Raw genomic sequence first — 56707 nt, forward strand, 5'->3', positions numbered from 1 at the left:
GTGCCGCTGCACGGTCCGCACCGCGACACCCAGGGCGCGGGCCATCGCCGCGTCCGTGCTGCCGCTCACCAGCATGGCCAGGATGCGCAGTTGGACGGCGCTGCGGGCCGGTCCCGCGTCGACGCGGGCCGGCGAGGGTCCGGCGTCGGGGCGGCCGAGCGGCACCGCGTCCGCCCACACCGACTCGAAGAGCGTGACCAGCGCGTCGAGCAGTCCGCTCGGCCGGATCACCAGCATCACCGGGTCCGGTGGCCGCGCGTCGGCGGGCAGCGGCAGCAGCGCCAGCGAGTGGTCGGCGACGCACAGCCGGACCGGCAGCCGGTCGGTGACCCGGACGAACGCCTGCTGCCGGGTGCCCGGCGGGTCGAGCGCGGCCAGCGGGTCCAGGCCCATCGACTCCAGGCCCGCCCGCTCGAAGACCACCCGGCGGCGTATCCCCGGCACGGCGGCCGAGCCGCAGGCCAGCGGATCGGGGACGGTGTCGTCCGCCGTGTCCTTGTCGGTACGGACGAAGGCCATCAACTCCGAGACGGCCGAGGCGTGGAGCTGTTCCGCCCAGCGGCCGATGGCGGCCTGGCCCTCGACCACCCGGACGATCTCCTCCGCCCGGTGGCCCTCGTGCACCCGCTGGTACTCCACGCCCAGCCGGTCGAGCAGTTCCCGGCCGCGCCGCAACTGCTCCTGGGCGCGGGACACCAGCGGCAGCAGCGTGCTCTGCGGCGGCACCGGATACCAGCGCCCGTCGCGCCCGAGCTTCGCCAGGCCGCGCCCGGCCAACTCCCCGCAGGCTTCCTCCGCCCGCGCCCTCGACACCCCCATCTGCCGAGCCAGTTCCGCATCGGCCACTCCCCGCGTGGCCACCAGCAACGGGTAGGCCCGGTCCGCGTCGGCACTCAACCCCAGAGCCTCAAACGGACGTTCGCTCATGATCGGGACTGTAGCCCTCACGGGCCGCCGTGACCGGCGATTCACACAGGCGCGCCACGGCCGTCGCACATCATTCATGGGCCCGCCGGGCGCCGAGGCACCTGACGGGCCCATGACCGGGCCATTACCCCCGCATGACTGACGCTGTGTCATTTCTTGAGCACGGCGGGCGATTTCGCGGATGTGCCGTGTGCCTCAGGCGGGTTCCGCCGCGAGCGCCGCCATTTCGCGGTCCACCGCCGCCTGGTGCTCATCGGCGTCCTGCTTGGCCCGCTTGGGACTCCAGCGACCGGCCATCACGAACACGAACGGCAGGAAGAGGACTTGGCCGCCGACACAGATCCACCACCAGGTACGCCACTGGCCGGGGCCGTCGTGCGCGGCCTTCTGCACCTTGGCGCCGTACTTGGTGAGCACCGCCAACTGCGGCTGCGCCTTCTGGACCACGGCGAGGTCGGCGGGGCCGACCTCCTGGACCGCCTGCTGGGTGAGGGCCGCGGGCGCCTTGCCCGGCGGGTACTTGCCCAGTTCCGCGAAGAGTTGGGGATGGGCGTTGACGACGGCGAGCGCGGGCGCCGCCTGCTGCTGCGCGACGGTGACCTCGGCGCCATGGTCGACCAGCGGGGTGACGGAGGTGACCAGCACCGGGATGAAGGCGGCCGAGACCGCGACCACGATCCTGATCGTCCAGCCCCACACCGCCAGGCCCGTCGCGGTGGCCGCCGGATTGTGCTTCTCGACGGTCTCGGTGAAGCTCGCCATCCACGGCCCGTAGGCGATGCCGCTGAAGACGCCGATCCCGATGAACAGCCACGCGAAGGTGTAGTAGCCGGTGGTGGGGTGGGTGGCGCGGGAGGCGAAGATCGCGGTCACCACGATGGAACCGACCGCGCCCACGATCATGAACGGCTTGCGCACCTTGAGCCGGTCGGAGATCACGCCGATCACCACCAGGGCGATGGCGTTCGCCGCCCAGTACCAGTTCGCGACCGCGTTGGCCCGCTGCTCGGTGTAGCCGTAGGTGGTCGCGAAGTAGACGACGAAGTTGCCGACGGCCGCGAAGTACAGCAGCAGGAAGAGCGAGATCGCCAGCGCGGAGCCCGCCACGTCGAGCCGGAGCATCTGCCGCCACTCGCCGCGCCTCGCGGCCTGCGGGTCGATGCCCTTGGCGCGCGCCTCGACCAGCGCCCGGTCCCGCAGCGTCACCATGATCTGGTCGCGCAGTCCGGGGGACAGCTCGCGCAGCGCGAAGATCGCGATCACGAAGACCACCAGACCGGAGACGCCGGAGTAGCGCAGCTCGTCCTGCCAGCTCGACGTGTCCAGGGTGTTGCTGGTGACGGTGGTGACGACGAGGCTGCCGATCACCGGCCCCATCGTCCAGGCGCCCATCGCGGTGGCCCGCCCGACCTGCGGCGAGAAGTCGCGGATCAGCGCGGGCGTGGCCACGAGCACGATGCCCTCGATAAAGCTGACCAGCGCGAACAGCACCAGATACGTGGTCTTGCCGCCCGCGTTCGGCAGTCCGAGGAAGACCAGCAGCGACGCGACGAGCAGCCCGTAGACCACCAGATTCGCCCGCCCCCAGCGGTCGGCGAGCCCGGCCACCAGCGAGGCGAAGGCGCCCACCGCGTTGCCGATCACCGAGACCCACACGAAGTAGCGGTAGGTCATGTCGAAGTGCGTGATGATCGACGTGGCGACCGCGTACTGGATGTAGAGCATGTAGTACAGCACGACCGTGGTGATCACCACGATCGCCAGATACGCCATACGACGCCCAGTGGCCGGATATTCGGCCAGGTCACGGCGGTAGAGCCGACTGAGCGCGGTACGGGCGCCTGCGGACCGGGCGTCGGGCCCGGGTCTGTCGGCGTCGAGCGGCGTCGGGGTGGCGGACATACGGCTCCTCCTGGAGATGCTTGGAGACCGGGTGGAGTGGCACGGGGACGGCACTGCTGCGGCCCCTCGGGGGTGCGGTGCGGCCGGCCCCGAAGGTGTGGCCAGAGGCTAGTACCGACTGGTCGGTATGCCTAGGGGTCTGCACGGGGTCAATTCCGCGTCGCATCTAGGCCGGGGCGGGCCGCGCCGGCCCCGCGCGCAACGGGGACCGGCGGGCCCCTGGACGGGACCCGCCGGTCGGTGGCGCCCCGCGGGGAGCGCCGGCACATCAGTGGTGCGTCAGGTGGCGGTGCAGGTCAGCGCGGGTGCGCCGAGGGTGCCGCTGGAGGTGCCCTGGAGGCCGAAGGTGGTCGTGGCGGCCGGGGCGAGCGCGGCGTTGTAGGCGAGGCTGCCCGCGGTCACCGCCGCTCCGGCCTGGTGGATGTCCGCGTTCCAGCCGCTGGTCTCCTGCTGCCCGCCCGGCCACGTCCAGGTGACCTTCCAGCTCTTGGTCGCGGCCGTACCGGAGTTGGCCACGGTCACGGTGGCGGTGAAGCCGCCGCTCCACTGGTTGTCGGTGTGCCAGGTGGCCGTGCAGCCGGAACTGCCGCCGGTCGGACCGCCGGTGGAGCCGGAGGTCGTACCGGTCGACGTGCCGGTCGTCGTACCGGAGGAGGTGCCCGACGAGGTGCCGGAGGACGTGCCGCTCGACGTGCCCGACGACGTGCCGGTCGACGTACCGCCGTTGGTGGTGCCGCCGGTCGTGCCGCCCGAGTCGCCGAAGCCGGGCGCCTTGATGCTGGCCAGGTAGCCGTCCTTGACGGTGTTCACCGTCGTCCAGTCGTCGTTGAGGATGCCGCCGGTGTCACCGGAGTTGGGATTCCACGACCAGAAGGTCCAACTGAAGCTGTCGCCGCCGTAGGTGCTGGTCGGCCGCAGGTAGTCCACCAGCGTCCGCAGCCAGGTCTGGTCGACGGTCGACTGGAGGGTGGTGCCGAACTCGCCGACCCAGACCGGGGCGATGTTCTGCTTGAACAGATAGCCCCAGTACTTGTCCCAGATCGCCGACATGTTCGCCGGGAAGCTCGGGTCGCTGAACCACGGCTGCTGGGCGACGCTGGTCGCGTAGTCGTGCGCCGAGTAGACCACCCGGTTCGCCACGTTCAGCTCGACCGGGTACTGCCCCGCGCCCATCAGGTTGCCGCCCCACCAGCCGGACGTCCCGTTGAAGGTCTGGACGCCCTCCACGAAGATCAGCAGATTGGGGTTGACGCCGAGGACGGCGTTGCCGCCGCGCTCGGCCGCCAGACGCCAGTCGATCGTGGTGTCGCCGCAGCCCCAACAGGCCGGGTCGTGCGGCTCGTTGTGCAGGTCGATGCCGACGACCGCCGGGTTGTTCAGGTAACGGGTCGCCATCGCCTTGAGGTTGGTGATCCAGGTCGACTCGGGGACGGCGGCGGTGTACCAGAGCGCGGACTGGCCGCCGGAGTCCGGACGGTGCCGGTCCAGGATGACCCGCAGCCCTATGGAACCGGCGTAGTTGACGATCTTGTCCATCACGCCGAGGGAGTTGAGGCCCTGGAGGTCGGCGTTCATGCCGCCGGAGTAGTTGATGCTGGAGGGCATCGTGCCCTTGAAGATGTCGTCGCTGTACGGCAGTCGGATCGTGTTGTAGCCGAGCTGCTTCATCTGGTCGATCATGCTCTTGTAGTCGCGCGACCAGATGCCGTGGGCCACGTAGTTGCTGGTCTCGAAGCCGAACCAGTTGACGCCCGCGATGCGGACCGACTTGCCCGTGGAGTCCAGGATCTGGCGTCCGCTGGTGTGCCAGTAGCCGGTGGCGGCCTCGGCCGCCGCCGGAGCCGCGGGCGCGCCCGCCGCCGTGGCGTGCGTCTGTCCGGCGAGGGAGAGCAGCGCGAGCAGCGCCGCCGCGACGGCGGCGGCCAGAAAGACCCGCAGCCTGTTCGTTTTTCTCAGGGGGCTCAGCGAGCCCGGAAAGGGGACCACGGTGGCGATTCCTCTCGGTGGGGGGACGGAACGCTTCAGTTCGTGGTGGGGGTGGACGGCGGAAGCCTGGTGGGAGCGCTCCCATTCGTAACCGTATGGAAGCGAGGACACGCGAGTGGCGTCAAGAGGAAACACAGGCTTCAAGTAGTGAAGCCGAGTGGGGGCGGGGCCGGGGGCAGTACCGAAGAGGTGTCGGAGCGGGGTCAGGGAGTCGTACGAGCGGGGTCGCCGACACCTGGCCCGTAATCAGTTAGGCTTACCTAACTAAGCCTGGGGGAACAGTCCGGGCGCAGCGCGAACCACGCAGTACGGCACAGCACCGAGAGAGCGGAGCACGCCCATGGCAGACCGACCGGTGGGGCGGGCGACGGACCAGCAGACGGGCGAGGCGACGCAGGACCCGCGGGCCGAGGAGCGGGCGGCACCCGCCGCCGCCGAGCGCCCCGCGCGCCGGGCGCCGCGGCTGAACCACGCCCGCGTGATCCGTTCCGAGCGCGTCACCCCGCACATGATCCGGGTGGTGCTCGGCGGCGACGGGCTCGCCGGGCTTCCCGTGGGCGACTACACCGACCATTACGTCAAGCTGGTCTTCGCGCCTCCCGGGGTCACGTACCCCGAGCCGCTGGACATGGAGGCCGTCCGCCGCGACCTGCCGCGCGAGCAGTGGCCGACCACCCGTACGTACACCGTGCGCGCCTGGGACCCGGTCGCGCCCGAGATGACGATCGACTTCGTCCACCACGGCGACGAAGGGCTGGCCGGGCCCTGGGCGGCCGGTGTCCGGCCGGGCGACGGCATCTACTTCATGGGCCCCGGCGGTGCCTACGCGCCCGACCCCGCCGCCGACTGGCACCTGCTCGCGGGCGACGAGAGCGCGCTGCCCGCCGTCGCCGCGGCGGTCGAGCAACTGCCGCCGGGGGCACGGGCGAAGGTCTTCGTGGAGGTCGAGGGCCCGGCGGAGGAGCAGAAGCTGGCCACCTCGGGCGACGCCGAGATCGTCTGGCTGCACCGCGGTGCCCGGCCGGTCGGCGAGGCGCTGGTCGAGGCCGTCACCGGTCTGGAGTTCCCGCCGGGTGACGTCCAGGTCTTCGTCCACGGCGAGGCCGGTTTCGTCAAGGACCTCCGCCGCCACCTCCGCCTCGACCGCTCGATCCCCCGCGAGCGCCTGTCGATCTCGGGCTACTGGCGCCGCGGCGCCGACGAGGACGGCTGGCAGGCGTCCAAGCGGGAGTGGAACGAGCAGGTGGAGCGCGAGCAGGAAAGCGGCGCCGGGCGCTGAGCGCGCGGCGGGCGTCCCTGACGGTGACGGACGGGGAGCGGGGCCGACCCGTTGCCCGCCCGGCCGCGGATGGAACGTCCCCCGGCCGCGGATGGAGCGTCTCCCGGCCGTGGACACGCGCGGCAGCGGCCCGCCGCCCGTTCGGCCCGAGTGGGTGACCGGGGGCGGGCCGTCCGCCGCGCGGGGCGAACCGCTGCCGCCGGGAGCCGCCTTCGCCACTCGGGCCGTTGATGCCGCTCGGACCGTTGATGCCGCTCGGACCGGAGGGCTGGACCGACTTCTGGTACGAGCGGAAGGTGCGGGTCGACAGCCACACCGCGACCAGGGCCAGGGCGAGCAGGCCGCCGCCGCGGCTGAGGACGTCGCCCCGGTCGGGGTCGGCGGACGTCGCGGAACGGCCCGCGACCAGAGCCCAGTTGACCGGGTTGACGTCGGCGATGTGCCGCATCCAGGACGGCCTCAGGCCGGGTGCCATGAAGGCGGAGGACAGGAAGGTCAGCGGCGGCAGCAGGAACATGTTGATGCCGATGATGCTCTCGCGACCATGTGGGCCTGGAATTCGGTCTCCACCACGAAGATCCGGGGCAGTCCACCGTCCAGCTTGTCCAGGACGCCGCGCAGGGCCGCGCTGTGCACTTCCAGCGTGTTGGCCCGCTCGGCGAGCAGTTCCGCCACCTCGTCCGGGTGCAGCGCCATGATCAGCGACAGCGCGGACTCGAAGGCGGGGTACTCCCTGGCGGGCACGGCCACCATGTCGGCGAGCCAGTCGTGCATCTCGGTGCGGCCCTCGGCGGTGAGCCCGTAGAGCGTGCGCTCCGGCCGGTTGCCCTGCCGCTGGACGCCCGCGACCTCCACAAAGCCGTGCTTCTCCGCGGGCCGTCGGTGCTCCCGCGCGGTGAGGCGCCCGCGCGCGAGGCGGGGTGAGGACTTCGGCCCGCGCGCGACACGGCCGTGTCATTCCGGCGAAACACCGAGTCCCTAATTTCTGTCGCCCGACAGGAATTCGTGACAGGGGGCCAGGCCCATGACCGCCACCGCACCTTCCGAGGTCCGCTCAGACCCGCCGGACCACGGCACCGCCGCCGACGCCGCGGGCACCGACGCGCCGGGCACCGACACCGCGGGCACCGACACCGCGGGGCTCGCGGGCTTCGGCTACCGCCAGGAACTGCACCGCAGCCTCGGCCGGTACGCGTCCTTCGCCGCCGGTTTCTCCTTCATCTCGGTGCTGACCACCGTCTTCCAGTTCTTCGCCTTCGGCTACTCCTTCGGCGGCCCGCGCTTCTTCTGGACCTGGCCCGCCGTCCTGATCGGCCAACTCCTCGTCGCCGCCTGCTTCGCCGAACTCGCCGCCCGCTACCCGATCTCCGGCGCCGTCTACCAGTGGTCGACCCGGCTGAGCAACGCCGTCTTCGGCTGGTACGCGGGCTGGATCATGGTCATCGGCCAGGTCGTGGTGGTGGCCGCCGCCGCGCTCGCCCTCCAGGTCGTCCTGCCCGCCGTCTGGTCCGGCTTCCAGCTCATCGGGACCGATACGTCACCGGTCTCGTCGGACGGCGCGGCCAACGCGGCGCTGCTCGGGATCGCGCTGCTCGTCCTGACCACCGTCGTCAACCTCCTCGACAACACGGTGATGTCGCTGGTCAACCGGGTCGGCGTGACCGCCGAGATCATCGGCGCCGTGCTCATCGTCACGCTGCTCTTCACGCACGCCGACCGCACGCCGTCGGTGACCGTGCACGGCGGGGGCGGCTCGTCGGCGCTGCTCGTCAGCTCGATCGCCGCCGCGTACGTGATGATCGGCTTCGACAGCGCGGGCGAGATGAGCGAGGAGACCCGCGATCCGCAGCGCGTCGCGCCCCGTACGATCCTGTCCGCGCTCGCCGCGGCCGGCGCCCTGGCCACGCTCCTCGTCCTCGCCGCCCTGCTGGCCGCGCCCAGCCTCACCGACGGGCGGCTCGGCACCGAGGGCCTGTCCTACGTGCTCACCAGCCGGTTGGGCGACGGGGTCGGGCGCGCGCTGCTCTGTGACGTCGCGGTGGCCGTCACCGTGGCGACCCTCGCCATCCAGACGTCGGCAACCCGGATGCTCTTCTCGATGGCCCGCGACCGGGCACTGCCCTTCTCCGGGCCCCTCGCCCGCGTCTCCCCCCGCACCGGCCAGCCCGCCGCCCCCGCCCTCGTCGTCGGCGTGCTCGCCGCGGCCCTCCTGCTGCTCAACTTCGGCTCCCCCGACGCCTTTCTCGCCATCGGCACCACCTGCATCGTCATGCTCTACCTCGCCTACGCGATGGTCACAGGCCCCCAACTCCTGCGCCGCCTGCGCTCCCCCCTCCCCCCGGCCACCGACCCCTCCGGCAACCCCCTGTTCTCCCTGGGCCGTTGGGGCCTCCCCGTCAACGCCCTCGCCCTCCTCTACGGCCTCGCCATGACCGTCAACCTCGCCTGGCCCCGCGCCACCGTCTACGACCCCTCCGGCGGCCACTGGTACTTCCAGTGGTTCACCCTGCTATTTCTGCTGGCCGTGCTGCTCGTGGGCTTCCTCTGGCGGACCCTGAGGGCACATCGGGGGCACATCGCCCCCGAAGGGGCACCAGTTACAGCGCCGACTCCATGACAGCCGCCGTGGTGTCGTCGCCCACCGGCCACAAGCCTGTGTACTCGTCGAGCGTGATCGACGGCTTGCTGTGGCCGAGTCGCACCTGAACGGTCTTCACGTTCTCGTTGTTCTTGATCGGACACGACGGCGTACCAGTCGCGGAGCCCGTGGAGCGTCAGCTTCTCGGGCACCCGCGCCACCGATCCGACAGCGATCAGGACGCGGTTCGCGTCCTCGCGCATCCGCTTCCCAATTCGTGCCCACGTCGACCGGCGGATCGGCCGCCGCCGCATCGTCGCCATCGCCCCCGCCTACGCCGCACCGATCGGCGAATGGCTCTCTGGCAGCGCCTCTGCCCGGGAACGCGTCATGCGCGGTCTCGACCCCGCGGACCGCGCCGCGGTCATCACCGCCTGCACGCCAACGAGGCCGCCCTTGGCGCCGACGGGTGATACCTGGGGTGACGGAGCAGCGAGCCATCTCTTGCCCCGGCCGGGACAGCACCACATCCTGGCCCGACCTCAAAGCGGTCGGGACGGCGCTGGAACCCGGCGTGATCCTGGGCGGCGAGGCCGTCGTGTTCACCTGAGGTGTCGAGCTCAGCGCTCCCGGCGGTCCTTCGCCGCCCCGGCGGGGTCGCGCCGCAGAGGCGGTGCGGCGGCGGACGGCAGGTGGAGGGTGAAGAGCGACCCCGCGCCCAAAGTGCTGGACACCGTGACCCGGCCGCCGTGCGCCTCAGTCAACTGGCGAACGATCGCAAGGCCGAGGCCGCTGCCGCCCGTCAGCCGACTGCGGGACTTCTCCGACCGCCAGAAGAGGTCGAAGACGTGCGGCAGCTCCTCATCGCTGATGCCGCTGCCGGTGTCGGCGACCTCGATCAGCACCGACCGGTCCCGGACGGACGTCCGGACCTCGACGCTGCCGCCCGGCGGGGTGTGCCGGACCGCGTTGGACAGCAGGTTTCCGACGGCCTGCCGCAGCCGCAGCGCGTCGGCAGTCAGCTCCGGATCGCCTTCCGCGGACCAGGTCAGCGCGACCCGCGCGGTGCGGGCGGCGTCACGGTGGGCGGCGCAGACCCACTCCACGACCTCCGCGGCCCGGACCCGCTCGGTGTGCAGCCGGAAGGTGTGCGCGTCGTCGGCGGCCACGTCACGCAGGTCGTCGATGATGTGCTGGAGCAGCAGCGCCTCACGCAGCAGCCGCGAGGTCAGGGGCCGGTCGGCGACCGCCACGCCGTCCTCGACCGCCTCCAGCCAGCCCCTGATGTTGCTCAGCGGGGTGCGCAGCTCATGGGCGACGTCCCGGACCATCGCCTTGCGCTGGTCCTCCAGGCGTTCGCGGCGCGCGGACAGGTCGTTGAAGGCGACCGCGAGCGAGCCGATCTCGTCGTCGGTGGAGACCGGGACCCGGTTGCGCGCCTGGTCGGGCCGCTGGGCGGCCTCGGTCAGGGTGCGCAGCGGCCTGATCAGCCGGGTCGACATCAGCACAGCGGCGGCGACGGTGACCGTGAGCACCAGGGCGGCGACCTCGACGATGCGGACGGCGTTCGCACCGGTCAGGGCGAAGCCGGTGGTGTCGGCGCCCGGAACGCCGGTGACGAAGAGCAGGGCACTGGGCGCCACGTAGGGAGCGAGCTGTTCGCGGCGCCCGTCCTCGACACAGCCCTCGGTGATCCGGCCTGCGTCCATGGGCGCGTAGAGCGTCTCGATCGACTGCGGGCCGATGTAGTCGAGACCGATCCGGATGGGCGACATCCCCTGGCGGCGCAGACACGGGTTGACCAGGCCCTCCAGTTGGTGGAGGGCGGCGGCCTCGGTCGGGGTGGGGCGGGTCAGGATCCTGCTCTGGCCGCCGCACACGTCGGGGATCACGGGGGCGGCGGCGGTGAGGGACTCGGTGGTGACCCGGGGCCGGCCGCTGGGGGCGTAGCTGATCTGCGACGGCTCGCCCAGCTTGAGCAGGCACCCGGTGATGCTCCGCGCCGAGGCCGCGAGTGCCGTCCGCTCCGCGGCGGTGAGGCGATAGGGGCCGACAGCCCGCGGGTCGATCGGGGTGGCGCCGGTGCCACCGGTCAGTGAGGAGTCCACCGCGAGCGGGTTGACGACCGCGGACACCGCGGCGGGCAGTGCGGCGTGGTCGGCCGCCGCGGAGTCGGCCAGCGTCCGGCGCTGCGGGGTGGTCAGGACGATACGGCGCCCGGTGCGCTTGGCCAGCGACGCCACGTCGGGGGCCACCGCGTCCCAGCTGCGGTGGGTGGCCGCGTAGCCGAGCAGCGCGTCGTAGACCTGGGCGTCCCGGGCCAGTACCTGCCCCTGCTCCTGCCGCAGCGCGTGGGACGTGGTCGTCGCGGCCAGCCAGGCGGTCGCGGCGATGGAGCAGACCGCGATCAGCACGGAGGTGGCGAGCAGCCGCACCATCAGGCTCTTGCGCAACGGGACGCCGCGTCTGCTACGGGTACGGCTCCTACGGGTGCGGCTGTCGCTACGGGGCACGGTGGCCGCGATCCGTGCGGTCCCGGCCGTTCGCACCGTCCGTCAACTTGTAGCCCACCCCGAAGACGGTGACCAGGCGCGCCGGGCGGCGCGGATCGGCCTCGGTCTTCCGGCGCAGGTTCATGACGTGCATGTCGATGGTGCGCTCGGAGGTGTACGCGTCCGTGCCGGAGACCTCCCGCAGCAGTTGGGCGCGGGTGAAGACCCGGTCGGGCTTCGCGGCCATCGCCGCCAGGATCTCGAACTCGCCGCGTGTGCAGTCCACGACATCGGAGTCGATCCACACCTGGTGCCGGGCCGGATCGACGGTGAGGCCGCCCACGTGCAGGGTGAGCCGCGACCACCCGCCGGACCGCTGGGAGCGGAGCAGGAGCGTGCGTACCCGGGCCATCAACTCCCGCGGGCTGTACGGCTTGGTGACGTAGTCGTCGGCGCCCAGGCCGAGGCCGAGCAGCAGATCCTCCTCGTCCGTCCGCGCGGTCAGCATCAGCATCGGCACGTCGCACTCCCGGCGCAGGATCCGGCACACGTCCATGCCGTCCACCTCGGGCATCATCACGTCGAGGATGAGCAGGTCGGGCCGGAATCTGCGGGCCTGGTCGAGGGCTTCACGGCCGTCGCGGGCGACGACCACGCCGTGGCCCTCATGCTCCAGATACCGCTGGAGGAGTTCGGCGTGCGTCTCGTCGTCCTCCGCGACCAGGACACGTGCGCTCATGCGACGACTGTAGAGCCGTACAGGTGCGATCCGAAGAGAACGGAAATACGAAAAACAGAATTCTGACAAGTCTCTGACCAGGTGCCCACACCCCTTGTCCACGATGTGGTCATGCCGATCACGACCCCAGCCACGCCCTTCCGCCGCCGCAGCCTGTCCCGTCACGCGGCGTTGACCGCCGCCGGTCTGGCCGCGGTCACCGCGCTGGCCTCCCTGACCGCGTGCGGCGGTTCCCACTCCTCCGAGGGTGCCCGCGGCAGCGGTGTGGCATCGCTCGCCGCCACCTCGCCGCCCGCACCGGGCTCGGTGCCGTCGTCGGGGTCCTCGACGTCAGCGGCGGGCGAAAACCCGGCGGCACCGGCACCCGACCCGTCCAACAGCGCCTCCGGTCGTCCCCAGATACGGCTCGACGACTCCCCCGCGACCCAGATGCGCCTCACCAACGCCTACGCGTCCTGCCTGATCCAGCACGGTGCCACTCGCGAGACCGGGGGTGCGGGCAAGGAGCAGGGCGGAATCCAGGCAATCGGCGTGAAGGACGGTGCCCCGCGGGCCGCGATCATCGCCTGCGAGTCGAAGGAGCCGCTCATGCCGACCAGCGAGGACCCGGACAACCCGCACGCCAGGGACTACGTGCGGGACGAGGTGAACTGCATCAACCGCAAGGGCTACGAGACGGTCAGAGCCTACGAGGGCGGCTTGAGCTGGACCTACGTGCGGGCGCCCCGCACCCAGGAGCAGGGCGAGAAGGCCATGGCGGCGGAGCGGGCCTGCCACATCCAGGTGTACTCGCACGTGTACCCGTAGGGAAACGGGAGCGGGTGCGCGGGGGCGGTGCCGTGACGGCCGCCGCCGACCGGGCCGGGCAGCGGCCGTGGTGAACAGGAGCTCGGAAAGTACGTGTGCGACCGATGATGAAACAGAGGGGCCGGGTCATGGCCGACAGCAAGAGCCCCAGACACCGGGCGGGCGGCGGCGGTGCGTCGCCCGGCGGTGATCTGCTCGGGGCCGGGGCCGGGGACGGGGGCGGACCGCCGGGCGACGACGGCCGCGGGGACGAGGAGTCGGCCGCGCCGTCCCGGCGGCCGGGCGGGCGGGCGCTCGTCGGCCTCGGGGTGGCGGCAGCCGTCGCGGCAGCGGCCGTGGGGGCGGTCGTCATGCACCACGACAGCAGGTCCCCCGGCCGGGGGACGGCGTCGACGCCGGTGCAGACCGTCGCCGTGGTGCGTACCGACCTGTCCAGCTCGCAGAGCCTCAGCGGGACGCTGGGCTTCGGAAAACCGGTGACGGTCAAGGGCGCGGGCACCGGCACGGTGACCCAGCTCCCCGCGCAGGGGGAGAACGTGTCCCGCGGCCGTCCGCTGCTGCGGGTGGACGACCACCCCGTCATGCTCTTCTACGGCAGCACCCCGCTGTTCCGGCCGCTGGACCGGCGGGGGCTGGTGGGCCGGGACGTGGCGATGGTCGCGGCGAACTTGAAGGCGCTCGGCTACGACATCGGCGCGCAGCCGTCCGTCGGCAGCACGATCCGGCAGGCCGACGCGCCCGCGGCGGGCAGCGGGTCCGCGACCTCCGGCACGGACGGCTCAGGACCGGGCCACGGCTCCGGATCGGGTGCGGGCTCGGCTCCCGGCGCCGGCTCGGGCTCCGGGCCGGCATCCGCGACCGCCGGTACGACGGCCCCGCCCGGCGACGGCCCGCCCGCGGCGCCCCCGGCGTCGCCGACGACGGTCGTCGTGCGGCGCGGGGACGGTGTGCTCACCTCGTCCCTCATGGCGGCGCTGAAGCGCTTTCAGCGGACGTTCGGCCTTCCGGCCACCGGCACCCTCAGCCCAGGTGACGTGGTGGTGCTGCCCGGCAGGGTCCGGGTCAGCGGAGTGCAGGCGGCCCTCGGGGACCCCGCCGCCGAGCCGCTGATGTCCGTCACCCTGGCCGACAAGACCGTCACCGTGCCCGCCGACCCGGACGCCGTGAGCAGCATCAAGGAGAACGACCGTGTCGTCGTCACCCTGCCGGACAGCTCCACCACGCCCGGCCACGTCGCCACGGTGAGCACCACCGTCAAGGAGCAGGGTTCGGCGGACGGCGGCTCGGGTGACGACTCCGGCAACGCGCCCCAGCAGAACGTCTCGGTGGCGCTGGACCGGCCGGCCGACGTACGGAACCTGGACTCCGCCCCCGTGCAGGTCGAGTTCACCGGCAAGGTCGAGAAGGGGGTGCTGGCGGTGCCGGTCGGCGCGCTGCTGGCGCTCAGCGGCGGCGGCTACGCGGTGCAGCTGAGGAGCGGCACCCTGGTCGCGGTGCGCCTCGGGATGTTCGCCAAGGGTCTCGTCGAGATCACCGGGACGGGTATCACCGCCGGCACCCGGGTGGTGACGGCCGCGTGAGCCCGGTCCTGGCTGTACGCGGCGCCAGCATGGCCTACCCCGGCGGCGTTCTCGCCCTCGACCGGGTCTCGCTGACCATCGAGGAAGGCGAACTGCTGGGCATCGTCGGTCCCTCCGGCTCCGGCAAGTCCACGCTGCTCAACATCATGGGCACCCTGGACCGTCCCACCAGCGGCGTGGTGGAGATCGCCGGGCAGGACGCGGCGCTGCTCTCCGACCGGCGCCTGTCGGCGCTGCGCGGGCGGTGGCTCGGTTTCGTCTTCCAGCAGTTCCACCTCACCGAGGGGCTCAGCGCCGCCGAGAACGTCGCCACCGGCCTGTTGTACGCGGGGGTCCCCCGGCGCAACCGGCGGCGGCTGGCACTGGAGGCCCTGGCGCGGGTCGGCCTGGCCCGGCGGACCGCGCATCTGCCGCACCAGCTCTCGGGCGGTGAGAAGCAGCGCGTGGCCATCGCCAGGGCGCTGGTCAACGATCCCGCGCTGGTGCTGGCCGACGAACCGACCGGCGCGCTGGACACGGCCAACGGGACGGCGGTCCTGGACCTGCTGGGCCGGCTCAACGAGGAAGGCACGACCATCGCCGTCATCACACACGACCTGGGCATCGCCGCCCGGCTGCCTCGCCGGCTCCAAATCCTCGACGGCCGCCTGGTCGCCGACATCCGGCAGGGGGAGCCGGTATGAGCGGTCCCGACGCGGCCCGCCGACAGCCGCCCCGCCATGGTTCTGGTCCCGGCCTCGGTTCTGACTCGGATTCAGCCGCGGGTCCACCCGCTCGTACGGGGGCCGGGCCCGCTCCCGCGCGGGCCGCACGACCGCCCCTGCGCACGGCGCCGGTCCGATTGGCGCCCTTCGACCTGCTCGGGCTCGGCCTTCTCGGCATCCGCACCCGCAAGCTGCGCGCCGCGCTGTCCGCGCTGGGTATATCCATCGGCATCGCCACGCTCATCGTCGTGACCAGCATCCCGGCGTCCAGCCAGCGATCCCTCTTCAACCAGCTCACCGCGCTGGGGACCAACATGCTCCAGGTCAGCTACGACCCGAACGCGAAACCCGCCGTGGTCCTGCCGCCGGAGTCGGTGGCGATGGTCTCCCGGATCGGCCCGGTCACCATCGCCAGCGCGGTGGCCAACCTCAATCTGCCCGTCGAACGCTCCGACAAGATCCCGGCCACCTACGCCACCGGGCTGACCACACTCGCCACCCAGCTCAACCTGCTGCCCGCCGTCAACGGCAGCATGGCGTCCGGCACGTTCCTCACCGCGGCGACGGAGCGGTTCCCGGTGGCCGTCCTCGGTGCGACGGCAGCCAATCGGCTCGGCTTCCCCGAGGTCCTCACCGGCCGGACACCGCCGCTGATCTTCGTCGGGAAGACGTGGTTCAGCGTGGCGGGCATCCTCAAGCCGGTGCCGCTGCATCCGGACCTCGACACGTCGGTGCTGGTCGGCTGGGACATCGCGGCGACCGAGCTCGGTTTCCACCGCAGCCCCACCGTGATCTACGTCAAGGCCCCGGACGACGAGATCGACGCGGTGCACGCCGTCCTGCCCGCCACCGTCAACCCGCGGCTGCCGGGCGTCGTCCGGGTCAGCAACCCCTCGTCGGTGCTCGCCGCCAAGCAGGCGACCCGGACCACCTTCTCCGCGCTCTTCCTCGGCCTCGCGGCCGTCGCCCTGCTGGTCGGCGGTATAGGCGTGGCCAACACCATGTACATCTCCATCCTGGAGCGCCGCCGCGAGATCGGCCTGCGCCGGGCCCTCGGCGCCAACCGCGGCCAGATCCGCGCCCAGTTCCTCACCGAGTCGGCCGTGCTGTCCGGCATCGGTGGCGCGGCGGGCACGCTGATCGGGGTCGCGGCGAGCTTCGCCTACTGCGCCTACCAGGGCTGGCCGACGGTCATCCCGCCTGCGGCCCTCGCCGCGGGCCTGCTGGGCGCGGTCCTGATCGGCATGATCGCCGGCGCCTACCCGTCGGTACGGGCCTCCCGGCTGACGCCGACTCAGGCCCTCAGCGCCACCTGAGAAGCAGCCGCGGTCCCGCGCGGGCGTGAGCTCACTTGCATGCCCACGTCTGGCCGCGTTCGGGTGGGAGCCGGCCGATCTGGTGGGCAAGCCTGTGTGGCTGTATCCGGGCGACCGGTGGACCGACGAGGGCTTCAGGCTGGGGCCGCAGCATGACGTACTGCGGGACGGGATCGGGAGCGAACTGGATCGGTCGCGTCCGATGGGTGACGTGGTGCGTGTCCCGCAGGGGTCATGCTGCTGGTGGGCGCCGATGCGCACGGACGTGAGCGCCCGTCAACGCCGCGCGGGCCCGGCCTTTGACGTGGATTCCGGCGTCTCTCCCGGTCAGCGATGCGCGCCGACCCGTCGGGCCAGCACTTGTCCCGGCAACGTCCCGAACAGGAAAGGATCGGTGGGAACGAAGCCGTTGCGCTCGTAGAACGCGACGAGTTCGCCGCCGCCGCCCGCCCAGCAGTCGACCCGCAGCAGGTCGACGCCTGCCCGCCGGGTCTCCCGCACGGCATGGGCCAGCAGCGTCGCCCCGATGCCGAGACCGGCGTGCCGTCGGTCGGAGACCAACAGCCGTACATACCGCTCGGGTTCTCCGGCCGGGGCGATCGGCATCTGGGGACTGGGCCCGGAGTCCAGCACCATGGCCCCGACCGGCGCTCCGCCCAACTCCGCTATATGTGGGGCACCTTCGGTCATGTACCGCTCGACCCGCTCCGCACCACCGGGCTTCTTCGAATACGGTGTCGTGCCCCACTGCTCGGTATTGCCGCGATCGTTCATCCAGACCACCGCGGAGTCGAGCATGTCCAACACGGCTGGTGCGTCGGCCGGGCTGCCCGGCCTGATCCGTATCACACGCGTGTCGTCGTTCATGGCGAAAGCCTATGGGGCGGCGCCGACAGGGGGCCGGTTACCGGGCTCTTCCCGCGAACGTCCCGGATACCCTGGGCGGCCAATGGCTCAACTCCGCAACTCCGCCGACGCCTTGACGCGGCTTTCGCGTCGAGGATGGTGATGTTCACGGGCTGCGTCACGTGCTCGCGCATCGAACCGGGCTCGCTGTTCACAAGCTTCTTCCGCATCGACGTGGAGCAGTGGCCCTGCCTGCATGTCCGGCGCCTGGCGCTGGCGTTCCGTGGCGACCCGGACTATTGCGAGGGGTGGCTGCCGGAACAGGCCCTTCATGTGTCCGGGAGGCTGTTCCGGCAGGAGAGCAGCGAAGAGTGGCCGCCCGTGCGGCCTCCCGGCGCGTGAGCGACCGCACCCGCTCGCACCGGGCCCTACCGCGTCCTGCCGGGGCCCACCCCGTCCTCCCGCCCCGTCAGTGAACGGAGAATCCGCCGTCGACGAAGACCGCCTGGCCGGTGACGTAGGCGGAGGCGCGGCTCGCGAGGAAGACCGCCGCGCCCGCGAAGTCCTCGGGCAGGCCGTTGCGCCCGACCATCGTGCGGGCGGCCAGGACCGCCACCTTCTCGGGGTCGGACGACAGGCGCGTATTGAGGGGGGTCATGACGAATCCGGGCACCAGGGTGTTGCACGTGACGCCGTACGGCGACCACGCCTCGGCCTGCGAGCGGGCCAGTGACTCCAGCGCCCCCTTGGAGACGCCGTAGGCGCCGCTCTGGACGAAGGCCCGGTGCGCCTGCTGGGAGGTGATGTGGATGATCCGCCCGAAGCCGCGTTCCGCCATGCGGGGCCCGAAGCGCTGCCCCAGCAGGTAGGGCGCCTCCAGGTTGACCGCCATCGTGGTGTCCCACACGTCCTCGCCCAACTCGCCCATCGGGGGCCGCAGATTGATCCCGGCGGAGTTGACGAGAATGTCGGGTTCGCCGAACGCCTCGACCGCCTCCTCGGCGGCCAGGCGCATGCCGTCGCGCGTACTCAGGTCGGCGCTCACCCAGGCCGCCCGGCAGCCGTCGGCTGCCAGCTCGCCGACCGTCGCGGCCAGCTCCGCCTCCCGGCGCGCCACGACCACGACGCTCGCCCCCGCGTGTGCGAGGGCCCCGGCGACAGCGCGGCCGATGCCGGAACTGCCGCCGGTCACCACGGCGACCCGTCCCTCCAGCGAGAACAGTTCGGAGAGGTAGGTCTGTGACGTCATGCCCGGATCCTAAACGGCGGGCCCGCGGCGACAACGACCAGGTCAGCCGCAGGCCCGTGGCCGGTTACGCGGCATCGCCCGATTCACGGACCCGCTTCGTGGCAACACGCCGCGGCCTGGACCGCTCCACGAGGGACGTGGCGGCGCTCCCCCACTCGGGACAGGCGAAAGTGAACCCGGCCGCGAGCAGCCGCCCCGGCACCACCCGACGGCTCTTGAGCAGCAGCACCGTGTCGGAGCGCAGCGCGAACGCCCCCAGCTCGGCCATCCAGCGCGTCGCGGGCAGCCCCAGCGGGACGCCCCAGGCCGCGCGCAGCGCCCGCATGAAGGCGCGCTGGGGAAGGGGGCCGGGCGAGGCGAGGTTCACCGGCCCCTCGATGTCGTCGCGCGCGATCAGGAACTCCACCGCCCGCACGAAGTCCTCGTCCTGGATCCAGGAGACGTACTGCGCGCCACCGGCGACCGGACCGCCGAGCCCGAGGCGCGCCAGTCGTGACAGCACGTCGAACACACCGCCCCGGTCCGGGCTCATGACCATCGCCGAGCGCAGCGCCACCTTGCGGGTCGCGGGGGTCGGCGCCTCGGTCTGCGCGCGCTCCCAGTTCTCGGCGATCGCGACGCTGTACGCCCAGTAGTCCGGCACTCCGTCCTCCGAGCCGCCGATCACTCCGGTCGCCTCGTCGTGTGCCGCGTCGAAGCGGTGGGCGTAGACCGTGGCCGTACTCATCTGGAGCCAGAGGCGCGGTGGCCGCGCGGCGGCGGCGATCGCCTTTCCGACCGCCCGCGCCGAATCCACCCGGGAGTCCATCATGACCTGCCGGTTCTCGGCGGTGTACCGGCAGGAGACGCCGGTGCGCTCAGGGCGCGCGGCGGCGCGGCCCCTGCCCGAAGATGTCGAGGACGAGCGATGCCGGGCACGAGAAATGCCGAGGGCGAGCGATGTCGGGCACGAGAGATGTCGAGAACGAGCCACCGGCTCCGTCCCAGGGACAGCGGCGGCCGCCACCGGCCGCGCGAGGACGAAGGAGAGACCAGCATGGCCATTCAGCGGATGGACAACGTCGGCATCGTCGTCGAGAACATGGACGCCGCCATCGCGTTCTTCGTGGACCTCGGTATGGAGCTGGAGGGCAGGGCCGAGGTCAAGGGGCGCTTCGCCGACCAGTGCACCGGACTCGACGGCGTCCACTGCGACATCGCGATGGTCAGGACCCCGGACGGTCACAGCCGGCTCGAACTGGCCAAGTACCGCAGCCCCGAGGCGATCAGCGGCGGACCGCGCGACCGGCCCCACAACATCCTGGGCACCCACCGCGTCATGTTCGCCGTCGACGACATCGAGGACACCGTGGCCCGCCTGCGCCCGCACGGCGCCGAAGTCCTCGGCGAGATCGCCCGGTTCGAGGACAGCTTCCTGCTCTGCTACGTCCGGGGCCCGGAGGGCATCATCGTCGGGCTGGCCGAGCAACTGAGCTGAGCGGGCAGCTCAGTTCGGCCACCTCCTCGGCGGTCCCCCGGCTCAGGGAGCGGGGATGTCCGCGATGCGCAGGGCCGCGTCGGCGGCGGCGCGGGCGAAGGCGGGGACGGGGCGGGCCGGGGTGGAGCGGTGCACGAGGATGACGCCCTCGATGAGGGCGAAGATCAGGTCGGTGCGGAGGGCCAGTTCGGGAGCGGGCAGCGCGCGCCCCGGGGCAGTGGCGGCCAGCAGGCGGGCGTAGGCGGCCTTGAGGTCGGCGCGGGCGCGGCGGAAGGCGGTGAAGCGCTCGGCGGCGACCTCGGGCAGGAGGTAGAGGGCGCCGAGATTGTGCGGCCCCGCGCAGAGGAGTTCGGCGTCGTAGCGGCACAGGTCCCAGAGCCGGGCCTCGGCGGGGCGGGTGTCGTCGGCGAGCAGCGCGCGGGCCAGGTCGAGGGACGGGGTGACCGTGCCTTCGAGGAGTTCGGCGAGCAGATCCTCCTTGCCGCCGACGTAGTGGTAGATCGACGCCTGCCGCATCCCGGCCCGCTCGGCGACCGCCCGCGTGGTGGTGGCGGTGTAGCCGCGCGTGGTGAAGAGTTCGGCCGCCGCCGCGAGCAGTTCCTCGCGCACGCTCATGCCGCTGTCCGGTCGCTGCTGGGCGCGCGGCCTGCCGACCCGTTTTCCGCTCGTGCTCACCCGCCGATCGTCGCACGCGGCGACGCGACGACGACGGCGGGCAGTCCGGTGAGGGGCCGGTAACCGGGCGGCAACAACCGGGCAATCGCCGTGAAGCCACTGCCGCCTAATTTCTGTCGAGCGACAGAAATTCGTGTGGAGCAGGAGCCGTGAGACGACGGAGGTGCAGCCCCGTGGCGACAGGGACGACCGGTGGAAGGAAGACCGGCCAGAGCACGGCCCGCAGGACATCCCGCAGGGCCCCGCGCCCGACCGGGACCACGTACGAGGCCAGGGAGCACGCCCGCGCCCAGGAAGGGGCCCGCGCCGCCGCGATGCCTCAAGTGCCCGCGCCCGAGGGCCTGTTGTGGTCGGAGACCGTGGCGGGCGGCGGCTACACCCACAAGGTGCTGGCCCGCGGCAGCGAGCTGCGGCTCGCTGACCCGACCGGCGACGCGTGCGCGCACGTCCTGCTCTTCGTGGACGGCCGCCCCTGGGAGCGGCTGAACGCGGCCGACACCGTCAAGGTCCAGTGGAACGCGTATCTCGGCGCGGGCCGCCTCCTGCTGTCCGACCAGGGCCGCGTCCTGGCCTCCCTGGTCTCGGACACCAGCGGGCGGCACGACACGCTGTGCGGTACGTCGTCGGCGGCGCGCAACACCGCGCGGTACGGGGACGGTTCGGCGCAGGGCCGCTCCCCCGCGGGCCGCGAGCTGTTCCTGCTGGCCGCCGCCAAGAACGGGCTGGGGGCCCGCGACCTCCCGCCGTCGCTCTCCTTCTTCCAGGGACTGCGCGTGGAGCCCGACGGGGCACTGGAGTTCATCGGTTCCGCGGGGCCCGGCACGAGCGTGACCCTGCGCGCCGAGCAGCCGCTGACCGTACTGCTGGCCAATGTGCCGCACCCGCTGGACCCCCGACCGGCCTACACCTGCGGCCCGTTGGAGGTACGCGCACGGCCCGGCGCCGCCACCGCGCCCGGCGACCCGCTGTGGGACGCGACACCCGAGGGCCGCCGCGCCTTCCTCAACACCGCGGAACACCTGACCGCCAGGGGGATCGTATGAACGGCCAGAATGTGACGGACGACCGGGGCCGTACGGACGACGCGGACGGCGCGGACGGCGCGGACCGGACCGGCGGCCAGGACCGTACCGAGGGCCCGTCCCCCCGGGGCGGCGCGACCTCCGTGACCGTACCGGCGCGGGCACCCTGGTCCGCGGTGATCCCGGCGGGCGGCCACCTCACCATCACCGACCTGCACGGCAACCAGGCTGTGGACTTCCTGGTCTACGACGCCCACGACACCGCTGTCCGCTACAGCGCGCCCGACACCGTACAGGCCCAGGGCAACCTTTTCCTGACCACCGGCAGCGTGCTGCTGTCCAACGAGCACACCCCGCTGATGACCGTGGTCGCCGACACCTGCGGGCGGCACGACACGATCGGCGGCGCGTGCTCCAAGGAGTCCAACACCCTGCGGTACGGCCACCACACGTGGTCGCAGCATGCCTGCGTGGACAACTTCCTTTCCGAGGGCGCGCGTTACGGCCTCGGCAAGCGCGACCTGGTGAGCAACGTCAACTGGTACATGAACGTGCCCGTCGAGGAGGACGGCGCCCTCGGCATCGTGGACGGCATCTCCGCGCCCGGCCTTGAGGTCGAACTGCGCGCCGAGACCGACGTGTTGGTCCTGGTCTCCAACTGCCCGCAGATCAACAACCCCTGCAACGGCTTCGATCCGACCCCGGTCCTGATGACGGTCAGGACGCCGGGCCGGGCCGGGGACACGGTCGGCGCGCCGTCCGGAGAGGCGGTCCGATGACCGACGAGCCCGTGAAGCGCGCCCCCGCGCGCTTCGACACCCTGCTGGTCGCCAACCGCGGCGAGATCGCCGCCCGGATCATCCGCACCGCCCGCCGGATGGGGCTGCGCACGGTCGCGGTCTTCTCCGACCCCGACCGCGCCGCGCCGCACGTGCACCTGGCCGACGCCGCCGTACGGCTGGGCCCCGCACCGGCCAAGTCCAGCTATCTGGACGTGGACGCGGTGCTCGCGGCGGCCCGCGAGACCGGCGCGGGCGCCGTCCACCCCGGCTACGGATTCCTGTCGGAGGACGCGGACTTCGCGCGCCGCTGCGAAGCGGCGGGGCTCGCCTTCGTCGGTCCGACCCCGGACCAGCTCGAACTCTTCGGCGCCAAGCACACCGCGCGCGCCGCGGCGGAGGCGGCCGGGGTGCCGCTGCTGCCCGGCACCGGACTGCTGCCCGACGTGGACAGCGCGCTGACGGCCGCCGCGTCGCTCGGCTATCCGGTGATGCTCAAGGCGACCGGCGGCGGGGGCGGCATCGGCATGCGCGCCTGCCACTCCCCCGCCGAACTCACCGACGCCTGGGGCTCGGTGCAGCGTGTAGCGGCGGCCAGCTTCTCCTCGGCGGGCGTCTTCCTGGAACGGCTGGTGGAGAGCGCCCGGCACGTCGAGGTGCAGGTCTTCGGCGACGGCCACGGCCGCGTCCTGACCCTCGGCGACCGCGACTGCTCGCTCCAGCGCCGCCACCAGAAGGTCCTGGAGGAGGCCCCCGCGCCCGGCCTGCCCGACGCCCTGCGGGAGCGACTGGCGCTCAGCGCGCGGGCGTTGTGCGCCTCGGTCGACTACCGCTCGGCGGGCACCGTGGAATTCGTGTACGACGCGGCGCGCGGCCAGGCGTACTTCCTGGAGGTCAACACCCGTCTCCAGGTGGAGCATCCGGTGACCGAGGAGACGTACGGCGTCGACCTCGTGGAGTGGATGCTGCGGCTCGCGCAGGGCGACACACCGCTGAGCACCGGCGACGACACGCCGATTGACCTGTCGACAAAGCGAGTGGGACACGCCGTGGAGGCCCGGATCTACGCCGAGGACCCCACGCGCGGCCACCTGCCGAGCGCGGGACGGCTCACCGAGGTGGTCTTCCCGCCGGGGGTCCGCGTCGACGCCTGGATCGAGACCGGCACCGAGGTCACCACCTCCTACGATCCGATGCTCGCCAAGGTGATCGCGCACGGCGCCGACCGGGCGCAGGCCCTCTCCCGGCTCGCGGACGCCCTCGCCGCGACCAGGATCGACGGCATCGAGACCAATCTGGGGCTGCTGCGGGCCGCCGTCGCCGATCCGGCGCTGCACGCCGCGACGCACAGCACCGCGACCCTCGACGCGGTCACCGACCCCACCCGCCGGATCGACGTGGTCCGCGCGGGCACCCTGACCAGCGTCCAGGACTGGCCGGGCCGCACCGGTCTGTGGCACGTCGGCGTTCCGCCGTGCGGCCCGATGGACGACCTGTCCTTCCGGCTCGGCAACGAAGCGCTCGGCAACGACGAGGGCGCGCCCGGCCTCGAATGCACCCTCCAGGGACCGGCGTTGCGCTTCAGCCACCCCACCACCGTCTGCGTGACCGGCGCCCCCGCGACCGTCACGGTCGACGGACACCCGGTGCCGCGCTGGGAGCCGGTCACCGTACCGGCGGGCGCGCTGCTCGACATCGGCGCGCCGGAGGCGGCAGGGCTGCGCACATATCTGCTGGTCGCGGGCGGCCTCGACGTCCCCCGCTTCCTCGGCAGCGCGGCCACCTTCACGCTCGGCGGATTCGGCGGCCACGGCGGCCGGGCGCTGCGCGTCGGTGACGTCCTGCACGGCGGTACGACGACGGAGGCGAGCGGCCCCGTACCGGCCTCGCTGCGGCCGGAGTGGGGGACGCGGTGGCTGATCGGCGCCGTCGAGGGCCCGCACGCCGCGCCGGAGTTCTTCACCGAGGACGACATCCGCGACTTCTACGCCGCCGAGTGGAGCGTGCACTTCAACTCCGCGCGCACCGGCGTACGGCTCGTCGGCCCGAAGCCGCGCTGGGCGCGCTCCGACGGCGGCGAGGCGGGACTGCACCCGTCCAACATCCACGATACGCCGTACGCGGTCGGCGCCGTCGACTACACGGGCGACATGCCCGTACTGCTCGGTCCCGACGGCCCCTCGCTCGGCGGATTCGTGTGCCCCGCGACCGTCGTGACCGGTCAGCGCTGGAAGCTCGGGCAGCTCCGGCCGGGCGACACCGTACGATTCGTGCCGGTCAGCGAGGACGCCGCCGCCGGGCTGCGGCGCGCGCCCGCGACCATGCCGACGCCGTCGCGGCCCGTCATCGCCGACGGGGGTGTCCTCGGGCGCGCCGAAGCGACCGCGACACGCCCGGCCGTGACGTACCGCCGCAGCGGCGACGACAATCTGCTCGTCGAATACGGGCCCATGCAGCTCGACTTGGCGCTGCGGATGCGGGTGCACGCCCTGGCGGAACACCTCGCCGCCCAACGCCTGCCCGGCGTCGTCGACCTCACACCCGGCATCCGCTCCCTCCAGATCCACGCCGACCCGGGCGCGCTGCCCACCGCCAAACTGCTCGACGCCGTGCGCGAGGCCGAGGAGCAACTGCCGCCCACCGACCGGCTCGTGGTGCCCAGCCGGACCGTGCACCTGCCGCTGTCCTGGGACGACCCCGCCACGCGTGAGGCCATCGAGCGCTACATGGCGGGCGTCCGCGACGACGCGCCGTGGTGCCCGTGGAACATCGAGTTCATCCGCCGCGTCAACGGTCTCGACTCCGTGGACGACGTGTACCGGACCGTCTTCGACGCCGAATACCTCGTGCTCGGGCTCGGCGACGTCTACCTCGGCGCGCCCGTCGCCACGCCGCTCGACCCGCGCCACCGGCTCGTCACCACCAAGTACAACCCGGCGCGCACCTGGACGGCGGAGAACTCCGTCGGCATCGGCGGGGCCTACCTCTGCATCTACGGCATGGAAGGGCCCGGCGGCTACCAGTTCGTCGGCCGTACGATCCAGGTCTGGTCCAGCCGCGCCCGCCGACAGCCGTGGCTGCTGCGCTTCTTCGACCGCATCAAGTGGTATCCGGTCTCCGCCGACGAACTCCTCGACCTCCGGGCCGACATGGCGGCCGGGCGCCTGCCGCTGCGGGTGGAGGACGGGAGTTTCGCCCTCGCGGACCATCAGCGGTTCCTCGCCGACAACGCGGAGTCCATCGCGGCCTTCCGCGCCCGGCAGGGGGCCGCGTTCGCCGCAGAGCGCGACGCGTGGGAAGCCGCCGGTGAGTTCGCCCGCACCGACGACTCGGCCGCCGCCGTCCCGGCCCCCGCCGCCGTCACCGTGCCGCCCGGCGGCCGTACGGTCGACGCCGAATTCGCCGCCGCCGTCTGGCACATCGCCGTCCGCCCCGGCGACTGCGTCGCGGCCGGGCAGCACCTCCTGACCCTGGAGGCCATGAAGATGGAGTCCCCCGTCACCTCCCCCACCGGCGGCACCGTCGCCCAAGTCCTCGTCTCCCCCGGCGACCAAGTCACCCCCGGCACCCCCCTCCTGACTCTCTCCCCCTAACCCACCCCCTTCCGGCTCACGCCGCCTCAATCGCCGGCGGGGCTGATTTGTGCCGCCACCGCCGATCGGCAACCCACCCCACGGGCCCCCTCACGGGCACCCCAAAGGCCCAACCAGCCCGCCGGGCGCACGACGCCATAAGCAAAAATCAGCCCACCGGCTGAGCGGCAAGCACTCGCCCCGCATGCGGCCAGGCGTGTGCGACGCGCCAGAAGCAAAATCAGCCCGTCCGGCGATTGAGGACTAGCCCCAGCGGCAATGAGCGGCCCCCTGCCACCGCACTCGCACCCGCACATCAGACGGAGGAAGCCCATGGAGAGCGCTCAGGACCGCGTGCGGGCCGCGTATCGGCGGATCGCGGAGGTGGACCGCCCGGAGGTGTGGATCGCGCTGCGCGCGGAGGAGGAGGTGCGGACGGAGGCAGCGGAGGTGGACGAGAGAAGCGCGGCCGGAAAGGCGCTGCCGCTGGCGGGACGGCTGCTGGCGGTGAAGGGGAACATCGACGTGGCGGGCCTGGAGACGACGGCGGGCTGCCCGTCGTACACGTACGCGCCGAGGCAGGACGCCCCGGCGGTGCGGGCCCTGCGCGCGGCGGGCGCGATCGTGCTGGGCAGCACGAACATGGACCAGTTCGCGACGGGCCTGGTCGGCACGCGAAGCCCCTACGGCGCGGTGCGCAACGCCGTCACCCCGGAGCGGGTGAGCGGCGGCTCCAGCTCGGGCTCGGCCGTCGCGGTGGCACTCGGCCTCGTGGACGTGGCGCTCGGTACGGACACGGCCGGCTCCGGCCGCGTCCCGGCGGCGTTCAACGGCATCGTCGGGGTGAAGCCGACCCGCGGCCTGGTGTCGACGCGCGGCGTCGTACCGGCGTGCGCGAGCCTGGACTGCGTGTCCGTCTTCGCCAGGACACTGCCCGAGGCCCGCCGCACGATGGCGCTCCTCGCGAGCTGCGAGGCACCGCCGCGCCGCCCTGGACCGTGGCGCGTGGCGGTGGCGGCGCGAGCGCAACTCGGCGAGATGGACGCCGGATGGGCGGCGGCCTACGAGGCGGCGGCGGACCGGCTGGCCGCCGCCGGGGCCGAACTGCGGACACTGGACCTGACGCCGTTCACGCGGGCGGCGGCGCTGCTCTACGAGGGCGCTTTCGTCGCGGAACGCTGGTCAGCCGTGGGCGAGTTCATCGAGGCGCACCGGGACGCCCCCGACCTGGACCCGACCGTCGCAGCCGTCATCACGGCGGCCCGCGACCTGCCCGCGCACCGCCTCTTCACCGACCAGCGGCGGCTGGCCGCGCTGCGCACCGAGGCCATGGCGCGACTCGGCGACGCCGACGCCCTGTTGCTGCCGACCGCACCAGGGCACCCCACGCTCGCCGAGGTCGCCGCCGACCCGCTCGGCGCCAACGCGCGCCTCGGCCGCTTCACCAACTCGGCCAACCTGCTGGACCTTTGCGCGGTCGCGGTCCCGGCGGGCACCGTCGAGGGCCGGCCCTTCGGCGTGATGCTGCTCGGCCCCGCGCACACCGACGACCGGATCGCGGACGTCGCCGCCCTGCTGGAGCCGCCTCTCCGCGTCGCCGTGGTCGGCGCCCACCTCAGCGGCCAGCCCCTCAACCACCAACTCGTCGCGCTCGGAGGCCGGTTGACGGCCAAGACCACCACCGCCCCCGCGTACCGGCTCTACGCCCTGGACACCGAACCCGCCAAGCCAGGTCTGGTGCGGACCGAGAAGGGCGGCGCCGCCGTCGAGGCCGAGGTCTGGGAGCTGACCGCCGCCGGTCTCGGCGCGCTGACCGCCGCCCTGCCGCGCCCGATGGCCCTGGGCAGCGTCGAGTTGTCCGACGGCACCAGTTGCCCCGGCTTCCTGTGCGAGCCGTCGGCGCTCGACAGCGCCGAGGACATCACGGCCTACGGCGGCTGGCGCGCGTACCTCGCCGACCGGTCCGGGGCATGAACTTCGACGGCGGACGCGGAGAAGTCGCCCCACCCGTCCCCCGCCACCCAGCGGCACCCTCCGTACACTGTGCGGATTGTTCACCGACGGGGAGGACCACGGCCGTATGCGCCGCGTCACCGCAATCACCACCGCTCTGCTGACCGTCACGCTCACCGGGACGGCCCTGGCGGGCTGTTCGTCGTCGGACTCGTCCGACGAGAGCGCCAAACCGTCCGCGTCGGCCGGGACACCGTCGGCCACGCCGACGACCTCGCCGGTGCCGACGAAGACCGCCAACGGCAGGCTGGACTACACCGGGGACACCACCGGGACCGCCCTGTTCACCTCGGCGATCTCCTGCGAGGTCGTGGCGGGAAGGCTGGTCGGGGTGACCGCCCCCGACAGGACGGACGCGTCGGCGCCGAAGTCCCCGTCGTTCATCGCGACGACCGGCGGCGTCCAGAAGCTGGCGATGCTCCAGCCGACGGCCACCGACTCGTACTCCCAGCGGTCGTCCGGCAGTGTGACGGCCGCCAAGAGCGCCGGGACCTGGAAGGTGACGGTGAAGGACCTCGTCATCGCGGGCAACCACGGCGACGACAGGAAGTCGATCACCGTCAACGGCTCCCTGACCTGCACCAAGCTCACCGGTCAGTGAGTCGGTGCGCCGGTGCGCCGGTGCGCCGGTGCGCCGGTGCGCCGGTGCGCCGGTGCGGCCGTAATGCCGTGATGCCGTGATGCCGTGAGTCAACGCGCGGACAGCCCGTGCGGCCCGTCATCCTCCGGGACCGGGCCGCACAGGTGCACGCCGCAGGGGCGGCTCACCCCACCGAGGAGTACGCGACGACCCCGCGTCGCAGCCCGTCGACCGCCCGGCGGGCGTTGCGGCGGACCGGGCTGCCCTCCGGAGCGGCGTCGCTGATCTGGCCCAGGACGTCGATGAGCTGCTTGCACCAGCGGACGAAGTCACCGGCGGGCATGTCGGCGTCGGAGAGGACCGCGTCCAGGCCGTGGCCCGAGGCCCAGCGGTAGGCGGGCCAGGCGAAGCCGAGGTCGGGCTCGCGCTGGCCGACGCCCTCGGCCTGGTTGATGTGGTGGGACTCCTCCAGCGCGTCGAGACGGCCCCAGATACGGACCATCTCGCCGAGGGCTTCCTTCGCGTTGCCGGTCGGCAGCTTGGGCGCGACGGCGTCGTCGGCCTGCCGGGTCTCGTAGACCAGCGCCGAGGCGCAGGCCGCCAGTTCGGCCGGGCCGAGGCCGTCCCAGACGCCCTCGCGCAGGCATTCGCTGGCGAGCAGGTCCAACTCGCCGTAGAGCCGGGCGAGCCGCCGCCCCTCGGGAGTGACCTTCTCGGCCTGGAGATAGCCCAGTTCGGTGAGCAGCGCGCAGATCCGGTCGAAGGTGCGGGCGATGGTGTTGGTGCGGCCCTCGATGCGCCGCTCCAACTGCTGGGTGTCGCGCCGCAGCCGGTGGTAGCGCTCGGCCCAGCGGGCGTGGTCCTCGCGCTCCTCGCAGCCGTGGCAGGGGTGCGCGCGGATCGCGGTACGCAGCCGGGAGATCTCGGTGTCGTCGGCCGCGGCGGCCCGCTGCTTGCGGTGCCGTGAGGGTGCGGCCCAGCCCGCGGTGCCCGCCTTGGAGCGCATCGCGGAGGCGAGGTCGCGCCGGGACTGCGGGCTGCGCGGGTTGAAGGACTTGGGGATCCGCATCCGGTCCAGCGCCTCGACGGGAACGGGGAAGTCTATCTGCCCGAGCCGCTTGACCTGGCGCTCCGCGGTGAGCACCAATGGGCGCGGGCCGTCGGCGAATTCCTCGTTGCGATGCGGGTGGCCGTTGGAACGGCCCGCGGGGACACCGGGTTCCAGGACCAGCGCAAGCCCGGCGTACTTGCCCGCGGGGACGTGGATGATGTCGCCCGGCTTCAGCTTCTCCAACGCGTCGGAGGCCGCGGCGCGGCGCTGCATCGCGCCCTGCCTCGACAGTTCCGACTCGCGTTCCTTCAGCTCCCGCCGCAGCCGCATGTAGGCGTCGAAGTCGCCGAGGTGGCAGGTCATCGACTGCTTGTAGCCGTCGAGCCCTTCCTCGTTGCGCTGCACCTGCTTGGAGATGCCGACCACCGAGCGGTCGGCCTGGAACTGCGCGAAGGACGTCTCCAGCAGCTCGCGCGAGCGGTGCCGCCCGAACTGCCCCACGAGGTTGACCGCCATGTTGTACGACGGCTTGAAGGACGACCGCAGCGGATACGTACGGGTGCCCGCGAGTCCGGCGACCGCGCCCGGGTCGAAACCGCGCTGCCAGAGCACCACGGCGTGGCCCTCGACGTCGATGCCCCGGCGGCCCGCGCGGCCGGTGAGCTGGGTGTACTCGCCGGGGGTGATGTCGGCGTGGGTCTCGCCGTTCCACTTGACGAGCTTTTCCAGCACCACGGAGCGGGCGGGCATGTTGATGCCGAGCGCCAGCGTCTCGGTGGCGAAGACCGCCTTGACCAGGCCCTTGACGAAGAGCTCCTCGACGACCTCCTTGAAGGTCGGGAGCATGCCCGCGTGGTGGGCGGCGATGCCGCGCTCCAGGCCCTCGAGCCATTCGAAGTAGCCCAGGACGTGCAGATCCTCGTCGGGGATGGCGCGGGTGCGCTCCTCCACGATGGCGCGCACCTGGGCGCGCTTGTCCTCGGTGTTCAGCCGCAGGCCCGCGTAGAGGCACTGCTGGACGGCGGCCTCGCAGCCCGCGCGGCTGAAGATGAAGGTGATGGCGGGGAGCAGTCCTTCGTTGTCCAGCCGGTCGATGACCTCGGCGCGGCTGGGCGTCCACACCCGGCTGCGGGCGCGCCGCTCCCGCTCGCGGTCGGCCTCGCGGCCGCGCTTGGCCCGCGGGTGGTAGCTGCGCTGGTTCTCCATCCGCGCGAGCCGTTCCAGATCGGCGTTGACCTCGCGGCGGCCCTTGCCGTCGGTGGCGCCGGCCTTCTCCTCGAAGAGGTCGTACATCCGGCGGCCGGCCAGCACGTGCTGCCACAGCGGGACCGGGCGGTGCTCGGAGACGATGACCTCGGTGTCGCCGCGGACGGTGTCGAGCCAGTCGCCGAACTCCTCGGCGTTGGAGACGGTCGCGGAGAGCGACACGAGGGTGACGGACTGCGGGAGGTGGATGATCACCTCTTCCCAGACGGCGCCGCGGAAGCGGTCGGAGAGGTAGTGCACCTCGTCCATCACCACATAGCCGAGGCCGTCGAGGGCGGCGGAGCCGGCGTACAGCATGTTCCGCAGGACCTCGGTGGTCATGACGATCACCGGCGCGTCGCCGTTGACGCTGTTGTCACCGGTCAGCAGGCCGACCTTCTCGGCGCCGTAGCGCTTGGCGAGGTCGCTGTACTTCTGGTTGGACAGGGCCTTGATGGGCGTGGTGTAGAAGCACTTGCGGCCCTCGGCGAGGGCGAGGTGGACGGCGAACTCGCCGACGATGGTCTTGCCCGAGCCGGTCGGAGCGGCGACGAGGACGCCGCTGCCCGCCTCCAGCGCCTGGCACGCCTCGACCTGGAAGGGGTCGAGGCCGAACTCGTACATCTCACGGAACTGGGCGAGGGCCGTTGCGTTCTCCGCTGCGCGGCGACGGCTGGCGGCGAAGCGCTCGGCGGGCGACATCTCATCGAGCGCCATCTCATCTGCGGACTTCTCATCGGTCATCTTGGCTCCGAGCCTACCCGCCACCACTGACACGGCACGTGATCTTTATTGCCGCTATACCCGTCGAGCGGCCGGATCAGGCCCGCCGCGCCGCCCGGATCAGGCCCGCCGCGCCGCCCGGATCAGGCCCCCCATGGGGCACCGCGCACCCGCGCGGCAACCGGCTCAGACCAGCAGCCGTACGGCCTTCGGCACCGTCTCGGCGACCAGTGGCAGCGGCCCGATCCGCTCGCCGTCCGCGTAGCCGGTCACGCCCTGCGCCGGGTCGACGTCCAGCCGGACGCGGGCCGCGCGGTGCACGGTGACGACCGGGTGGCTCGGGTGGGTGCCCCGGTAGACGCGGGGAAAGACCCGCAGCAGGGTGGTGCGGCTGCACGGGCCGACCACGCACACGTCGAAGAGCCCGTCGTCCATCACCGCGTCCGCGCAGATCCGCATGCCGCCGCCGTACGACGAGCCGTTGCCGACGGCTATCAGCGTGGCCTCGATCTGCCGTTCCGGCGCGTCGTCGAAGGTCACCCGGTACGGGATCGGCCGCAGCGCCGCCAGCTCCGCGAGCATCGCCAGGTCGTAGCGGAAGCGGCCCACGGGCCAGCGCATACGGTTGCCGCGGTCGTTGACCCGCGAGTCGAAGCCGGAGGCGAGGACGGTGCCGAACCAGCGCTCCCCGGTCCTGCCCAGGTCCAGCGCCCGGCTGCGGCCGTCCCGCAGCGCCTCGGCGATGCCCGTACCGGCCGCGGCGGCGTCCCGGACCGGCAGGCCGTTGACCCGCGCGAAGTCGTTGCCGGTGCCGACGGCGACCACGCCGAGCGGCGTGTCGGTCCCGGCGACCGCCTGGAGGGCCAGCGAGACCATGCCGTCACCGCCGACCGCGACCAGCGCCCCCGTACCGCTGTCGACAGCCTGCCGGGCGCGGGCCAGCGCGTCGGCCGCGTCCTCGCCCACGACGGTACGGACGCCGTAACCGGCTTCGCGGAGCGCGTGGGCGGCGGGCTGGGCGGCGCGGGCGCCCCGGCCGCGTCCGGCGACGGGATTGACGAAGAGGGTGATCTCGCTGGTCACGCGCGGACCCTACCGGACGGCCGCCCCCCACCAGTAGCGGTGGGGGGCGGCGGTGTCAGGGGCCGGCCGGGCGGCCGTGCGCTCAGGTCGCGTCGTCGTAGCCGTCGTCGACGCGCTCGCCGGTCCGGTCCTCGTACGGCTCGGCGGCGATCTGCTCCGGGACGTGGTCCAGGGTGGACGCCTCGTCCGGGTCGAGGGCGTAGTCCGGGTTCGCTTCGAGTCGGCGCTTGCGGCGGCTGTCGTTGAAGAAGCAGATGCCCATGGCGACGAAGTACAGGAAGACGATCGGCGCGGCCAGCAGGCACATGGTGAGCGGGTCGCCGGTGGGCGTGGCGACCGCGGCGAAGACGGTGATGCCGATCACCATGCCGCGCCACCAGCCGAGCATGCGACGGCCGCTGACCATGCCGGTGAAGTTGAGCAGCACCAGCACCAGGGGCAGTTCGAAGGCGAGACCGAAGACGATCACCATGCGGACGACGAGGTCGAGGAAGTCGTCCAGGGCCAGCAGGTTGGTGGTGTCGTCCGGCACGAAGCCGATCATGATCCTGGCGGTCTGCGGCAGGATCGCGTAGGCCAGCCAGGCACCGGCGAAGAAGAGCGGGACGCCCGCGCCGACGAAGCCGAGGGTGTACCGCTTCTCGCTGCGGTGCAGACCGGGCGCGAGGAACGCCCAGAGCTGGTAGAGCCAGACCGGCGAGGCGCAGAGGATGCCCGCCATCAGCGAGACCTTCAGCGCGATGGAGAAACCGCCGAGCAGACCGTTGACGGTCATCTGGGCGCAGGGCTGGCCGTTCTTCTGGTGCGTCGCACCGTCCACACAGCCGACCGACTTGAGGATCGGGTGCTGGAAGAAGTGAATGATGTCCTTGTAGACGAACGCAGCCACGATCGTGACGGCCAGGATCGCCAGGACGGACTTGGCCAGCCTGTTGCGCAGCTCACGCAGGTGGTCCGCGAGGGGCATCCGCCCCTCGGGGTCCTTCTCCTGCTTGCGGGCAGTCTTGAGCACCCACGTCCTCGTCTCGTGCGGCAGCCGCCCGGCTCGCGGTCGGCTTCGTCCTTCAGCAGAGGGTCAGGTCAGGCCCGGGGCGTGCGGTCCGCCGGCTCGGAGACCGGACGGGCGCTCGTGGTGTCGCCGGGCGCGGCCTGGATGGTGCGGGGTGCGGCCTGCTCCTGGGGAGCCGGGGCGGCGGTGGACTCCGCGGTGCCGGAGTCGTCGTTCTTCATCGCCTTGGCCTCGCTCTTGAGGATGCGCGCCGACTTGCCGAGCGACCGGGCCATGTCGGGCAGCTTCTTCGCGCCGAAGAGCAGGACGACGACGAGAAGGATCAGGACGATCTCTAGGGGCTTGAGATTGCCGAGCATAAAATGTCTACCTTCTCACCGGTGGGCGGCGTGTTCCGTGACTGCGAGGGCGTGGCGCTCGCGCGTCCGCTTCCGCAGGTGCACGACGATTCGGGCAGGTGCCCGGCCGCCGCGCTGGCTGTGATCGTATCGTGCACCGGTGAACACCGGGGAATGCCCCGGAATCCGCCGGATTGCGACCCTCGCCGCGCTCGTGAGTACGGGCCGCCCGGTCAGCGTACCCCGCGTTCGCGGCCTCGCGGCAGGCTCAGCTTCTGGAGATCTGCCCGGCACGCTCGCTCAACGGGCGGGCGGCGCGCTGCAGACGGTCGCCCGCGGCGGCCAGCGCGTCGGTGGCCGCGGCCACCTGCCGGGCCAGTTCCTGGACGGCGGCGAAGACCCGGACCGCCAGCACCCCGAGCACCAGGAGTCCCGCGGTCGCCAGGCCGACGCAGAGATAGAGCCACCACATGGGCCGCGAGCCTACCGGTTCCGTTTCCGCGCCGACGCCACCCGTACCTGCCTGTTCCGTACCGGCCTGTTCCGTACCGGCCTGTTCCGTACCGCCCCCCCTGCGCACCGGCCCTGTCCGCGACCGCCCGACGTGAACACCCGTCAGGGGGCGTGGAGCCGCATCGTGCGGACCCCGCCGACCGTGAGCAGTTCGACGATCCGCTCCCCCGCCGGTTTGCGGACGGCGGTGTCGCATTCAGGGCAGGTGAAGGAGTAGAAGGTCGTACGCGCCGAGCCGCCGATCGCCAGCAGCAGCGCTCCCGCGGACAGTTCGAAGCTGGTGCGGCAGTGCGGGCAGCCCGCGCGGAAGAGCACGGGCATGGTCATGGGCGCGCAGCCGGACGCCGTGGCCGTCATCGTGATGTCCTCTCACTCCCCGTAGGCGGCGAGCGCCAGCACGGCGGCGTCGCGCGCGTCCCCCGCCAGTTCGGGGGGCGACACGATCCGGCCGTCCTTGCCGAGCCGCAGCGCGAGCCGCCGCAGCGACCCGGGGTCGGGGGTGCGCAAGGTGATGCGCAGGCCGCCGTCGGGCTGCTCCTCGGCACTGTCGTGCGGATAGTATTCCGCGACCCAGCGCCCGCCGGGGCCCACTTCGATCACTACCTCGGGGTCGTCGCCCGCGGGCTGGACCAGGCCCTGCGACAGGTCGCGCGGCTGGAGCCGCGGCGGGTCGGACGGCTCGTCCAGCAGCCGGATCTCCTCGACCCGGTCCAGCCGGAAGGTGCGCCGGTCCTCCGAGAGGCGGCACCAGCCCTCGAAGTAGGTGTGGCCGACGGCGAACAGCCGGATCGGGTCGACCTCGCGCTCGGTCAGCGCGTCCCTGGCGGGCGAGTAGTAGCGCATCCACAGCCGCCGCCGCTCGGTGATCGCCCGGTCCACGGTGGCGAACACGCTGCCCTCGGACTCGAAGGTCACCGAGAGCTGCGCGCTGGCCCCGGCCGCCTCGCCCGCGGCGGCCTCCAGCTTCGCCCCGGCACGCAGCAGCGCCTGCCGGTCGCTGTCCCGCAGGCCCGGCAGATTGGCCACCGCGCGGGCGGCCACCAGCAGCGCGGTGGCCTCGTCCGCGGCCAGCCGCAGCGGCTGCGCCACGTCGTCCGCGGTGCCGGGGTTGTGCCACCAGATCCGCTCGCCGTCGGTGTCGATGTCCAACAGGTCGCCGCCGCGGAAGCTGGTGCCGCACAGCGGCAGCACATTGAGGTCGCCGATCAGCTCGGCCTCGGTCACCCCGAAGGCCCGTGCCACCTCGCTGACCCGTGCTCCGGGCCGCTCCCGCAGATACGTCACCAGGGACAGCATCCTGCGCGTCTGGTCGATCGCGTTGCTCACGCCGCCGTCCCCCGCCTGTTCTTCGCTTCGGTGCCCGCCCGGCGCAAGGCCGCGGCCGTCGTCCTGGTCCGCCGCCCTGCGGCCCCGCGTGCGTCGCTCACGTCGGCCACGTCAGCCCTTCGCCACGGCGCGCAGCCGGTCCAGTACGTCCGTGCGCAGCTCCTCGGGCGCCAGGACGAGTACGTCGGGGCCGAACTCGGCCAGCCAGGCGTCGAGTCCGTGCCCGTACGGGATCTCCAGCTCGTCCCAGTCGGCGTCCACCGGGGTGGTCGTCACGGCGCGGGAGCGCAGCGGGTAGCCGCTGTCGCGGCGCAGCCGGATGCGGGCGGTGGCGGTGGCGCCCTCGCCCGCCCAGCGGGCCACCGCCTCGCGGACGTCGACGTGCGCGGGCACCTCGGTGGTGAAGGCGCCGCGGGCGCGGACCTTGCCGCTGATCCGGGAGAGCCGGAAGACGCGGACGGCGCCGCGGTCGCGGTCCCAGCCCGCCACGTACCAGTGGCCGCGCCAGCACTCCAGCGCCCACGGCTCGATCTGCCGCGGCTCCGGCCGCGCGGCGTTGGCCTTGCGGTACTCGAAGGAGACGGCGCGCCGCTCGCGGGTGGCGAGCATCAGGGCCTCGAAGGCGGGTTCCGGCGTGGGGATGCGCGGTTCGAGGGCGCTGTGGGTGTCCTCGTACGGGACGCCCGCCGCGCGCAGCTTCTGGAGCGCGCCGCTGGCGGCCTCGGCGAATCTGGCCTGCTGCCAGACCTTGGCGGCCAGCGCGAGCGCGGCGGCCTCCTCGGGGTCGAGGGCGATGTCGGGCAGCCGGTTGCGGTCGCGCCGCGCCAGGTAGCCGAACTCGCCGTCGATGCTCTCCACCGTGTCGATGACCAGACCCAGCTCGCGCAGGTCGTCCTTGTCCCGTTCGAACATCCGGTTGAAGGAGTCGTCGGAGGTGACCTCGTGGTACGCCTCGATGGAGCTGCGCAGCTCGCGTTTGCTGACCGGCCGCCGGGTGTTCATCAGGCACAGTGCGAGATTCATCAACCGCTCAGCCTTGGCAATCGCCATCCCGCACCCTTCGTTCGGCTCTCGTCGCCGACCGTACCGCTCCGAGGTCCCGCGACAAAAGCCGAGGAGCCCCGGCCTGGCAGGCCGGGGCTCCTGTGACGGCTGTGCGGACGGGCCCGATCAGACGGCGACGAGGTCGCAGACGAAGATCAGGGTCTCGCCGGGCTTGATCGCGGCGCCGGCGCCGCGGTCGCCGTAGGCGAGGTGCGCGGGGATGATGAGCTGGCGGCGACCGCCGACCTTCATGCCCTGCACGCCCTGGTCCCAGCCGGCGATGACCTGTCCGACGCCGAGCTTGAACTGGAGCGCGGAGCCGCGGTTCCAGCTCGCGTCGAACTCCTCGCCGGAGGAGAAGGCCACGCCGACGTAGTGGACGGAGACCGTGTCCCCGGCCTTGGCGACCGGGCCGTCGCCCTCCCAGATGTCCTTGATCTCCAGGTCGGCCGGCGGCTCGCCGCCCGGGAAGTCGATCTCGGGCTTCTCGATGCTCACTTCAATGCTCCTTGTGCGTTGCGGGCAACCTGGACAGTCTTACAGAATCGCCAGGATGTCCAAGGAGAAGACCAGGGTGGCGTTGGCCGGGATGTTGCTGCCGCTGGGCGGCGTGGCACCGTAGGCCAGGTCTCCGGGGGTCACCAGCATGACGCGGCTGCCCGCCTTCTTGCCGACCAGGCCCTCCTGCCAGCCCTTGATGAGCTGCGCGAGCGGGAAGGCGGCGAGCTGACCGGCGGTGTAGCTGGCGTCGAACTCCTTGCCGCCGTCCCACAGCACGCCCTTGTACTGGAGCAGCAGCGTGTCGGTGGCCTTCACCGCGGCGCCGTCGCCCTCCAGGATGTACTCGGAGACCAGCTTGGTCGGCGCCTTGACCTTGGGCACCGTGATGCTGGGCGCCTTGCCGTCGGTGTTGGTGCCGACCTTCGGCAGATTCGCGTCGTTCTGCGGGACGGCCTTGCCCTTGGCGGAGCTCTTGGCGTTGTAGGTCGCCAGCACGTCGATCACGAAGACCAGCGTGTCGGTGCCCTTGATGCCCGCCTGGGAGTTGCCCGAGGTGCCGTAGCCCAGGGCCGGCGGGATCGCCATCTCGACGCGGCTGTTGACCTTCTGGCCGACCAGGCCCTTGTCCCAGCCGGGGATGACCTTCCCCTGGCCGATGACGTTGGTGTACGGCGCGCGGCCGTAGGAGGTGTCGAAGACCTTGGCGGTGTCCCAGATCTGGCCGAGGTAGTTGGTCGTGACGTAGTCGCCCGCGACGATGGCGGCGCCGTCGCCCTGGATGACGGTCTTGACGGCCAGGTCGGTGGACGGGGTGCCGGTGCCCTTGGCGACGGTGGGCTTCTCGCCGAACTTGGTGCCGCCGGTGATGTCCGGTACGGGGCCCGCCACGATCTTCGTGCTGGGCGTGGCGGACGCGGACGGCGAGCCCGAGGTCGAGGGGGATTCGGATGCCGCCGGGTCGCTCTTGCTCTTGCTGTCGTCGCTGCCACAACCGGCGGCGGTGAGCATGAGCGCGGGCACGGCGAGCAGTACGGAGCGTCGGCGCACGGATGTCCTCGGTTCGGATCGGGTTCGGGAACGGCGGCTGGATGCCGTCCCACACCCTACGGCGTGCCACAGGCCCCGTACGAGTTCTGCACGGGGCCTGTGTGCCGTCTGTGACGCCGGGTCATGGCGTGCGCCGGTACGTCTAACCGACAGGTCGTACCGGGATGTCACGCCGCCGGTAGGACATATCGGCTCGCGTACCGGCCTACATACCTGCGATGAGCTTCTCCACCCGGTCGTCGACCGACCGGAAGGGGTCCTTGCACAGCACGGTGCGCTGCGCCTGGTCGTTGAGCTTCAGGTGCACCCAGTCGACGGTGAAGTCGCGGCGCTGTTCCTGCGCGCGGCGGATGAAGTCGCCGCGCAGCCGCGCCCTGGTGGTCTGCGGGGGCACCGACTTGGCCTCGAAGATCTTCAGGTCGGTGCAGATCCGCTTGGCCTGGCCCTTGCGTTCCAGCAGGTAGTACAGGCCGCGGCGGCGGTGGATGTCGTGGTAGGCGAGGTCGATCTGGGCGACCCGGGGGTGGGACATCGTGATGTTGTCCCGGTTCCGGTAGCGCTCGATGAGCTGGTACTTCATCACCCAGTCGATCTCGGTGCCGATCCGGGCGAGGTCGCCGCTGCCGATGGAGTCCAGGGTGCGGCCCCACAGCTCCAGGACCTGCTCGATGACACCGCTGCGGATGCCGCGGCGCTCGCAGAACTCGACGGCCTTGGAGTAGTACTCCTGCTGGATGTCCAGGGCGGACGCCTCGCGGCCCGAGGCGAGCCGGACCTTGCGGCGGCCGGTGATGTCGTGGCTGACCTCGCGGATGGCCCGGATCGGGTTCTCCAGGGTCAGGTCGCGCATCACGGTGCCCGCCTCGATCATCCGCAGGACGAGGTCGGTGGCGCCGACCTTGAGCAGCATCGTGGTCTCGGACATGTTGGAGTCGCCGACGATGACGTGCAGGCGCCGGTAGCGCTCGGCGTCGGCGTGCGGCTCGTCGCGGGTGTTGATGATCGGACGGGAGCGGGTGGTGGCGGAGCTGACACCCTCCCAGATGTGCTCGGCCCGCTGGCTCACGCAGAAAACGGCGCCGCGCGGGGTCTGGAGTACCTTCCCCGCGCCGCACAGAAGCTGCCGGGTGACGAGGAACGGAATGAGGATGTCGGCGAGCCGGGAGAATTCCCCGTGCCTGGCGACCAGGTAATTCTCGTGACATCCGTAGGAGTTGCCGGCCGAGTCGGTGTTGTTCTTGAAGAGGTACACATCGCCTGCGATGCCCTCTTCGTGAAGGCGCCGTTCGGCGTCCACGAGAAGGCCCTCAAGGATGCGTTCGCCGGCCTTGTCGTGCGTGACGAGTTCGGTGACGTTGTCGCACTCGGGAGTGGCGTACTCCGGGTGCGAACCGACGTCGAGATAGAGGCGGGCACCGTTGCGGAGGAAAACATTGCTGCTCCGGCCCCATGACACGACACGGCGGAAGAGGTACCGCGCCACCTCGTCAGGGGACAGACGCCGCTGTCCCCTGAACGTGCATGTGACGCCGTACTCGTTCTCCAGCCCGAAAATGCGGCGGTCCATGTCTGAACATTACGCCTGATGCGTGGTGCTGAAACGAGGTTCGACCGCTCCGTTTCGATCTTTTTCGGAGGGGCTCCGGAGGTTTGGCGGCGTCAGGATTCGGCCGGTGCACAGCAGGACGAGCATCGCGACCGCGCCGCCCGCGCCCGCGACCCCGAATCCGGCGGCCGTTCCGCCGTGTTGGGCGGCGACTCCGGCGGCGGCCGTGCCGAGCGCCGCGCCGACCCCGGCGGAGGTCACCACCCAGGAGAACGCCTCGGTGACGGTGCCGGCCGGGGCGTGTCGGTCGACCACGAGGAAGCCGCAGGCCAGCGCCGGTGCGAGGAAGAGTCCGGCGAGCGCGGCCAGCGGCAGCATCCAGGGCAGGCCCGGCACCAGCGCCAGCGGCGGGTAGCAGAGGGCGAGGCCGACCGAGAGCAGCCGCAGGCGGCGCTCGGGCACGCCGGACCAGACGCGGGCGCCGTAGGTGAGGCCGCCGACGAGGGCGCCCGCGCCGTTGGCGGCCAGAACGTACGCGGCGACCGGGCCGCCGCCGTGCGCGTCGCCGTAGGCCACGGCGGCCAGCGAGACGGCGCCGAGGGCGATGCCGACGAAGAAGAAGGCGCCGAGCAGGACGGCGAGGCCCGGTGAGCGCAGCGCGCCGAGCCAGTGGGCCTCGTGCGGGACGGCCCGCCACTGCCGGGAGGGCCGGGAGGTCACCACGACGAGGGTGCCCGCGACGCCGAGTGCGCCGGTGACGATCAGGGCGACGGCCTGCGAGGCGGCCGAGACGATGACGGTCACCAGCAGCGGCCCGAGGGTGAACAGCACCTCCTGCGCGGCGGCGTCCAGCGCGTACGCCTTCTGCACCCGCTCCTCGTCGCCCAGCACGGAGGCCCACAGGGCCCGCAGGCCGCCCTCCAGCGGCGGTGTGGCGACCCCGGCCAGGACGACGGCGGCGACGGCCAGCGGCAGCGGGTCGGGGCCGACGGCCGCGAGCAGTCCGAAGCCCGCCGCGGCCAGCAGCGCGGCGGCGGTCATCACCCGCGGCTGGCCGCGCCGGTCGACGGCCCGGCCGAGCAGCGGCTGCCCGATGGCGACGGCGGCGCCGTAGATCGCGGACAGGGTGCCCGCGAGGCCGTATCCGGCGCCCTCGGAGCGCGCGAAGAGCACGATGGCGAGCGCCGCCATGGCGTTGGGCAGCCGTCCGAGGAGGGTCCCGCCGAGCAGCCGTGCGGCGTGCCGTGTACGCAGCAGGTCCCCGTATCCCGCGGTCCGCCCAGCCATCCCGGCCCCTCTCCCCCGGCGGTCCCCGGTGCCTCGCCGCCGTGACCGGCGGGTCACGGGCCGCGACCCGCACCGCGACCCGAAGGCCGCGACCGCTCACGTGTTACGTATAACGTCTACGGTCATACGTACCATGTCGGCAGTCGGCGGGTCCACCCGCAGGAGCGAACGGGAAGGGTGCGGAAGGTTGACGGGGAGTACGCGGCCGACCTCTCGTGACGTCGCGCGGGCGGCCGGAGTGTCGCAGGCGACGGTCTCGCTCGTGCTCGGCGGGAAGTGGCACGGCCGGGTGTCGGAGCGGACGGCGCACGCCGTGCGGGACGCGGCGGGGCGGCTCGGCTACCGGCCGAATCTCGCCGCCCGCAATCTGCGGCTCGGCCGCACCCGGACGGCCCTGATGGTGGTGCCCGCGCTCACCAACGAGTACTTCGCCCGCGTCTACACGGGGGCGGCGCTGGTCGCCGCCGAGCACGGCTTCGGCGTGGTGCTCTACCCGTCACCCGACGGCGTCGGACCGGCCCGCGACCCCTTCGGCTCCGCCCGGGCGGCCATCGACGGGGTCATCGCCTCCTCGATGGCCGCGGACGCCCTGACCGGCATCGGCGGCGGTGAACTGCCGCTGGTGATGCTGGACAGCGGTCCGGCGGCGCCGGGCGGTCCCCCCACGGTCGACCTGGCGGTCGGCGACGGATTCCGGCAGGTGGTGCGCCACCTCGTCGCGCTCGGGCACCGGCGGATCGCCCATGTCGCGGCCGACATCGACAGTTGGACGTTCCACGAGCGCACGCGGACGGTCGCGGCCGAGCTGGCCGCGGTTCCCGGAGCGGAACTCACCTCCGAGCGCTGCTCCCTGGACGTGGACGCCGGTCGCTCCGCCGCCCTGCGCGCTCTGCGCGGGCCGGGCCCCCGGCCCACCGCCCTGCTGTGCGACGACGACATCCTGGCCGCGGGGGCGTGCAAGGCCGCCAGGAGCCTGGGGCTCCGGGTGCCCGCGGACCTGTCCGTCACCGGCTTCGACGATCTGGCGTTGGCCACCGCGCTCGATCCCGAGCTGACCAGCGTGCGGCTGCCCGCCGAGGCGGTCGGGGACCGCGGTATGACCGCGCTGCTCACCCTTCTCGACGGGGGCTCCGTCGGGCCGGTGGAACTCCCCGTCGAACTCGTCGTCCGCGGCTCCTCGGCCCCGCCGCCGGCCTGATCCCTCGCCAGGTCACCGCCCGCCCCCCGCGGGGGGGCGGGCCGCGCCCGTGCGGGGCGCTACTCCTCCTCGTCCGAAGGGTCGTCCGTGGTGGCCGTCGAGGCGGACTCGGTCTCCAGCAGGCGGGAGAGCTGGCGGCCGAGGATGCGCTTGAACTTGCGCTGCTGGGGGCGGGTGCGGTCGAGGACGGCGACCTCCAACTGCTCGGCGGTGAGCTGGCGGTCGCTGCCGTTGTTGTCGCGGCCGAGGGATTCGACGGCCAGCGCCAGCGCCTCGGCGAGCGTCATGCCGTCGCGGTGCCGCTGGTCGAGGTAGCTGCCGATCTGGTCGGAGTTGCCGCCGACCGCGACCGCGCCGTGCTCGTCGACGATCGACCCGTCGTGCGGCAGCCGGTAGATCTGGTCGTCCTCGGGGGCCGAGCCGACCTCCGCGACGATCAGCTCGACCTCGTAGGGCTTCTCCCCCACGCTGGAGAAGATGGTGCCCAGGGTCTGCGCGTAGACGTTGGCCAGCCCACGGGCCGTCACGTCCTCGCGGTCGTAGGTGTATCCGCGCAGATCGGCGTAGCGCACGCCGCCGATCCGCAGATTCTCGAACTCGTTGTACTTCCCGACCGCCGCGAAGGCGATCCGGTCGTAGATCTCGCTGACCTTGTGGAGTGCGCGGGACGGGTTCTCGGCGACGAAAACGATGCCGTCGGTGTACTGGAGCACGACGACGCTGCGGCCACGCGCGATGCCCTTGCGGGCGTACTCGGCGCGGTCGGCCATGGCCTGCTGAGGTGAAACGTAAAAGGGCGTGGACACCGGCTAACCGTGCCTTTCTGCTGTCGGCTCTGAGGGATGCGTCGCTTGACCGGTTCTCAACTGACCGGCTCTCAGAGCACTTCGGCCCGCGGGCCGTCGGGGTGCTCCAGACGTCCGTCCAGCACGGCGCGGGCGATCTCGGAGACCTCGGCCTCGCTGAGCCTGCGGAAGCCCTCTTCGGTGATCACCGCGACGATCGGGTAGATCCGCCGGGTGATGTCGGGGCCGCCGGTGGCCGAGTCGTCGTCCGCGGCGTCGTAGAGCGCCTGGATGACGGCGGTGGCCAACTGACGCTCGGTGAGGTCGCTGCGGTAGAGCTTCTTCAGCGAGCTGCGGGCGTAGACCGATCCGGAGCCGGTCGCGGTGAAGCCCACGTCCTCGCTGCGGCCGCCGGTCACGTCGTACGAGAAGATGCGGCCCTTCTCGCGCTCGGTGTCGTATCCGGCGAAGAGCGGGACGACGGCCAGCCCTTGGAGCGCCATGCCGAGATTGCCGCGGATCATGGTGGACAGCCGGTTGGCCTTGCCCTCCAGGGACAGCGTCGCCCCTTCGATCTTCTCGTAGTGCTCCAGCTCCAGTTGGAAGAGCTTGACCATCTCCACCGCGAGGCCCGCGGTGCCCGCGATGCCGACCGCCGAGAACTCGTCGGCGGGAAAGACCTTCTCGATGTCGCGCTGGGCGATGACATTGCCCATCGTGGCCCGCCGGTCACCGGCGAGGATGACCCCGCCGCTGAAGGTGGCGGCCACGATGGTGGTGCCGTGCGGGAGTTCGACGGCGCCCTTGACCGGCGGGAGCGACCGGTTGCCCGGCAGCAGCTCCGGCGAGTGGTCGCCCAGGAAGTCCAGGAAGGAGGAGGATCCCGGCGTCAGGAACGCCGCCGGGAGCCGTCCGGTGCCATACGTGCCGGCTGCCACCTACTCGCCGCCCTTCTGCACGAAGGAACGCACGAAGTCCTCGGCGTTCTCCTCGAGTACGTCGTCGATCTCGTCCAGCACCGAGTCCACGTCGTCGGAGAGCTTCTCCTGGCGCTCCTTGAGGTCGTCGGCCGCCTGGGCGTCCTGCTGGACCTCCTCGACCTCCTCCGTGGAACGCGTCGCCTTCTGCTGTCCGCCGTCGGTGTCCTTGGTAGCCATGTCCCTCACCCCGCTATTCCGTGCGCTCGGTTGACTGCCTACAAGATCAGACCCTACAAGCAGGGCCCGACATCAGCGCTCGATTACGTCAACGTACGAGTGCCACTGGGTTGTTTCCCGGTTCTGGACCGTTTCAGCCGCGGATCAGCCGCCGGAAAGGATCCGTACCAGGTCCTCCGCCGTGCGACAGCGGTCCAGCAGCTCCTTCACGTGCTTGCGGGTGCCCCGCAGCGGCTCCAGCGTGGGAACCCGCTGGAGCGAGTCCCGGCCGGGCAGATCGAAGATCACCGAGTCCCAGGAGGCGGCGGCGACGTCGTCCGCGTACTGTTCGAGACAGCGCCCGCGGAAGTACGCCCTGGTGTCCTCGGGCGGCTTGGTGGCGGCCCTGACGACATCGGGCTCGTCCAGCAGCCGCCGCATGCGGCCGCGCTCCACCAGCCGGTTGTAGAGGCCCTTGTCGGGGCGTACGTCGGCGTACTGGAGGTCGACCAGGTGCAGCCTGGCGGCGTCCCAGCCCAGGTTGTCGCGGCGCCGGTAGCCCTCCAGCAGCTCGCGCTTGGCGATCCAGTCCAGCTCGCCCGACAGGCTCATCGGGTCGTTCTCCAGCCGGTTGAGCACGTCCTCCCAGCGGGCCAGCACATCGCGGGTCTGCGGGTCCGCGTCGACGCCGTAGCGCTCCTCGACGTATTTGCGGGCCAGCTCGAAATACTCCATCTGGAGCTGTACCGCGGTCAGCGTCCGGCCGTTACGCAGTGTGACGAGCTGTCGCAGTGCGGGGTCGTGGGAGACCTCGTGCAGGGTGCGGACCGGTTGGTCGACGGCCAGGTCCACCTTGATGAAGGAGTCCTCGATCATGGAGAGCACCAGCGCGGTGGTGCCCAGCTTGAGGTAGGTCGAGATCTCGGAGAGGTTCGCGTCGCCGATGATCACATGGAGCCTGCGGTACTTCTCGGCGTCGGAGTGCGGTTCGTCGCGGGTGTTGATGATCGGGCGCTTGAGGGTGGTCTCCAGGCCCACCTCGACCTCGAAGTAGTCGGCGCGCTGGCTGATCTGGAAGCCGTCCTCACGGCCGTCCTGGCCGATGCCGACCCGGCCCGCGCCGGTCACGACCTGGCGGGAGACGAAGAAGGGCGTCAGGTGCCGCACGATGTCCGAGAACGGGGTCTCCCGCTTCATCAGGTAGTTCTCGTGCGTGCCGTAGGACGCGCCCTTGTTGTCGGTGTTGTTCTTGTAGAGGTGGATCGGCTGCGCGCCGGGGAGCTGCGCCGCCCGCAGCGCCGCCTCGGCCATGATGCGCTCGCCCGCCTTGTCCCACAGCACCGCGTCCCGCGGATTGGTGATCTCGGGCGAGGAGTACTCGGGGTGCGCGTGGTCGACGTACAGCCGCGCGCCATTGGTGAGGATCACATTGGCCAGGCCGATGTCCTCGTCGGTGAGCTGCGTGGAGTCGGCCGAGTCCCGGGCGAGGTCGAAGCCCCGGGCGTCCCGCAGCGGGTTCTCCTCCTCGAAATCCCAGCGGGCCCGCCTGGCCCGGTGCATCGCCGCCGCGTAGGCGTTGACGATCTGGGACGAGGTGAGCATGGCATTGGCGTTGGGGTGGCCGGGGACCGAGATGCCGTACTCCGTCTCGATGCCCATTACTCGCCGTACGGTCATGCGGCCCTCCTTGCCCGGCTCCGGCCCGTGCTGAGCCGGAAACACACCGGCTGCGGGTACCCGCTGTGGGGACCCGCAGCCGGAGGGTAGTGCTTACAGATACTGTCCCGTGTTCGCCACGGTGTCGATGGAGCGTCCGGTGTCCGCGCCCTGCTTTCCGGTCACCAGGGTGCGGATGAAGACGATCCGCTCGCCCTTCTTGCCGGAGATACGGGCCCAGTCGTCGGGGTTGGTGGTATTGGGCAGGTCCTCGTTCTCCTTGAACTCGTCCACACAGGCGGCGAGCAGGTGGGAGACGCGCAGGCCGCGCTGGTCGTGGTCGAGGAAGTCCTTGATCGCCATCTTCTTGGCCCGGTCGACGATGTTCTGGATCATCGCTCCGGAGTTGAAGTCCTTGAAGTAGAGGACTTCCTTGTCCCCGTTGGCGTAGGTGACCTCCAGGAAGCGGTTCTCCTCCGTCTCGGAGTACATCCGCTCGACCACCGACTGGATCATGGCGTCCACGGTGCCCGCCTTGGATCCGCCGTGCTCCGAAAGGTCCTCGGTGTGCAGCGGCAGGGTGTCGACCAGGTACTTCGAGAAGATGTCCTTGGCCGCTTCGGCGTCGGGACGCTCGATCTTGATCTTCACGTCCAGGCGGCCGGGCCGCAGGATCGCGGGGTCGATCATGTCCTCACGGTTGGACGCGCCGATGACGATGACGTTCTCCAGGCCCTCCACACCGTCGATCTCGGCGAGGAGCTGCGGGACGATGGTGTTCTCCACGTCCGAGCTGACACCGGATCCGCGGGTGCGGAAGAGGGATTCCATCTCGTCGAAGAAGACGATGACGGGGGTGCCCTCGCTCGCCTTCTCCCGCGCACGCTGGAAGACCAGGCGGATCTGCCGCTCGGTCTCGCCGACGTACTTGTTCAGCAGCTCGGGACCCTTGATGTTGAGGAAGTAGCTCTTGCCCTGCGGCTGCCCGGTGACCTCGGCGACCTTCTTCGCCAGCGAGTTGGCGACCGCCTTCGCGATGAGGGTCTTTCCGCAGCCGGGAGGGCCGTAGAGCAGCACGCCCTTGGGCGGGCGCAGTTCGTACTCCTTGAAGAGTTCGGCGTGCAGATAGGGCAGCTCCACCGCGTCGCGGATCTGCTCGATCTGGCCGCCGAGTCCGCCGATCTGGCGGTAGTCGATGTCGGGCACCTCTTCGAGGACGAGCTCTTCGACCTCGCTCTTGGGGACCCGTTCGTAGACATAGCCGGAGCGCGGTTCCAGCAGCAGGGCGTCGCCGGTCCGCAGGGCGCCGTCGAGGAGAGGTTCGGCGAGCCGTACCACCCGCTCCTCGTCGGTGTGTCCGATCACCAGGGCGCGCTCGCCGTCCTCCAGGACCTCCTTGAGGGTGACGATGTCGCCGACGCGCTCGAACTCCATCGCCTCGACCACATTGAGCGCTTCGTTGAGCATCAGCTCCTGTCCGCGCCTGAGGTCTTCGAGGTCTACGGCCGGGCTGACGTTCACCCGGAGCTTGCGCCCGCCGGTGAAGATGTCGGCCGTGCCGTCGTCATTGGCCTGAAGGAATACGCCGAAGCCGGCAGGTGGCTGCGCGAGCCGGTCGACTTCCTCCTTGAGGGCCACGATCTGGTCGCGGGCCTCCCGGAGGGTGTTCGCCAGCCGTTCGTTCTGCGCGGACACACCTGCCAGGTTGGTCTGCAGCTCGACGATCCGCTCCTCGAGAATCCTCGTGTGCCGCGGAGAATCGGCGAGCTTGCGTCGCAGGACGGCGATCTCCTGCTCAAGAAAGGCGACCTGGCTCATGGGGTCTTCCGAACCACGAGCGGGTCGGCCGCCACGGTTGTAGTCGTCGTCGTGGGCCGCCACGGTCCTCACCTCCTCCAAGGGGAGCTGGACGTTTCCAGACCCTACCTGGGCCGGTAGGGGTGTAAACCCCTAGATCAAAAAGACGATCGCGGTGTGTCCGATCTTCACCCTTGCGTACGTCCCTCCGCCAGTGAGATACCCACCGAGACCCGCCGATCACCATCGGAAAGCCGCCGGTTGTATCGTCGATCCGGTCAACACCCTGCGAAGGCTGTTGCTTCCTGATGGTGTTGCTGATGAGTTTCCGATGCTTCCTGAACGACGAACGGCAGGCGAGGGTTTCCGTGGGCAACGAGACGGCCGAAGCACTCGAGGTCTGGATCGACCAGGACCTCTGCACCGGTGACGGGATCTGCGTGCAGTACGCGCCCGAGATTTTCGAGCTGGACATCGACGGGCTGGCCTATGTGAAGGGTCCGGCTCCGGAGGGTGAGGAAGCCGAGCTGCTCCAGACACCTGGTGCCACCGTACCCGTACCGCTGCCGCTGTTGCGGGATGTGGTGGACTCGGCCAAGGAGTGCCCGGGCGACTGCATTCACGTGCGGCGCGCGGCGGACCGGGTCGAGGTGTACGGCCCGGACGCCGACTGAGCCGGACGGGCGGCCGGGGGCGGGCTCCGGGCCCGTGCGGCCGGACGGCCGCCCGCGGTCAGATGCTGTTGTTCGCCGGGCCGGGCAGCGCCACGTAGCGGCCGTCGCGCCACTCCCAGGAGTAGTCCCGCTTCAGGTCGGGGCAGCAGCGCGGCGTGGTGTCGCTCGAATAGCCGAGCACGGTGGCCCGTACGGTGCGGCCCTGGAGCCGGAAACCGGTGACGGACCGCTTGTCGGCGGGCCTGACCAGGGTCTCGGCGATCGTCGGACGCCCGCCCGCGGTGGCGGGCGCGGCGAGGACGAAGACGCCGCTGGGCGGGGTGCCGGTGTCGGTCCGGCAGCGCACCACGACGACCGTCTCGGGCCGCCCGTCGCCGTCCAGGTCGCCGGACACGTGGTTCAGGACCTCCACCGGGGCGCCCGCGCAGTCCAGCGGGTACGTGACCGCCTGGGGGTCCGGCGCGGCCACCGGGGTGGCGGGCGCCTCGGCGCCGCCCGATGAGGCGTCCGCGGGCTGTACGAGGGCCCCCGCGGCCACGATGGCGCCGAGCGCGGCGGCCGTGGTGATCCAGTGCACCGTGCGGGTGCGGGTGTGCGGGAGGGCCGGGCCTGCGGACGGCTGCACTCGCCTGTCTCCTGGGGTCGAACGGCGGGGGTGGCCAGCATGGTGCCATACGTCACACCAGGGGGGAACGGCGGGGCGGCAGTTGCCCGTGGTACCGCGCGTGCGGTTCGGGGAAAGGCCCACGGACCCGGAGAATCGGACCGCGAGAAAGCCGCCGCCGGTGCCCATCGGAGGGCAAACCGGCGGCGGCCGGGTGAAGTTGGCCGAAACGGCGCTGTTGACCGAGTGGCGCTACGAGGCGGCGTCGGCCGGGGCGGAGCCGCCGCTCGCGCTGCCGGGTCCGGTGTAGTCCTCGCCGTAGGCGCCCTTGGCGGGCCTGCGGCGGCGCAGCGGGGGCTCCACGCCGTCCGCGAGGCGGCGGGCGGTGAGCAGGAAGCCGGTGTGTCCGATCATCCGGTGGTCGGGGCGGACGGCCAGTCCCTCGACGTGCCAGGTGCGGACCATGGTCTCCCAGGCCGCGGGCTCGTTGAAGGTGCCGTGCTCGCGGATGGCCTCCACGGTACGGGCGAGCTGCGTGGTGGTGGCCACGTACGCGCACAGGATGCCGCCGGGGACCAGGGCCTTGGCGACCGGCTCCAGGCACTCCCAGGGCGCCAGCATGTCCAGGATGACCCGGTCCACGTCGGTGTCCGAGAGGTGGTCCTGGAGGTCGCCGACGGTGAGCTGCCAGGCGGGGTGCGGGCCGCCGAAGTAGCGCTCCACGTTCTGGGTGGCGATCTCGGCGAAGTCGGCGCGGCGCTCGTAGCTGTGCAGCATGCCGTGGTCGCCGATCGCCCGCAGCAGGAAGCTGCTCAGCGAGCCGGAGCCCACGCCCGCCTCGACGACCCGGGCGCCGGCGAAGATGTCGGCCATCGCCAGGATCTGCCCCGCGTCCTTGGGGTAGACCACGGCGGCGCCGCGGGGCATGGACAGGACGTAGTCGGGGAGCAGGGGGCGCAGCGCGAGGTAGGCGACGTTTCCCGTGGTTCGGACAACACTGCCCTCGGGAGCACCGATCAGCTCGTCGTGCGGGAAAGCGCCCTTGTGGGTGTGGAACTGCTTTCCGGCTTCGAGCGTGAAGGTGTAGTGGCGTCCCTTGGGGTCGGTGAGCTGGACCTGGTCCCCGACTTTGAAGGGCCCGCGTCGGCGGGCGGCACCGGTCGGTTCGGACATAAGACCACCCTACCGGCTGTTTTACGGCCGCCTGTTCACGCGTCGGGCCGGGACATCGCCGAGAGGAAGGCGCGTTCGACGTCCACGGTGGACAGGACGCCGTAGATCTCGCCGGTGGGCTCGACCACCAGGTACTCCGTGGAGGGGGCGGCCCGCAGGGCGTCGAGCAGCTCCTCGCCCGACAGCTCGGCCGAGACGCGCATGCCGGGGGTGAGGTCCTGGGCGAGGCCGCTGACGGCGACCCAGGGGCGGCGGTGCTCGGGGATGTTGACGATCGCGGACTCGCGGACCAGCGCGGTCGCGGCTCCCGCGCCGTCCACCACGACCAGGGCGCGCGCCCCCGCCTCGTTGGCCCGGCGCAGCGCCTCGGACAGCGGGGTGTCGGAGGCGACGGGCACGGCCCTGCGGGTGAGGGTGCGGGCGCGCAGTCCCGGCAGCCGCTCGCGCAGCCTGGCCATGCGCAGGCTGTTGCCCGCGCCGGTCCAGATGATGGCGGCCAGGATCGCGGCGAGCAGGGCGTCGGTGAGCGAGTCCGCGCCGCTGCCGTCGCCGTTGTTGCGCAGCCCGCCCGCGTACGACAGCAGGGGCAGGCCGATCAGTACGGCGATGGCCAGGCCCCGGCCGACCCAGGCGGCGGCGACGGTGCCGGTCATCGGCTTGCCGCTGATCTTCCAGACCACGGCGCGCAGCATCCGGCCGCCGTCCAGCGGCAGGCCGGGCAGGAAGTTGAAGATGGCCACGATCAGATTGCTGACCATGAGTCCGGCGAGCAGCACTCCGGGGACGGTGCCGGACTCCACGAACTGCATGCCGCCGAAGAAGACCCCGGCCAGGACCAGCGAGAGCAGCGGGCCGACGAAGGCGAGCACGAATTCGCGGCCCGGTGTCTCCGACTCCTTCTCGATCTCGGAGACGCCGCCGAAGAACTGGAGCTGGATCCGCCGTACGGGGAGCCGGAAGCGGAGCGCGGCGACGGTGTGGGCCAGTTCGTGGATGAGCACGGAGGCGTAGAAGGCGACCGCGAAGAAGAGCGAGACCAGGTAGCGGATGCGGCCCAGCTCGGGCAGCACGGTTTCCAGCTGGCCGCCGAAGACCCAGGTGATCAGGGCGGCGACCAGGAACCAGCTCGGGGCGACGTAGATCGGGACACCGTAGAAGCGGCCCATGAGGATGCCGCCTCCGGGCTCGCGCGGCGGCTTGTCGCTGCCGCCGTCCCGGCCCGGGATGTTGGTGTTCTTGGACGGCGGCCGGCCGCTCTCGCTCACTGGTTCCCCTCGTTCGGATACGGACCCTGAGTCGATCATGCGGGACGACGGGCTCCGCAGCCATGCTATTGCCCCGCTGTTCCGGGCGGGACACCCGCACTGTCGGTGGCAGGCCGTAGGGTCGTCTGCCATGGGCACCAGCACCGAGAGCATCCCGCCGCGACCTCCGTCGTCGCTGTCCCCGTCGCGCGCGGCGGACTTCATGCGCTGCCCGCTGCTGTACCGGCTGCGGGTGATCGACCGGCTGCCCGAGCAGCCGAGCGAGGCGGCCACCCGGGGCACCGTGGTGCACGCCGTGCTCGAACGGCTCTTCGACGCCCCTGCCGCCGAGCGTACGGCCGAGCGGGCCCGGGCGATGGTGCCGGGCGAGTGGCGGAAGCTGCTGGCGGCCCGCCCCGAGCTGGCGTCGCTGTTCCGGGCGGCGGACGACGCGGTGGACGCGGGGGCGCTGGCGCAGTGGCTGGAGAGCGCCGAGCGGCTGGTGGACCGCTGGTTCACCCTGGAGGACCCGACGCGTCTGGAGCCCGCCGAGCGCGAGCTGTACGTGGAGACGGTGCTGGAGTCCGGGCTGACGCTGCGCGGATACGTGGACCGGCTGGACGTGGCACCGGCCAGCGGCGACCTGCGGGTAGTGGATTACAAGACGGGCAAGGCGCCGCGCCCGGAGTACGCGGACGAGCCGCTGTTCCAGATGAAGTTCTACGCGCTGGTGCTGTGGCGGCTGCGCGGTGTGGTGCCGCGTCGCCTCCAGCTCGTCTACCTGGGCAGCGGGGACGTGCTGACGTACGACCCGACCGAGGGCGATCTGCGGGCCACCGAGCGCAAGTTGCAGGCCCTGTGGGAGGCGATCAGGGAGGCGACGGCCAGCGGGGACTGGCGCCCGCGCCGTACGCCGCTGTGCGGCTGGTGCGACCACCAGGCGTTCTGTCCCGAGTTCGGGGGGACTCCCCCGCCCTATCCACTGGCGGAAATAGCGGGTGCGCTGCCTCTCGTGGGCGAGAATGGCCCGATCTAGCGAAGGCGAAGGAGAACCCGTGGCTATTCGCGTCCTGCTGGTGGACGATCAGCCCCTGTTGCGTACCGGTTTCCGGATGATCCTGGAGGCCGAGGGCGATCTCGTCGTGGTCGGCGAGGCCGGGGACGGCCAGCAGGCCCTGGACCAGGTGCGGGCGTTGCAGCCCGATGTGGTCCTGATGGACATCCGGATGCCCCGGATGGACGGGGTGGAGGCGACCCGGCAGATCACCGGGCCCGACCGGTCGGGCCCGGCCAAGGTGCTGGTGCTGACCACCTTCGACCTCGACGAGTACGTGGTGGAGGCGCTGCGGGCCGGGGCCAGCGGCTTTCTGCTCAAGGACGCGCCCGCCGCCGAGCTGGTGCAGGCGATCCGGGTGGTCGCGGCCGGTGAGGCGATGCTCGCGCCGAGCATCACGCGGCGGCTGCTGGACAAGTACGCGGGCCGGCTGCCGTCCGGTGAGGACGCGGTGCCGCAGCCGCTGCACTCGCTGACCGAGCGCGAGGTCGAGGTGCTGAAGCTGGTGGCCCGGGGGTTGTCGAACGCGGAGATCGCCGCCGAGCTGTTCGTCAGCGAGACGACCGTCAAGACCCATGTCGGCCATGTGCTGACCAAGCTGGCGCTGCGCGACCGCGTCCAGGCGGCGGTCTACGCGTACGAGAGCGGGCTGGTGCGCCCCGGCGCGGGCTGACGCCGCCCGCGGGCGCACGACACGCGCGAAGCGGCCGGCCGCGGTCCCTGAGGTTCGGGACCGCGGCCGGCCGCTTTCGTCGTCGCGCCGTCACCGGACGGCCGGTCTCCGGGTCAGCCGGAGACGCCGCGGCCCAGCTCCCAGAACTGCGTGGTGGTCGAGGAGTTGAGCGCCCACTCGACACCGGTGATGTCGGGGCGCGACGCGATGTACTGCTTGCCCTGCCACAGCGGCAGCATCGGCACGTCCTGCGCGATGAGGTTCTGCGCGGTCGCGAAGTCGGCGCTGGCGGTGCTGCGTTCGGCCTGCTTGCGGGTGGCAGGCAGGATCTGGTCCTGGATCTGCTTGTTCTTGTACGGCAGGTTCAGGAAGTTGTCCTTGTCGAAGAACGGCGCGATGTAGTTGTCGGGGTCCGGGAAGTCCGGGAGCCAACTGATCGCGAAGATCTGGTAGGCGCGGGAGGACGCCTTGGACAGGAAGGCGTTCCACTGCTCGCTCTTGGCCGTGACGGTGAACAGGCCGCTGGCGTTGAGCTGCCGGGCGATCTCCTCGGCCTCCGGCTGGTTCATCGTGCCGCCGGTGTCACGGCGGTAGTTGATGGTCAGCTCGACCTTGTCGTCGATGCCCGCGTGGTGCAGCAGCGACTTGGCGTTGCTGACGCTCGGCACCTGGTACTTGTTGAAGAACGAGTTGATGTGACCGGTGATGCCCTGCGGCACGACCGAGTACAGCGGCTCGGCGGTGCGCTTGTAGACGTCACGGGTGATCGCCTGGCGGTCCAGGACCCATGCCATGGCCTGCCGGACCGCGACGTCCTTGAGGTTCGGCGAGTCGGTGTTGAGGAACAGGTAGCGCGCCTCGCCGCCGGGGGCCTCGGTCAGCTTCACGTTCGGGTCGGTGCTCTGGAGCAGGTTGTTGATCTGGTCCGGGTTCAGCGTGCGCGACATCACGTCGATGCTGCCGGCCTTGAGCGCCGCCTCCATCTTCTTGGAGTCGGCGAACAGCTTCAGGTCGACCTTGCTGTTGTTGAGCTTGAGGATGCCGCCGTAGTGCGAGTTCTTGGAGAACACGCCCTGCTTGGCCTGGACGAAGGAGTCCAGCGTGTACGGTCCCGAGCCGACCAGCTTGAAGCCGGTGTACGGCTTGTCCATCTCGTAGACCCGGCTGTCGACGATCGCGGCGGCCGGGGTGGCGAGCTTGGCCGGGAAGGTGGCGTCGGCGGCCTTCAGGTGGAAGATCACGGTCTTGGAGTCGGGCGCCTCGACGGACTTCACGTCCGATATGAGGGACGCCGGGCCGACCTTGTAGTTGATCTTCTGCATGCGCTCGATGGAGAACTTGACGTCCTCCGCCGTGAGGTCGTGGCCGTTGGAGAACTTCTGGCCGTCGCGCATCGTGCAGGTGTACGTCAGCCCGGACGTGTCGTTGTAGTGGCACTCCTTCGCCGCGTCCGGGGTCGGGGTGGTGCTGCCGCGCGGGTAGGTGAGCAGCATCTGGAACGTGTTGTAGAAGATGTTCCAGGTCGCGCTGTCGTAGGAGGTCGCCGGGTCGAGGGGGGCCGGGTTGTCCTTGGTCAGCTCGATACTGTCCGTGGTGCCGACGACGATGGCTTTGCCGCTGTCGCCGCTCCCCCCGCCGGTACCGCCGCACCCAGCGATCAGGGGTGTCATGACGCCCAGCAGGGCGGGCAGCACCAGAAGCTTGCGGTTCATCGTCGTCGTTCTCCTCTTGTTCCCGCTCATGTTCCCTGGGCGCTCGCGGCGTGCTGGTGCAGGTGGCAGGCGACTTGCACGCCGGTCTTCGGAATCAGGTTGAGGCGCGGATCGCGTGGCGGGGCGAACTCCACCACGACCCGGCCGCTTTCGGCACGCATCGTGACCACTCCGCGCCAGAAGGGCTCACGCGGTTCGGCCGCCGATGCTTCCTCGCGCAGACGCCGGAGGTATTCCAGCACATCCTCGGCCGTGTGGCTTCTTCCGGGGGCGATCGATACGTGGCCGAGCCCTGGAGCGGACAGTGAATCGAGGTCCGCGAACAGCGCCTTCTCCGCGGTGCTGTCCTGCGGGGGCAGCTCCAGCCAGCGGCGTTCCAGCAGGGCGCGCAGGTCGCGGGCCTCCCAGCCGCACTCGGCGACCGCGACCGGGCAGCGCGGGTGAAAGGCGCAGCCCAGGGGCGGTGCGGCGGCGTCCGGGATCTCGCCGCGCGGCAGTTCGCGCTCCACGGCCAGCCGAGGGTCGGGCTCCGGGATGGCCGCGAGCAGGGCCTTGGTGTAGGGGTGCTGCGGGTCGGCGAAGACCTGTGCGGTCGGGCCGTACTCGACTATCCGGCCGAGATACATGATGGCGATGGTGTCACAGAAGAACTTCGCGCTCGCCAGGTCGTGGGTGACGTAGACGTACGTGAGGTCCAGGTCGCGCTTGAGGTCCAGCATGAGCTGGAGGATCTTGGCGCGGACGCTCATGTCGAGCATCGAGATGGGTTCGTCGGCGACCAGCAGTTCCGGCTCGGCGATGATCGCGCGGGCCAGTACGGCGCGCTGCTTCTGGCCGCCGGACAGGTCGGCGGGGAACTTGGAGAGGTAGCGCTCGGGCGGGGTGAGGCCGACGCGCTCCAGCGCGTCGGTGACCCTGGCGTCGTACTCCTGCTCGCTGTCGACGAGTCGGTGGATGCGCAGCGGGTGGCCGACGGCGGTGCGGATGTCCATCGCCGGGTTGAGGGAGGCGTGCGGGTCCTGGAAGACCATCTGGAGCTTGCGGCGCAGGGGGCGCAGCGCGCGTTCGCCGAGGCCGCCGATCTCCTGGCCGCGGTAGCGGATGGAGCCGCCGGTGGCCTTGTTCAGGCCGATCAGGGTGCGGCCGAGGGTGGTCTTGCCCGAGCCGGACTCGCCGACCAGGCCGAGCACCTCGCCCTTGCGCAGGGTGAGGCTCACGCCGTCGACGGCCTTGACCGCGCCGGCCGCCCGGCCGCCGAAGCGTCCCAGCAGGCTGCCGCGCAGGCCGAAGTGGACTTCGAGGTCGTCGACCTCGACGAGCGCCTCCGCGCCGTCCCCGGCGGCGCCGGAGGAGGGCATCACATCAGGCTTCGTCAGCAACGCTGATCTCCTTCACCGCGGCGAGCGGCTCGCGCCCGCCCGTTCCCAACTCGTCGGCCAGCGAGGGATCGGCCTCGATGGCCTGGTGCCAGCAGGCGCTGCGCACGCCGGAGGGCAGCGTCACCTCGGGCGGCTCCGCCGTCGCGCATCCCGCCATCGCCACCGGGCAGCGCGGATGGAACCGGCAGCCTTCCGGCGGTCGCACCAGATCCGGCGGACTGCCGGGGATGTAGTGCAGTCCCGTGGTGGACAGGGAGATGGTCGAGCGGAGCAGTTCCTTGGTGTACGGGTGCTGCGGGTCGGCGAACACCGCGCGGGCATCGCCCTGTTCGACGATGTGGCCGGCGTACATCACCGCGACGCGGTCGCACGCTTCGGCGACGATA

At 71.7% G+C, this 56707-nt stretch carries 50 protein-coding genes and 4 pseudogenes (2 of these 54 only partly in view); 19 read left to right on the top strand and 35 right to left on the bottom strand.

Features of this window, described 5'->3' with window-relative positions:
* The 3 genes from ABZX65_RS00965 to ABZX65_RS00975 form a co-directional block, all read right to left on the bottom strand.
* On the bottom strand, positions 1-927 hold the 5' portion of the coding sequence (locus ABZX65_RS00965) for a hypothetical protein (RefSeq protein ID WP_355332920.1). It extends 120 nt beyond the left edge of the window; only the first 927 of its 1047 coding nucleotides appear in the window; its start codon is at positions 925-927; the stop codon falls past the left edge of the window.
* 195 nt (positions 928-1122) lie between these two features.
* Positions 1123-2829: an MFS transporter gene (locus tag ABZX65_RS00970; RefSeq protein WP_355332923.1), complete on the bottom strand. Its 1707-nt coding sequence runs from the start codon at positions 2827-2829 to the stop codon at positions 1123-1125.
* 279 nt (positions 2830-3108) lie between these two features.
* Positions 3109-4722, bottom strand: coding sequence for a cellulase family glycosylhydrolase (locus tag ABZX65_RS00975; protein WP_355333579.1), 1614 nt, complete (start codon positions 4720-4722; stop codon positions 3109-3111).
* A gap of 433 nt (positions 4723-5155) precedes the next feature.
* Between ABZX65_RS00975 and ABZX65_RS00980 the strand changes: the two genes are divergently transcribed.
* On the top strand, positions 5156-6094 hold the full coding sequence (locus ABZX65_RS00980; protein WP_355332925.1) for a siderophore-interacting protein: 939 nt from the start codon (positions 5156-5158) through the stop codon (positions 6092-6094).
* A gap of 271 nt (positions 6095-6365) precedes the next feature.
* On the opposite strand, the pseudogene ABZX65_RS00985 reads toward ABZX65_RS00980, so the two are convergent.
* Together ABZX65_RS00985 and ABZX65_RS00990 are read right to left on the bottom strand one after the other, a co-directional pair.
* A pseudogene (locus ABZX65_RS00985) lies at positions 6366-6635 on the bottom strand (ABC transporter permease); the annotation flags it as partial.
* Positions 6635-6964: pseudogene (locus tag ABZX65_RS00990) on the bottom strand (PadR family transcriptional regulator); the annotation flags it as partial. The pseudogenes ABZX65_RS00990 and ABZX65_RS00985, both read right to left, overlap by 1 nt.
* A 154-nt stretch (positions 6965-7118) precedes the next feature.
* On the opposite strand from ABZX65_RS00990, the gene ABZX65_RS00995 reads away from it, so the two are divergent.
* Positions 7119-8711, top strand: coding sequence for an amino acid permease (locus ABZX65_RS00995; RefSeq protein WP_355332928.1), 1593 nt, complete (start codon positions 7119-7121; stop codon positions 8709-8711).
* Here the strand turns inward: ABZX65_RS00995 and ABZX65_RS01000 are convergent.
* Positions 8692-8811 (bottom strand): integrase, encoded by a 120-nt coding sequence (locus ABZX65_RS01000; RefSeq protein ID WP_355332931.1) that lies wholly within the window; start codon positions 8809-8811, stop codon positions 8692-8694. The genes ABZX65_RS00995 and ABZX65_RS01000 overlap by 20 nt on opposite strands.
* 342 nt (positions 8812-9153) lie before the next feature.
* On the opposite strand from ABZX65_RS01000, the gene ABZX65_RS01005 reads away from it, so the two are divergent.
* The gene (locus ABZX65_RS01005; protein ID WP_355332934.1) at positions 9154-9282 is read left to right on the top strand and encodes a hypothetical protein; all 129 of its coding nucleotides are present in this window, start codon (positions 9154-9156) and stop codon (positions 9280-9282) included.
* A 10-nt stretch (positions 9283-9292) separates the two neighbouring features.
* Here ABZX65_RS01005 and ABZX65_RS01010 read toward each other — a convergent pair whose 3' ends face one another.
* Together ABZX65_RS01010 and ABZX65_RS01015 are read right to left on the bottom strand one after the other, a co-directional pair.
* Positions 9293-11125, bottom strand: coding sequence for a HAMP domain-containing sensor histidine kinase (locus tag ABZX65_RS01010; protein WP_355332936.1), 1833 nt, complete (start codon positions 11123-11125; stop codon positions 9293-9295).
* A gap of 49 nt (positions 11126-11174) precedes the next feature.
* Positions 11175-11903 carry a response regulator transcription factor gene (locus ABZX65_RS01015; RefSeq protein ID WP_355332939.1) on the bottom strand — a complete coding sequence of 243 codons (729 nt, stop codon included), beginning with the start codon at positions 11901-11903 and terminating at the stop codon, positions 11175-11177.
* Positions 11904-12014: 111 nt separating this feature from the next.
* Here ABZX65_RS01015 and ABZX65_RS01020 point away from each other — a divergent pair, with 111 nt between their 5' ends.
* From ABZX65_RS01020 to ABZX65_RS01040, 5 genes and pseudogenes are all read left to right on the top strand, one after another.
* Positions 12015-12710, top strand: coding sequence for a hypothetical protein (locus ABZX65_RS01020; RefSeq protein ID WP_355332941.1), 696 nt, complete (start codon positions 12015-12017; stop codon positions 12708-12710).
* A gap of 128 nt (positions 12711-12838) precedes the next feature.
* Complete coding sequence (locus tag ABZX65_RS01025; protein ID WP_355332944.1) at positions 12839-14290, top strand: peptidoglycan-binding domain-containing protein; 1452 nt, start codon at positions 12839-12841, stop codon at positions 14288-14290.
* Positions 14287-14973, top strand: a complete 687-nt coding sequence (locus ABZX65_RS01030; RefSeq protein ID WP_355332945.1) for an ABC transporter ATP-binding protein — start codon at positions 14287-14289, stop codon at positions 14971-14973. The genes ABZX65_RS01025 and ABZX65_RS01030 overlap by 4 nt, the downstream gene beginning before the upstream one ends.
* A 158-nt stretch (positions 14974-15131) precedes the next feature.
* Complete coding sequence (locus ABZX65_RS01035) at positions 15132-16310, top strand: ABC transporter permease (protein WP_355332948.1); 1179 nt, start codon at positions 15132-15134, stop codon at positions 16308-16310.
* Between the two features lie 35 nt (positions 16311-16345).
* Positions 16346-16509, top strand: a pseudogene (locus tag ABZX65_RS01040) (diadenosine tetraphosphate hydrolase); the annotation flags it as partial.
* Between the two features lie 128 nt (positions 16510-16637).
* Here ABZX65_RS01040 and ABZX65_RS01045 read toward each other — a convergent pair.
* A complete protein-coding gene (locus ABZX65_RS01045; protein WP_355332949.1) occupies positions 16638-17177 on the bottom strand; it encodes a GNAT family N-acetyltransferase in 540 nt (179 codons plus the stop codon).
* A 135-nt stretch (positions 17178-17312) separates the two neighbouring features.
* Here ABZX65_RS01045 and ABZX65_RS01050 point away from each other — a divergent pair, with 135 nt between their 5' ends.
* Positions 17313-17558, top strand: a complete 246-nt coding sequence (locus tag ABZX65_RS01050; RefSeq protein ID WP_355332951.1) for a hypothetical protein — start codon at positions 17313-17315, stop codon at positions 17556-17558.
* A gap of 67 nt (positions 17559-17625) precedes the next feature.
* Here ABZX65_RS01050 and ABZX65_RS01055 read toward each other — a convergent pair whose 3' ends face one another.
* Both ABZX65_RS01055 and ABZX65_RS01060 read right to left on the bottom strand, forming a co-directional pair.
* The gene (locus ABZX65_RS01055; protein WP_355332954.1) at positions 17626-18405 is read right to left on the bottom strand and encodes an SDR family oxidoreductase; all 780 of its coding nucleotides are present in this window, start codon (positions 18403-18405) and stop codon (positions 17626-17628) included.
* Positions 18406-18469: 64 nt separating this feature from the next.
* Positions 18470-19252 (bottom strand): annotated as a pseudogene (locus ABZX65_RS01060) (DUF1731 domain-containing protein); the annotation flags it as partial.
* A gap of 189 nt (positions 19253-19441) precedes the next feature.
* Between ABZX65_RS01060 and ABZX65_RS01065 the strand changes: the two are divergent.
* On the top strand, positions 19442-19882 hold the full coding sequence (locus tag ABZX65_RS01065; RefSeq protein ID WP_355332956.1) for a VOC family protein: 441 nt from the start codon (positions 19442-19444) through the stop codon (positions 19880-19882).
* 42 nt (positions 19883-19924) lie between these two features.
* On the opposite strand, the gene ABZX65_RS01070 is transcribed toward ABZX65_RS01065, so the two are convergent.
* Complete coding sequence (locus ABZX65_RS01070) at positions 19925-20497, bottom strand: TetR/AcrR family transcriptional regulator (protein WP_355333582.1); 573 nt, start codon at positions 20495-20497, stop codon at positions 19925-19927.
* A 233-nt stretch (positions 20498-20730) separates the two neighbouring features.
* On the opposite strand from ABZX65_RS01070, the gene ABZX65_RS01075 reads away from it, so the two are divergent.
* The 5 genes from ABZX65_RS01075 (at position 20731) to ABZX65_RS01095 (ending at position 28544) form a co-directional block, all read left to right on the top strand.
* Positions 20731-21600, top strand: a complete 870-nt coding sequence (locus ABZX65_RS01075; protein ID WP_355332959.1) for an urea amidolyase associated protein UAAP1 — start codon at positions 20731-20733, stop codon at positions 21598-21600.
* The gene (locus ABZX65_RS01080; RefSeq protein WP_355332962.1) at positions 21597-22358 is read left to right on the top strand and encodes an urea amidolyase associated protein UAAP2; all 762 of its coding nucleotides are present in this window, start codon (positions 21597-21599) and stop codon (positions 22356-22358) included. Before ABZX65_RS01075 ends, ABZX65_RS01080 begins: the two co-directional genes overlap by 4 nt.
* The gene (gene uca, locus ABZX65_RS01085) at positions 22355-25951 is read left to right on the top strand and encodes an urea carboxylase (RefSeq protein ID WP_355332965.1); all 3597 of its coding nucleotides are present in this window, start codon (positions 22355-22357) and stop codon (positions 25949-25951) included. The genes ABZX65_RS01080 and uca overlap by 4 nt, the downstream gene beginning before the upstream one ends.
* Positions 25952-26263: 312 nt before the next feature.
* Positions 26264-27904 (top strand): allophanate hydrolase, encoded by a 1641-nt coding sequence (atzF, locus tag ABZX65_RS01090; protein WP_355332967.1) that lies wholly within the window; start codon positions 26264-26266, stop codon positions 27902-27904.
* 76 nt (positions 27905-27980) lie between these two features.
* Positions 27981-28544, top strand: a complete 564-nt coding sequence (locus ABZX65_RS01095) for a hypothetical protein (protein WP_355332969.1) — start codon at positions 27981-27983, stop codon at positions 28542-28544.
* A 163-nt stretch (positions 28545-28707) separates the two neighbouring features.
* On the opposite strand, the gene ABZX65_RS01100 is transcribed toward ABZX65_RS01095, so the two are convergent.
* From ABZX65_RS01100 to ABZX65_RS01155, 12 genes are all read right to left on the bottom strand, one after another.
* The gene (locus ABZX65_RS01100) at positions 28708-31563 is read right to left on the bottom strand and encodes a DEAD/DEAH box helicase (RefSeq protein WP_355332972.1); all 2856 of its coding nucleotides are present in this window, start codon (positions 31561-31563) and stop codon (positions 28708-28710) included.
* 165 nt (positions 31564-31728) lie between these two features.
* The gene (locus tag ABZX65_RS01105) at positions 31729-32625 is read right to left on the bottom strand and encodes a diacylglycerol kinase (RefSeq protein ID WP_355332974.1); all 897 of its coding nucleotides are present in this window, start codon (positions 32623-32625) and stop codon (positions 31729-31731) included.
* 82 nt (positions 32626-32707) lie between these two features.
* Positions 32708-33637 (bottom strand): twin-arginine translocase subunit TatC, encoded by a 930-nt coding sequence (tatC, locus tag ABZX65_RS01110; RefSeq protein ID WP_355332976.1) that lies wholly within the window; start codon positions 33635-33637, stop codon positions 32708-32710.
* A 68-nt stretch (positions 33638-33705) separates the two neighbouring features.
* Entirely contained in the window at positions 33706-33993 is a 288-nt protein-coding gene (tatA, locus tag ABZX65_RS01115; RefSeq protein WP_188282996.1) for a Sec-independent protein translocase subunit TatA, read from the bottom strand.
* A 247-nt stretch (positions 33994-34240) separates the two neighbouring features.
* Positions 34241-34444 (bottom strand): hypothetical protein, encoded by a 204-nt coding sequence (locus tag ABZX65_RS01120; RefSeq protein ID WP_355332978.1) that lies wholly within the window; start codon positions 34442-34444, stop codon positions 34241-34243.
* Positions 34445-34587: 143 nt separating this feature from the next.
* Entirely contained in the window at positions 34588-34842 is a 255-nt protein-coding gene (locus ABZX65_RS01125; RefSeq protein ID WP_355332980.1) for a hypothetical protein, read from the bottom strand.
* A gap of 12 nt (positions 34843-34854) precedes the next feature.
* The gene (locus tag ABZX65_RS01130; RefSeq protein WP_355333585.1) at positions 34855-35781 is read right to left on the bottom strand and encodes a WYL domain-containing protein; all 927 of its coding nucleotides are present in this window, start codon (positions 35779-35781) and stop codon (positions 34855-34857) included.
* Positions 35782-35922: 141 nt separating this feature from the next.
* Positions 35923-36861, bottom strand: coding sequence for a WYL domain-containing protein (locus ABZX65_RS01135; protein ID WP_355332982.1), 939 nt, complete (start codon positions 36859-36861; stop codon positions 35923-35925).
* A 120-nt stretch (positions 36862-36981) separates the two neighbouring features.
* Positions 36982-37353, bottom strand: coding sequence for an FKBP-type peptidyl-prolyl cis-trans isomerase (locus ABZX65_RS01140; RefSeq protein ID WP_188282992.1), 372 nt, complete (start codon positions 37351-37353; stop codon positions 36982-36984).
* Between the two features lie 39 nt (positions 37354-37392).
* Positions 37393-38403, bottom strand: a complete 1011-nt coding sequence (locus tag ABZX65_RS01145; RefSeq protein ID WP_355332984.1) for an FKBP-type peptidyl-prolyl cis-trans isomerase — start codon at positions 38401-38403, stop codon at positions 37393-37395.
* A gap of 205 nt (positions 38404-38608) precedes the next feature.
* Positions 38609-39970, bottom strand: coding sequence for a Pup--protein ligase (pafA, locus tag ABZX65_RS01150; protein WP_355332986.1), 1362 nt, complete (start codon positions 39968-39970; stop codon positions 38609-38611).
* A gap of 9 nt (positions 39971-39979) precedes the next feature.
* A complete protein-coding gene (locus tag ABZX65_RS01155; RefSeq protein ID WP_355332988.1) occupies positions 39980-41236 on the bottom strand; it encodes an MFS transporter in 1257 nt (418 codons plus the stop codon).
* Positions 41237-41369: 133 nt separating this feature from the next.
* On the opposite strand from ABZX65_RS01155, the gene ABZX65_RS01160 reads away from it, so the two are divergent.
* Positions 41370-42434, top strand: a complete 1065-nt coding sequence (locus ABZX65_RS01160; protein ID WP_355332990.1) for a LacI family DNA-binding transcriptional regulator — start codon at positions 41370-41372, stop codon at positions 42432-42434.
* A gap of 59 nt (positions 42435-42493) precedes the next feature.
* Here ABZX65_RS01160 and prcA read toward each other — a convergent pair whose 3' ends face one another.
* The 5 genes from prcA to arc form a co-directional block, all read right to left on the bottom strand.
* Complete coding sequence (gene prcA / locus ABZX65_RS01165; protein WP_188282987.1) at positions 42494-43240, bottom strand: proteasome subunit alpha; 747 nt, start codon at positions 43238-43240, stop codon at positions 42494-42496.
* A 71-nt stretch (positions 43241-43311) separates the two neighbouring features.
* The gene (gene prcB / locus ABZX65_RS01170) at positions 43312-44157 is read right to left on the bottom strand and encodes a proteasome subunit beta (RefSeq protein WP_355332993.1); all 846 of its coding nucleotides are present in this window, start codon (positions 44155-44157) and stop codon (positions 43312-43314) included.
* Entirely contained in the window at positions 44158-44376 is a 219-nt protein-coding gene (locus ABZX65_RS01175; protein WP_188282985.1) for a ubiquitin-like protein Pup, read from the bottom strand.
* A 144-nt stretch (positions 44377-44520) separates the two neighbouring features.
* Entirely contained in the window at positions 44521-46032 is a 1512-nt protein-coding gene (gene dop, locus ABZX65_RS01180; protein WP_355332996.1) for a depupylase/deamidase Dop, read from the bottom strand.
* Between the two features lie 93 nt (positions 46033-46125).
* Complete coding sequence (arc, locus tag ABZX65_RS01185; RefSeq protein WP_355332999.1) at positions 46126-47892, bottom strand: proteasome ATPase; 1767 nt, start codon at positions 47890-47892, stop codon at positions 46126-46128.
* 236 nt (positions 47893-48128) lie between these two features.
* Between arc and ABZX65_RS01190 the strand changes: the two genes are divergently transcribed.
* The gene (locus ABZX65_RS01190) at positions 48129-48482 is read left to right on the top strand and encodes a ferredoxin (RefSeq protein WP_355333001.1); all 354 of its coding nucleotides are present in this window, start codon (positions 48129-48131) and stop codon (positions 48480-48482) included.
* Positions 48483-48540: 58 nt separating this feature from the next.
* On the opposite strand, the gene ABZX65_RS01195 is transcribed toward ABZX65_RS01190, so the two are convergent.
* From ABZX65_RS01195 to ABZX65_RS01205, 3 genes are all read right to left on the bottom strand, one after another.
* Entirely contained in the window at positions 48541-49107 is a 567-nt protein-coding gene (locus tag ABZX65_RS01195) for a hypothetical protein (protein WP_355333004.1), read from the bottom strand.
* A gap of 231 nt (positions 49108-49338) precedes the next feature.
* On the bottom strand, positions 49339-50259 hold the full coding sequence (locus ABZX65_RS01200) for a tRNA (adenine-N1)-methyltransferase (RefSeq protein WP_355333006.1): 921 nt from the start codon (positions 50257-50259) through the stop codon (positions 49339-49341).
* Between the two features lie 35 nt (positions 50260-50294).
* Complete coding sequence (locus tag ABZX65_RS01205) at positions 50295-51728, bottom strand: site-2 protease family protein (protein WP_355333008.1); 1434 nt, start codon at positions 51726-51728, stop codon at positions 50295-50297.
* Between ABZX65_RS01205 and ABZX65_RS01210 the strand changes: the two genes are divergently transcribed.
* On the top strand, positions 51655-52539 hold the full coding sequence (locus ABZX65_RS01210) for a PD-(D/E)XK nuclease family protein (RefSeq protein ID WP_355333010.1): 885 nt from the start codon (positions 51655-51657) through the stop codon (positions 52537-52539). The genes ABZX65_RS01205 and ABZX65_RS01210 overlap by 74 nt on opposite strands.
* Positions 52540-52558: 19 nt before the next feature.
* Positions 52559-53230, top strand: coding sequence for a response regulator transcription factor (locus ABZX65_RS01215; RefSeq protein WP_188282977.1), 672 nt, complete (start codon positions 52559-52561; stop codon positions 53228-53230).
* A gap of 113 nt (positions 53231-53343) precedes the next feature.
* On the opposite strand, the gene ABZX65_RS01220 is transcribed toward ABZX65_RS01215, so the two are convergent.
* The 3 genes in view from ABZX65_RS01220 to ABZX65_RS01230 are tightly spaced (at most 26 nt apart) and all read right to left on the bottom strand, a layout consistent with a single transcriptional unit that may run on beyond the window.
* Positions 53344-54942: an ABC transporter substrate-binding protein gene (locus ABZX65_RS01220; RefSeq protein WP_355333012.1), complete on the bottom strand. Its 1599-nt coding sequence runs from the start codon at positions 54940-54942 to the stop codon at positions 53344-53346.
* A gap of 26 nt (positions 54943-54968) precedes the next feature.
* A complete protein-coding gene (locus ABZX65_RS01225) occupies positions 54969-56321 on the bottom strand; it encodes an ABC transporter ATP-binding protein (RefSeq protein WP_355333015.1) in 1353 nt (450 codons plus the stop codon).
* Positions 56305-56707: the final stretch of an ABC transporter ATP-binding protein gene (locus tag ABZX65_RS01230; protein ID WP_355333017.1), read on the bottom strand. Its footprint extends 698 nt past the window's final position; the window shows 403 of its 1101 coding nt (coding positions 699-1101); the start codon falls outside the window, past its right edge; the stop codon is at positions 56305-56307. Before ABZX65_RS01230 ends, ABZX65_RS01225 begins: the two co-directional genes overlap by 17 nt.

It is taken from the genome of Streptomyces sp. NPDC003300 (genome assembly GCF_040610915.1).
In the GTDB taxonomy this organism is placed as follows: Bacteria; Actinomycetota; Actinomycetes; order Streptomycetales; family Streptomycetaceae; genus Actinacidiphila.

Excerpts from the sequence above, each read along its gene's own strand:
- ABZX65_RS01210 (WP_355333010.1), top strand. The coding sequence starts at position 51,655 with ATGGGCACCAGCACCGAGAGCATCCCGCCGCGACCTCCGTCGTCGCTG.
- uca (WP_355332965.1), top strand. The coding sequence starts at position 22,355 with ATGACCGACGAGCCCGTGAAGCGCGCCCCCGCGCGCTTCGACACCCTG.
- ABZX65_RS00970 (WP_355332923.1), bottom strand. The coding sequence starts at position 2,829 with ATGTCCGCCACCCCGACGCCGCTCGACGCCGACAGACCCGGGCCCGAC.
- ABZX65_RS01120 (WP_355332978.1), bottom strand. The coding sequence starts at position 34,444 with ATGTGGTGGCTCTATCTCTGCGTCGGCCTGGCGACCGCGGGACTCCTG.
- ABZX65_RS00995 (WP_355332928.1), top strand. The coding sequence starts at position 7,119 with ATGACCGCCACCGCACCTTCCGAGGTCCGCTCAGACCCGCCGGACCAC.
- ABZX65_RS01125 (WP_355332980.1), bottom strand. The coding sequence starts at position 34,842 with ATGACGGCCACGGCGTCCGGCTGCGCGCCCATGACCATGCCCGTGCTC.
- ABZX65_RS01130 (WP_355333585.1), bottom strand. The coding sequence starts at position 35,781 with ATGCTGTCCCTGGTGACGTATCTGCGGGAGCGGCCCGGAGCACGGGTC.
- ABZX65_RS00980 (WP_355332925.1), top strand. The coding sequence starts at position 5,156 with ATGGCAGACCGACCGGTGGGGCGGGCGACGGACCAGCAGACGGGCGAG.
- ABZX65_RS01025 (WP_355332944.1), top strand. The coding sequence starts at position 12,839 with ATGGCCGACAGCAAGAGCCCCAGACACCGGGCGGGCGGCGGCGGTGCG.
- ABZX65_RS01070 (WP_355333582.1), bottom strand. The coding sequence starts at position 20,497 with ATGAGCGTGCGCGAGGAACTGCTCGCGGCGGCGGCCGAACTCTTCACC.
- ABZX65_RS01220 (WP_355333012.1), bottom strand. The coding sequence starts at position 54,942 with ATGAACCGCAAGCTTCTGGTGCTGCCCGCCCTGCTGGGCGTCATGACA.
- ABZX65_RS01015 (WP_355332939.1), bottom strand. The coding sequence starts at position 11,903 with ATGAGCGCACGTGTCCTGGTCGCGGAGGACGACGAGACGCACGCCGAA.
- ABZX65_RS01080 (WP_355332962.1), top strand. The coding sequence starts at position 21,597 with ATGAACGGCCAGAATGTGACGGACGACCGGGGCCGTACGGACGACGCG.
- ABZX65_RS01200 (WP_355333006.1), bottom strand. The coding sequence starts at position 50,259 with ATGTCCGAACCGACCGGTGCCGCCCGCCGACGCGGGCCCTTCAAAGTC.
- pafA (WP_355332986.1), bottom strand. The coding sequence starts at position 39,970 with ATGGACCGCCGCATTTTCGGGCTGGAGAACGAGTACGGCGTCACATGC.
- ABZX65_RS01175 (WP_188282985.1), bottom strand. The coding sequence starts at position 44,376 with ATGGCTACCAAGGACACCGACGGCGGACAGCAGAAGGCGACGCGTTCC.
- ABZX65_RS01190 (WP_355333001.1), top strand. The coding sequence starts at position 48,129 with ATGAGTTTCCGATGCTTCCTGAACGACGAACGGCAGGCGAGGGTTTCC.
- ABZX65_RS01205 (WP_355333008.1), bottom strand. The coding sequence starts at position 51,728 with ATGAAGTCCGCCGCGCGCGACGGGGACAGCGACGACGGAGGTCGCGGC.
- tatA (WP_188282996.1), bottom strand. The coding sequence starts at position 33,993 with ATGCTCGGCAATCTCAAGCCCCTAGAGATCGTCCTGATCCTTCTCGTC.
- atzF (WP_355332967.1), top strand. The coding sequence starts at position 26,264 with ATGGAGAGCGCTCAGGACCGCGTGCGGGCCGCGTATCGGCGGATCGCG.
- ABZX65_RS01055 (WP_355332954.1), bottom strand. The coding sequence starts at position 18,405 with ATGACGTCACAGACCTACCTCTCCGAACTGTTCTCGCTGGAGGGACGG.
- ABZX65_RS01160 (WP_355332990.1), top strand. The coding sequence starts at position 41,370 with ATGTCGGCAGTCGGCGGGTCCACCCGCAGGAGCGAACGGGAAGGGTGC.
- ABZX65_RS01020 (WP_355332941.1), top strand. The coding sequence starts at position 12,015 with ATGCCGATCACGACCCCAGCCACGCCCTTCCGCCGCCGCAGCCTGTCC.
- dop (WP_355332996.1), bottom strand. The coding sequence starts at position 46,032 with ATGACCGTACGGCGAGTAATGGGCATCGAGACGGAGTACGGCATCTCG.
- ABZX65_RS01045 (WP_355332949.1), bottom strand. The coding sequence starts at position 17,177 with ATGAACGACGACACGCGTGTGATACGGATCAGGCCGGGCAGCCCGGCC.
- ABZX65_RS01100 (WP_355332972.1), bottom strand. The coding sequence starts at position 31,563 with ATGACCGATGAGAAGTCCGCAGATGAGATGGCGCTCGATGAGATGTCG.
- ABZX65_RS01050 (WP_355332951.1), top strand. The coding sequence starts at position 17,313 with ATGGTGATGTTCACGGGCTGCGTCACGTGCTCGCGCATCGAACCGGGC.
- ABZX65_RS01155 (WP_355332988.1), bottom strand. The coding sequence starts at position 41,236 with ATGGCTGGGCGGACCGCGGGATACGGGGACCTGCTGCGTACACGGCAC.
- ABZX65_RS01135 (WP_355332982.1), bottom strand. The coding sequence starts at position 36,861 with ATGGCGATTGCCAAGGCTGAGCGGTTGATGAATCTCGCACTGTGCCTG.
- ABZX65_RS01065 (WP_355332956.1), top strand. The coding sequence starts at position 19,442 with ATGGCCATTCAGCGGATGGACAACGTCGGCATCGTCGTCGAGAACATG.